Raw genomic sequence first — 54,616 nt, 5'->3', positions numbered from 1 at the left:
GGAGAAGGACTCTACTCGAGGCCGCGCACGGGCGTTGCAGGAGATGATCAACGGCAGCGTTGTTGGCGGTGCGGCTGCCGGTCACAAGCACGGCAAGCCGAACTGGCGGGCGCCGGAGGTTCATGAGGCACTTGATCTGTGCCTGTCGTGCAAGGGATGCGCCTCGGATTGTCCTACGGGCATTGACATGGCGTCCTATAAGGCGGAAGTGCTGCATCAAAGCTACAAGGGTCGGGTCCGACCGGCGTCGCACTATTCGCTCGGCTGGTTGCCCCGGTGGGCGGCCCTGGCCTCGGTTGCTCCGCGCGTTGTGAACGCGTTGGTGAGCCTGCCGGGTCTGGGAAAGCTGGGTCTGCGGCTTGCGGGAGTGGACCAGCGCCGAAGGATCCCCGCCTTCGCGCCGCAGACGTTCCACAAGTGGTTCGGGTCGCGGCGGGTTTCGGGCGTGGGGCAAGCTTCTGCCTCCGGATCTGTGACCCAGGTCGGGTCGGAGTCTGCGTCCAAATGCCGCCCGCAGGTCCTTCTCTGGGCTGACTCCTTCACGAACAACTTCTCCCCCGACGTGGGTAAGGCAGCGGTCCGGGTCCTCGAGGGCGCGGGATATGAGGTCCTGATTCCTGAAAAGCCGGTGTGTTGCGGGCTGACCTGGATCTCGACCGGGCAACTCGACAGCGCCCGGAAGATCCTGCGCTCGTCGGTGGAGACGTTGAAGGAGTATGCGGAGCAGGGGATACCGATCGTGGGCCTTGAACCTTCGTGTACCGGGGTGCTGCGGTCCGACTCGATCGAACTGTTGGGCAGGGCTGTTGCGGGGCAAGTCGCGAGTGCAACGCACACGCTCGCGGAACTGCTGGCCAAGACGCCGGACTACGAGGCGCCGTCGCTGGAGGGAACCACAGTCGTCGCGCAACCGCACTGCCATCACCACGCCGTCATGGGCTGGAGCCCCGATGCCGCGCTGCTGGAAGGTGCCGGCGCCTCCCTTCAGAAACTTGGCGGTTGCTGCGGCCTCGCCGGGAACTTCGGCGTGGAACGCGGCCACTACGAGGTGTCCGTTGCGGTAGCTGAGCAGCAGTTACTGCCGGCGGTTCGCGCGGCGGCGGCTGACGCCGTCGTCCTCGCTGACGGGTACTCCTGCCGCACTCAACTGGAGGACCTCAGCGAGCGGAAGGGTATCCACCTGGCGCAGCTGTTGGCGGAAAAACTGCCGGCGAACTAGCCAGCGAAGTAGGAGTCCACTGTAACGGTTCGGTAACTTAATCAGCTTGTTTACCTGTGACGTGCGTCTCTCCGGTAGAACTGGGAGGGCCTTAGTTGCCGTACGCAACTCGGTCATCGCCGTCGGCCCAGAAGCCGATGTATCACTCGCATAGGGGACAACATGCACGTACGCAAGCAGTTACTCGCAGCAGGATCCACCGCCACGCTCGTTGCCGGTGGTCTTTTTTTTAGCGCCGCGCCGGCCTCCGCCGTTCACGACTCGCCGGAATGTATTTCCGCGCAAAACCAGTTCACTGCAGCCCTTCACAACGCCGAGCTCAATGCCGAGCTCGAAGTTGAGCTTGCCGTTGCCCTCCAGAACCTGCTGGACGCTCAGGAAACGCTGGACATGCTCGAGGTCGAGGGGACGCTGACGCTTGCGGAGCTGGAAGTTCTTATCGGTGACGCTCTGATTGCTTTGGAGACAGAGCAACTTCCAAACATCAACGCCATCATCAATGCAGAGGCCGCCGCCAACAGTGCGGTGGGGCAGGCTCAGCTACTGCTCGACGCCGTACTGGCTGGCGGTGAATTGGACGCGGCTGCCTTGGCAGCACTGGGCATCAACCTGAACGAGTTCCTGCTCCCTCAGGTACTTGATGTCGAAGGCTTGACTTTAGCCGTGAACGCCGCCGTGACCGCGGGGGACCTCACGCAGGATGAAGCTGACATCCTCATCGCCGACATCAGCGATGGTGTGTTGGAAGATGCGACAGTTGAGGCGCTGGCGGACATCGAGCTCGATCCAGCTGATTTCCAGCTTGAGGCCGAGGTCGATCTGGTCGAGCTGGAAGCGGCCCTTCGTGCACTGATCGCTGACTTGCAGCTTGACATCGCGGCAGCCGCCGAAGCGCGCCTGCTGCTCGATCTGTTGGTCAGCGGCGACATCACGGCAATCCTTGACGCTGAAGCGCGGTTCGAAGCTCTGCTGGGTGTCGATCTCGATTTCTCTGCGCTGATCGACCTCGAGACGGAGCTCTTTGCTGCTCTGGCCATCCTCGAAGCTCAGGCGAACCTCGATGCAGCCATCGCTGTGGTCAACGGTCTTGCTGTGCAACTTGATGCGCTGGACGTTGACCTGCTCGAGCTCGAAGCACTCTTCGCAGCAGCAATCGAAGCGTGCACCGGAGCTGCCGTAGGTGGAGGCGTTGTCGGCGGCGGCGACAAAGACGACGATGACCACGATTACGGCAATGGAGCAGGCGGAACAGGCGGGGCCGTGACAACAGGCGGCGGCACGGGTGGTACCGGCGGCACCGGCGGAACCAACCGCGGAATGAACGTGCAGACTGCCGTACCGACAGCCAGCACCGACCCAGCAGGAATCGGCGCGCTTGCGGCCGGTATCGGCTTCCTGGTTGTAGCCGGCACAATGGCTGCGCGTCGGGTCCACAACAGCTAAGTCAGCAGAGAATGCGCAGGGGCGCCGTCCCGTTCGGGCGGTGCCCCTGCGCATTCGGCACCAGTTCGGAAAGACCGCTCCACCATGAGTAATGCACATCGCGCGCCCACCGGGCCGGGGGAAAAAGACCGCAGGATTCCGCGGCTGGCGATTGGCGCCGTCGTTGTGGTGCTGTTCCTCGCCCTCTTGGTTCTCGGGATTCAGCTGTTCGCCGGGTCCGGAGGAGCAACTCCGACAACCGCTGCTCCGACAATCGCTGCTCCGGCTTCCGCCCCGGCCACATCTTCGCAATCACCGTCACCCGAGGCCTCAACACCCGCGCCGGAAGTGACTCTCCCTCCCGCGTCCGCGCCGCAAAAGCTCAGCATCGAATCGGCGGATATCTCCGTTCCCGTCCTCCCGTTGACTCCAACAGATGCTGACCTGGCAGCGCAGTCGCTGGTTCCGCCGGAAACCCTCGACGGCTACTGGCTCACGAACTACGGCGCGCCGGGAGAAGGGTCCGAGAACACGGTCTACATCACGGGCCACAGCTGGGAAGACCGTGACAGTCCCTTCAACCGGCTCAGCTCAGAGGTTGAGGTTGGGGATTCCGTTGTACTCACCACTGTCGAGGGCAAGATCAACTACGTCGTTGACTCCGTCACCACCCACAACAAGGACACATTGAAGAACAGCGACATCTGGAACATCGTCCCGAACCGGCTTGTGCTGATCAGCTGTTACACCGAGGACCTCTGGGGAAAGAACGTGATCGTCACCGCCGTACCGGAGGTGTAAAGCCCCTGCACGTTTGGCCCGTTGAAAAGGGGGTACGGGGAAGCTATGACCATCAACCTCGTGCTGACGCTCTTTGCCGGTGCGGTGCTCGTACTCTCCGCCTTCTCCACCCTGGCGCAGCGGGTAAGCCTGCCTGGCCCGGTTCTCGCGCTGCTGTTCGGCGCGCTGATCGGGCCGTATGCCTTCGGAGTCCTCAGCATTGAGGACTTCGGTGTTCCCCAAGGCACGCTGCTTGAAGAGGCGTCGCGAATTACCCTCGCGATCGGGCTGACCGGCGTAGCACTCCGCTTGCCGCACGGGTACTGGCGGAAGAACCTGCGCTGGATCGCGGTCATCATTCTGCTCGGCATGATCGCCATGCTCGTAGCGGCCACCGGTGTGCTTTGGGCATTGTTGGGGGTCCCGTTTCTCCTGGCCCTCCTGCTGGGTGCGATCATCACGCCGACAGACCCCGTGGTTACTACACCGATTGTCACCGGATCCCTCGCGGAAGAGCGCATCCCCGAACGCGTCCGCCACAACCTTTCTGCGGAGAGCGGGCTCAATGACGGGCTTGGCTATCTGTTCGTCATGCTCCCTGTCCTGCTGCTGACCAAACCGGGACAAGCTTGGCACGAGATGCTTGTGAAGGTGCTGCTGTGGGAGGTGCTGGGAGCGATGCTCTTCGGGGTTATTGCCGGTTTCGCCCTTGCCAAGCTTTTCGTCTGGTCAAAGAACGTGGGGCTCATGGAGGAAAGCTCCTACCTGGGCTTCTTCGTGCCTTTCGGCCTCCTCCTCCTCGGCGCAGGGAAACTGCTCGGCACGGACGCCATTCTCGCCGTCTTTGTTGGCGCCGCGGTATTCGGACAGGTGATCCCCGAGCGGGACGAGGAGCAGGAGGACAAGATTGACGACGCCGTTGCCCGCTTCTTTCTCCTGCCCGTCTTCATCCTGCTGGGGCTCGCCTTGCCCATCGGTGAGTGGGCCGCTCTCGGCTGGATTCCGCCCGTTGCGCTCGCCGCTGCGGTGCTGCTGCGGCGGATCATCACCCTGTGGGCCCTGCGTCCCCTGATCACATCGCTGCACGACGTCCCTGAGACAACGTTCCTGAGCTGGTTTGGACCGGTGGGAATCTCGGCGCTGTTCTATGCGACCCTCGCCGAGGGGCACACCGGCAATCACGAGATCTTCATCTACGTCACCCTCGCCATCACATTGTCTGTCCTCATCCACGGACTCTCGACCGCGCCGCTCAGTGCCTGGCTCAAGCGAAGGGAGCCCGAGCGGAAACAGGAACACGAAACGGGGTAACCGGCACTCAGATCAGGCTGAGCGCACAGCTGGTTCAGGTCCGGCGCAATTCAATATCCAACGCGTCCCGGCTGACCCTGGCGAGCGCCGCGTTTACGGCCCCGGTCAGCACAATGTCCCCAGCGAGCGAGGACGCCACCACCCGCGGCGGGAAGTGCGACGTCGTTGCCACCTTCGCTTCAATCTGCTCGGCCAGGCGCGCGATAGATGGCGCTACCGCCCCGCCGATGACCACGGTCTCCGGGTTGAGCAACGATGCGAGGGTTGAGATGACGCGGGACAGCCGCTCCGCCAGGCGATCCACGATTTCAATTGCGACGGCGTCACCGGCTTCCGCTGCCGCGAACACGGCCTCCGCAGATGGCCCATTTTTCTGCGAGCGGCCCTTCGACAGGGTTGTGGCCCGGCCTGCGGCCAGAGCCTCTGCCGCCCAGGCGCGGGCAAGGGGAGCGATGGCCGCCGGGCTGCCAACGCCCTCCACTAGGTCGAGATAGTGCATTTCCCCACCGCCGCCGAGCGATCCGTGCAGGAGATGTCCGTCTTCTATGACCCCGGCACCGAACCGTTCGCCGGCGAGGAGCACCAGGAAGCTGCCATCCGGGTCCACGGTGCCGTTGTAACGTTCGGCGAGGGCTGCGAGGTTGGCGTCATTCTCAATGAAGGACGTGCACTGTGGGCGCCCGGCAAGCACCGCTTCCTGATCTACTGCCATCCGCTCCCAGAACGGGTTGCCCGTCGGGATGGTGCCATGGCGGCTGACCGGGGCCGGGATGCCGAAACAGACGGTCAGGACGCGGGAAGGGGCGATGCCGCCGTCGTCGAGCGCTGAATCTATGGCGAGCTTTAGAGCTGCGGTGCGGGGAGCGGGATCCGCGTTGTCGATGTCCGCTGTGAAGGCCGCTCCACCGCGGCCAACTACCTCCCCGCGCAGATTGGCGACGACGCTGCGGACATGGCTGTAACCGGCGTCGATTCCGAGGACGTATCCGGCGTTGTCGTCAAGGGCGAAATGCCGGGCCGGTCGGCCTTTGCCGGTGGCGGCGAGCGCGGGCTGCTCGCGGATCCAGCCGTCGCGGAGCAGGTCATCGCAGACCCCGAGGACAGTGGCGCGCGTGAGCGAGGTGGCACCGATGAGTTCATTTGCGGTGACGGTGTTCCCGGAGGGGGCGCGCCGGATCGCGTCGAGGATCAGCCTCGCATTGGACCGGCGCAGCATGGTGGTCGACGACGCGCCCGCGGCAAGCGATCCTTCCCTGGGGTTTACGTTCACTCATCCAGTAAACACTCTTGCGGGGGCGCTACTTCTTCTGGCGGCGGCTTCCGCCGTGCCAGTCTTCCTCCACGCCGGCATCTGCATCGGTGATCCCGAAACTGCGCAGCTGTGGACGTTCGCGGAGGCTTCGCTTCAGTTCGGCGAAGCCGGGGAAGCTGGCCAGAGCCACCACGTGGTCCCATAGTTGCGCCGCCTCACCGCGGGAGGGGAGCCTACTGATCACCGGTCCGAAGAACGCCACGCCCTCCGGCGGCTCGAAGTGGATGATCGGAGTGCCGACGTCCTTGCCCGTATGGGAAAGCGCCCCGTCCGTCTCTGCCTGGATTATCGAGTCGAGTGAGCGGTCGTCGAGCGCGTCCGCCAACGACGACGGCAGGCCGGCCTCCGCGAGGATCGGCTCGAGAAATTCACGGGTTCCGTGATATCCGGTGGCGCCGGATTGCGACGGGTCGTCCCGTTCTATATCGAAGATGTGGGCGCCGAGGCGGGCATAAAGGGTAGCGACGGCGTCTGGCCCGTGATCCTTCCGGACCTGCGCGGCGACGCGGAGCAGGCGCAGGCCGGCAGTGTGCCCGGCCTCGTAGCCTTCGGGGAAGTGTGAGTCATAATCGACCGACGCGTTGAGCAGGCGCAGGGAAATGAAGCGCCACTCGACGGAGTAATCCCGTTCCTCCATGACGAGACGAACCCACTTGCTGGTCATCCAGGCGAAGGGGCAGACGGGGTCGAAGTAGAAGTGGATATCCGCTGTGCTCTTGGTCTCGTCGCTCATTTCGCCACTATAGGGGCGGCGGCTAACCGAGTACCACTGTGCCGTCGTCGTTGATGCGCCAGCCGGGGTTGTGCGCGATTTCCCAAATGACACCGTTCGGATCCTGGACATGGGCGTGGAAGATCCCGCCGAACTGGCCCTGCTGCGGCTGCTTGAGTACCGAGCCGCCCGCCGCAGTCATCGCGTCGACGGTGCTTCGGACGGCGTCGGGGCTGTCGACGTTGTGCGAGAGCGTGACACCCGTGGGGGCCGGCGCAGCAGTGGCGCCGAGATCCTGGGCGAATTTGTCGGCGTGGAAAAGGCCCAGCAGCAGTCCCGGCGCGACCTGGTAGAAGAGGATCTCACCCGGTACATCGAGATTCGCCTCCCACCCGAGGCCGTCCCGATAGAAGGCGCGGGCTGCGTCGAGGTCGCGTGTGGCGAGGGTGATGAAGTGAAGCCGCTGGTCCATGGGAATGATTGTTCCACCACCAACGCGGGCGGGTTGCTGGCTTAGGCGATCGTCCGCTCCCACCCGATTGCCGGGGCCACGTGGTCTGCAATGTTGCGCAGCAACTTGGCGTTGTAGTCCACACCGAGCTGGTTGGGCACGGTGAGCATGAGGGTGTCTGCGGCACGGACGGCGTCGTCGTTGGCCAGTTCCGCGGCGATCTTGTCCGGCTCGCCGATGTAGCTCTTGCCGAATCGGGACATCGCGCCGTCGAGCACTCCCACCTGGTCGCGGGTCTCGCGGAGCGCGCTCAGGGCGAAGTACTGGCGGTCCTCGTCGTCGACGATCGGGATGACGCTGCGGCTGACCGAAACGCGGGGCGCAAAGGAGTGACCGGCTTTGTTCCACGCGTCGCGGAACAGCTGGATCTGCTCGGCCTGAAGCTGGTCGAACGGCACACCGGTGTCTTCGGTCAGCAGGGTAGAGCTCATGAGGTTCATGCCTTGCTCTGCGGCCCAGACGGCAGTTTTCCGTGTTCCGGCACCCCACCAGATGCGTTCGCTGAGCCCGGGGGAGTGCGGCTGGACCGGGAGGAGGCCGGAGCCCTGGCGCGGGTCTGCCTGCGCGATCCCCGCGCCGCTGATTGCGTAACGGAACACCTCTGTGTGACGGCGGGCCATGTCAGCCGGCTCTTCGCCGTCGGCTGGCACATAACCGAAGTTGGCCGCGCCATTGAGTGCCGGCTCGGGTGATCCCCGGCTGATGCCGAGTTGCAGCCGGCCGCCGCTGATGAGGTCCGCTTCGGCCGCCTCTTCTGCCATATACAGGGGATTTTCGTATCTCATATCGATGACCCCGGTGCCGATTTCGATCCGCGAGGTGCGCGCTGCGATTGCGGAGAGCAATGGGAAGGGCGCCGCCTGCTGGCGGGCAAAGTGGTGGACCCGGAAGAACGCGCCGTCGATACCGATCTCCTCGGCGGCTTCGGCGAGTTCGATGCCCTGCAGGAGTGAATCACGGGCCGTGCGCGTGCGTGAGCCTTCGAGGGGTGACCAGTGGCCAAAGGACAGGAATCCGATGCGCTTCATACCCGCCACAACCACGCCGAACGGCGGTGCATTCCTTTCAAAGCCTTGTCGCCGGCTGCACTTGTTGGAACACTGTTCGTGTAGGGAGAGACGATGACCACCACAAAGATTCTCAGGACCAGTCGGTCCCAAATCATTCGGATACCCGAAGCCCTGCAATGGCCTGACAATGTGAACGAAGTTGTGGTCATTCAAGATGGCCCATCGCGGATAATCACGCCTGTAGATCGGTCATGGGACTCCTGGTTTGCCGACCTGCCAGCGGACGGTAGCTACCCGGCTGAGCGGGAACAAACGTCGGAATAGCGTTCGCACCTTCCGCATGAACTTCTAGTTGCCGCTCGTACGCCTCGCCACTTCCCGGTAGCGCGTCAGCACCTCCGGAGTCGGAGCAGAATCAACGAGCTCGACGCCGCTGGTCCGCCAGTCCGGCAGCGCGCCATGCAGCGCTCCGGCAGCCTGGCGGGCAGCGCCGTCGGCCACGTATTCGCCGGGGCTCGGAACAGACACCGGTAGACCGAAAACGGCACTAACAATCTCCCGCAGTGCTTCTGATCGCGCGCCTCCGCCCACGAGGATGACCCGCCGCGCAACAACTCCCGCGTCGGTCAGCGCCTGGAGCCCATCCGCGAGGGAGCAGACCACGCCCTCGACGGCGGCTCTCGCCACGTTCGCGGGCGTGTAGTTGTCCAAAGTCAGGCCGTGCAAAGAACCGGTGGCATCGGGCAGGTTGGGGGTGCGCTCGCCCGAGAAATAGGGCACGAGGATGAGGCCGTCGGCACCCGCCGGAGCGCTCAGCGCAAGCCGGGCGAACTCGCTATGGTCAACGTCGAGCAAACGCGCGGTGGTGTCGAGCACGAGGGTGGCATTAAGCGTGCACACCAGGGGCAGATAGTTGCCTGTAGCGTCAGCGAAACCGGCCACCAAACCGGAAGCGTCCGACGTCGGGCTGCCGGACACCGCAAAAACGGTGCCTGAGGTGCCAACCGAAACAACGACGTCGCCCTCCGCCGCTCCAACCCCCAGTCCCGCCCCAGCATTGTCACCGGAGCCGGCGCCGATGATGCGCCCTTCCGGATCCTTCCGGAACTCGAGCGGACCGAGGACTTCGGGAAGGACAGGGACATGTCCCAGCGTGGCTTCGAGTACCTCGGTCAAGTACCCCTTCGAGGCGGACCAGTAACCCGTCCCGGACGCGTCCGAACGGTCGGTAGCCAGCTCCTTCAGCCCTTCGGAACCCGACCCCGGGCCGTGGCCGGCGAGGCGCCAGCTGAGCCAGTCGTGCGGCAGACACACGGCCGCCGTTCTCGCGGCGTTCTCCGGCTCGTTCTCGGCGAGCCACCGCAACTTTGTCGCGGTCAGAGAAGCCACCGGAACGGTGCCGGTTGTCTCGGCCCACCACTGTGCGCCCTTCTCCCGGACGAGCGCCGCCGCTGCTTCGGCCGAGCGCGTGTCATTCCAGAGCAGCGCCGGTCGGACAACCTCACCGTTGGCATCCAGACACACCATGCCGTGCTGCTGGCCGGCGACTGAGACGGCCGCGACGTCGTCGAAGCCGCCCGCCGTTGCAATGGCTTCCCGTAGGGCAGTCCACCAGGCGTCGGGGTGTACTTCGGTGCCCGGCGGGTGCTGCGCTGAGCCGGAGCGCACCAGTTCGCCGGATTCCGCATCCCGGATGACCACTTTGCACGACTGTGTGGAGCTGTCTACTCCGGCTACCAGGGCCATGACTGTTCCTTCACTGCATTTTCACCCTCGGAAGGGGAAAGTTTTTGTCGCCTAGTTGCTGCTATAACTGCTCGAAAACGTCAACTAGGCGACAAAAACTTCAGGTGGTGGGGTGGAAAGTTAGGAGCGCGATCCGAGGAGGTGCTCCATGGCCAGCTGGTTCAACCGGATGAAAGCGAAGGACCGCTCGGAGGCCTTCTCGGCGTCGAAATCCTCAAACGCAGTCCGGTCCGCGAGAAGATCAGCGGTGGTTTCCCCCGCTGCCAGAGTGGTTTCACCGAGTTCGACGACGCCGGATGCCTTCAGCGCCTCCTGCACCTCCGGATCGGCACGGAAAGCGAGAGCGCGTTCCTTGAGCAGTAGGTACATGGACATGTTGGCCCGGGCTGAGTTCCAGACGCCGTCGTAACCGTCGGTGCGGGACGGCTTGTAGTCGAAGTGGCGCGGGCCCTCATAGCGTGGACCGCCGTTGGGGAAGCCGTTCTCCAGGAGGTCGACCGTGAAGAAGGCGCTGGAAAGGTCACCGTGCCCAAACACGAGGTCCTGATCGTACTTGATTCCCTTCTGGCCGTTGAGGTCAATGTGGAAGAGCTTGCCGGCCCAGAGCGCCTGCGCAATGCCGTGGGTGAAGTTCAGGCCCGCCATCTGCTCGTGACCGGTCTCAGGGTTCACACCCACAATGTCGCCGTGCTCGAGTTCGGCGATGAAAGCCAGGGCATGGCCCACCGTCGGCAGGAAGATGTCCCCGCGGGGTTCGTTCGGCTTCGGCTCAAGGGCAAGGCGGAGGCCGTAGCCCTTCTCCTTGATGTAGCCGGCGACAGTGTCCACGCCTTCCTTCATTCGGTTCAGGGCAGCCGCCAGATCCTTGGAGCCGTCATACTCCGCACCCTCACGGCCTCCCCACATCACGAACGTCTCGGCGCCGAGCTCAGCCGCGAGGTCGATGTTGGTCAGTACCTTCCGCAGGGCGAACCGGCGGATGGAGCGGTCATTGCTGGTAAAGCCGCCATCCTTGAACACCGGGTGGCTGAACAGGTTGGTGGTCACCATCGGAACCTTCAGACCGGTCTCAGCCAATGCGTCGCGGAAGCTGCCGAGAATGCTTTCGCGCTGCTGGTCCGTGGAACCGAACGGGACAAGGTCATTGTCATGGAAGGTGACGCCGTAGGCGCCGAGTTCGGCGAGACGGTGGACCGCCTCAACGGGATCGAGCGCTGCGCGCGTGTCGGTGCCGAAGGGGTCGGTCCCGGTCCATCCGACGGTCCAGAGGCCGAAGGTGAAGCGATCTGCCGGTGTGGGCTGAGGTGACATGGATGTACTCCGCACTGAGTTGAGCTGAATGAAGCGATAAGTTCGTGACTAAAACATATAGCCGCACTCTCCATCCGTCAACACCTTTCGGCCCAGATTTCGACCGGAGAAGTGCTATGTTTACGTCCAGGACAAATAGGGTGAGGGGCTGGGAGTGACCGAGCGTAGCGGCACTGAGGATCTGCGGCGCCGCAACCTCTCCGCCGTACTCACCGCTGCCCACCGGCACGGCCCCCTCACCCGCGCCGCCCTCGTTCAGCGCTGCAACCTCACCCGGTCCACCATTGGCGCCCTCGTTGGCGAACTGTCCGCTCTTGGCCTGGTGTATGAGACGGATGTTGCTGCTGCGAGGGTTGGCCGCCCCAGCCCCATGGTCCACGCCAGTGAACGCGTCGTTGCGCTGGCGGTCAATCCCGACGTCGATGCGGTGACGGTGGGCGTCGTTGGCCTGGGCGGCATGGTCCATCGCCGGATCCGCTACAACACCTCATCCATCCCTTCGCTGGAGGAGGCGGTCAACATCACGCGCGCCGTCGTGGAGGGGCTTTCGGTGGAACTGGCGGGAAGCGAGCATGTGCTCGGTCTGGGCCTTGCCATCCCCGGACTGGTCAACGCGGAAGTAGGCCAGGTGTTGCTCGCGCCGCATCTCGGCTGGAAGGATGTCGACGTCGTCGGGCCCTTCCGCCAAGCGCTGGGCATGCCCGTTGTGGCGGCCAATGATGCGACGCTCGGCACACTCGCCGAGAGTATCTTCGGCGCAGCGGCGGGCTACAGTGACGCGCTCTACCTGAACGGCAGCGCCTCCGGCATCGGTGGCGGCGCGATTGTCGGCGGGCAGCCTTTGGGTGGGGCGTCCGGGTACGCCGGCGAGTTTGGGCACATGGTGACGCGGCCCGGCGGGGAGCAATGCCACTGCGGCCGCCGTGGGTGCCTTGAAACCGAGGTCAACCTCGATCGGCTGCTGAAGGTTGTCAACCTGAACCATGCCCAGGCGGAACAACTCGAGGACGCCCTGCTTGCCACCCAGACATTCCCGGTGCTGCGCGAGATCCGGCGGCAGACAGACCTGTTGGCCATTGCGCTTGGCAACCTCGTGAACGTCTTCAATCCGCAGATAATTGTGCTCGGCGGCTTCCTCGGCGTGTTGCTTGCCGCGGACAGGGAGCGGTTGAGCGCGGCTGTAGCGGCGGGACCGATCAGCGGCCTGGGCACTAAGGTGCGCCTCGAGCGTGCCGCCCTCGGCGCCGAACTGCTCCTCGTGGGAGCCGCAGAGGCAGTGTTCGCCGGGCTCCTCACCGAACCTCGAAGCGTTGCGCCCGGTCAGGAAAGCGGTGCCAGGCCCAGCTGATCCGCCACCACACGTCCCTGATGAATCACCGTACGGTCCCACGGCCGGTCCATGACGGCCGAGGTGACGGTTTCACCCGCAAGGAGCAACAGCTCAGCCGGGTCGCCGACCTGGAGGCCCGGCCGGTCGCTGACGCTGGTCAACCTTTCCGACCCAGGATCCATAATTGCCGCACCGCCGATACTGGCGACGGCAAAGCAGTGCTCAATGAGCTCGTCCGCCCGGTATCCGTTGGTGAACGCGAGCTGCCAGGTGCGCTCAAGCATGTCCCCATTGCCATAGGGGGACCAGTAATCGCGCTGACCGTCCTCGCCGAGCCCAACACGGACGCCGGCTTCAGTGAGCTGCCGCAGCGGCAACGGGTCCCGAACTGACGGCGCTACCGTCGCCATGGCAATGTCCGCCTCCGCGAACTCGTCGATCAGCCGGCGGGTGGTGCTTTCCGACACGCTGCCGAGTGAGTACCCGTGGGAAATGGTGACCCTGCCCTGCATCCCGGCGGCCCGGGTCCGCTCGAGGATGAGGTCCGCGCTGTAGACGCCGAGCTCGCCCGGCTCATGGAGATGAATGTCGATCGGCACCTGGTACTTTTCGGCCAGCCCGAAAACGATGTCGAGATGGCGCACGGGATCCCTGTCCAGCTGGCACGGGTCGATCCCGCCGATCACGTCCGCGCCCTGTTTCAGGGATTCCTCAATCAGCGGCACCACGCCCTCTTCAAGCAGGAGGCCAGCCTGTGGGAACGCGATGATCTCCACGTCAGCGCGTGCACGGTGCGTCTCCCGGGCGGCGACCACCGCGTCGAAACGTTCGAGCCGGCAGTCGGCGTCGATCTGCGCGTAGCTGCGTACCCGGGTGGTGCCGTGCTCAATCATGGTGGCAAGCGTGAAAGCGGTCCGGTCCGCGATGGGTGCTTCGGCCGTGCGCCAATTCTCGCGATCATTCAGCATCATTCCCCACACACCCGGGCGGCCGGTATGCGGCCGGAACGGCAGCCCGAGCCGTGTCGAGTCAAGGTGGACATGGACATCGGAGAAGGATGGAAGCAGCAGGCGCCCCCTGCCATCGACGACGCCGGCGCGTGTCTCGCCGCCCGCAGCAGCACCCTCCGGTGCCGTTGAGGAAGGCCGGATGGCGGCAATGCGCCCGTCCTGCAGTTCCACGTCCGACAGTTCGCCGCCCCACGGGCGTACCTGGTGCAGAATCATTGGGAGCCTCCTCGCTCACGCGCCAAGGTTGCCGGCGGCAACCAGCCCAGTCTAGCGACGGTTGCCAACGCTCACGGAGCGGGAGTGGGCGGAATCTCCGAAGCAGGCGGGCGCCGTCGTCGTACGCCGACCGTCACTCCAATCGATGCAGCGGTGACCAGCACCAGCGCAATGATTTCCCGGGCGCCCAGCGCCTGGCTGAGCACCAGCAGTCCCGCGAGCGCGGCCATGGCCGGCCCCAGGGCGGACAGCACGCCGAACACCCGCGTGGACAGCCGCTGCAGTGCGAGCATCTCCAGTGCATAGGGGAACGCGCTGGAGAGCAGGGCAACACCAACGAACACCGGCAGCACCAGCGGTGACACGAGAGCGCCCGCGGCGGCGGACGGCGCACCGAACGGCAGGACGATCACCGCTCCGATCGCCATGGACACAGCCAGGCCCTCGACACCGGGAACCAGCCGCCCCACGCGTGCGCTGGCGAGAATGTAGATGGCCCAGAACGCGCCCGCGCCGAGCGCAAAGAGGATGCCGGCGAGCGGCAGGACGCTGCCGTCGTCGAACCCCAAAAGAACGACGCCGGCAAACGCCAGCAGTGCCCACGCCGCGTCAGTGAGGCGCCGGGTCTGCACCAGTGCCAGCAGGAGCGGGCCGGTGAACTCGAGCGTCACGGCCACGCCAATCGGGATGACGCCGATGGCGAGGTAGATAAGGCTGTTCATCCCTGCCAGCGCGACGCCCAGCACCGCTGCGGCTGCCCACTGCTCGCGCTTCCACCCGCGTACCTTCGGGCGCACAACAGCCAGCAGGATCAACGCCCCGAACAGCAACCGGAGGAACACTGCGCCGGTGGGGCCCACGGCGTCGAACTGCGTCCTGGCCAGGGCTGCACCGAACTGGACGGACAGCACCGCCATGATCATCAGCACGGGAGCAGGGATGGAGGAGGTGCGCATACCTACATTCTGTCCGGATCGCGGCCCCGAGCATCACCAACTCGCGTCGATGTACTTCGTTGTCAGCTTTCTGACCGTTGCATCGCCGCACTCCTTGACCTGCGGAAGTGCTTCGGCCACGGCGCCCAGGTGTCCGCGTTTCAGGCTCGATTCAAGTTCCGCCGCGAGTTTCGCGAGCCGGGCGGCGCCGATCATGGCCGAGCCAATCCGCACGCTGAGCAGTGCGTCGAGGGATGCGGCTTCATCATGTCGTTGCACGGCCTCCGCGAGGCGGAGGTACCGTTCGTCCCAGAAGGCAACGAAGTCGCGCACAAAGGAATGCGCAGGACCGGGATCCTCGAACTCATCCTCCAGCCTGTGCAGAACCTTCCGGTCCACAAGCGGAGCGCGTTTGTTCTTCGACATGCGGCTCAATGTAGGAGAGGAAGCATGGGAAAACATCGGTATGACGACGGCGGCGCAACAGTGCCGACGATGCCGAGCTTTTCAAACCGGACCCCTTCCTCTACAGTAATTGGACATAAACGAATGTCATTCGTTTTAGCACGGCGCCACCCGTGTAGAGAGGACATCATGAGGATTATCGAAAGCGACGTCGTCGTCGTTGGTGCAGGACCGTCAGGACTGACTGCAGCGAGGGAACTGCGGAAGGCCGGCCACTCCGTTACCGTTCTTGAGGCGCGGGACCGCGTGGGCGGCCGGACCCATACCGATGTGATCGACGGCGCTGTCCTGGAACTCGGCGGACAGTGGGTGTCGCCGGATCAGGAGGCGCTGATCGGCCTACTCAAGGAGCTCGGACTGGAAACCTACTCGCGCTACCGCGAGGGTGAGTCCGTCTACATCGGAGCGGACGGCAAGGCCGTCCGGTACACCGGCGAGATGTTCCCCGTGAGCCGCCGGACGAGCGCGGAGATGTCACGGCTTATCGACGAGCTGGACCGCCTGGCTGCCCAGATGGATCCCAAGGCTCCGTGGGAGCACCCGCAGGCCAGGGAGCTGGATACCGTTTCCTTCCATTCCTGGCTCCGGCAGCAGTCGGATGATGAGGAAGCCTGCAACAACATCGGCCTCTTCATCGCGGGCGGCATGCTCACCAAGCCGGCTCACGCTTTCTCAACGCTGCAGGCCGTGCTGATGGCCGCGTCCGCCGGCTCGTTCTCGAACCTGGTGGACGAGGACTTCATCCTCGACAAGCGTGTTGTCGGTGGAATGCAGTCGGTGTCAGAGCGCATCGCAGCTGAGTTGGGGGACTGCGTCGTCCTGAACAGTCCCGTCCGCACCCTACGCTGGTCGGAAAGCCAGGACGGAACCACCACGGTGACCGCCATCTCGGAAAGCGTCACTGTCAACGCGCGGTACGCCGTCATGGCCGTTCCGCCGAACCTGTACTCGCGGGTCTCCTACGAACCCCCGTTGCCGCGCAGGCAGCACCAGATGCATCAGCACCAGTCACTGGGCCTGGTCATCAAGGTGCACGCCGTCTATGAGACGCCGTTCTGGCGCGAGGACGGACTGTCCGGCACCGGCTTCAGTGCAGGGTCGATTGTGCAGGAGGTTTACGACAACACCAACCACGAAGACTCCCGCGGAACCCTCGTTGCCTTCATTTCCGATGAGAAGGCCGACGCCATGTTTGAATTCTCCGTCGAGGACCGGCGCCGGCAGATCCTCGAGTCCATCGCCGGGTTCCTGGGACCGAAAGCCCTGGAGCCCGAGGTGTACTACGAGTCGGACTGGGGCTCCGAGGAATGGACCCGGGGCGCGTACGCAGCCAGCTATGACCTCGGCGGCCTGCACCGCTACGCCAAGCACCAGCTGACCCCGGTGGGCCCCATCTACTGGTCCAGCTCCGACCTCGCGGCCGAGGGCTACCAGCACGTCGACGGCGCCGTTCGCATGGGTCAGCTGACCGCCCGAAACATTACGACGGCGCTCCAGAACCAGCGCGCTCTCATCGGATGAACGCTTCACTGACCGCCGCCACCGTCATGCCCGCCGAGTGGGAGCGGCATGAGCGCACCTGGATGGCCTTCCCGCCCTCCAATGACACATTCGGCGCACCTGGTAGCGAGAGCCTCGGCCGGGCACGCGAGGCCTGGTCCCGCGTGGCCCGGACCATCGCCCGCTACGAACCCGTGACCGTCCTCGCGGATCCGGCCGACGCCGCGACCGCCCGCACACTGCTGGGAGCCGACATTGCGGTGCAGGAGACCGAGCTCGACGACGCGTGGCTCCGCGATTCCGGGCCTACGTTCGTCCATGCATCGGACGGTTCCACGCACGCCGTCAACTGGATCTTCAACGGTTGGGGCGCCCAGCACTGGGCGGCGTGGGAGAAGGACCAGCACGTTGGCCGGGCGGTCGCCGCGCACGCCGGTGCCCCGGTCGAGGACAGCACGCTTGTGAATGAGGGCGGCGGCTTCCACGTCGACGGCCGTGGAACGGTCCTGCTCACCGAGACGGTCCAGCTCGATCCCGGACGCAACCCGGGAGCCACCAAGGAATCCGTCGAAGCAGAGCTTCACGCCCGTTTGGGCACCCGGCACGCAGTCTGGCTGCCGCGCGGGCTCAGCCGCGACTATGAGGAGTTCGGCACCCGCGGTCACGTGGACATCGTCGCCGCGTTCACGCCGTCGGGCGCTGTTCTCCTCCACAGGCAGGACAACCCCGAACACCCCGACTACGAGGTGAGCCGCTTCCTGCGGTCCGAACTGGAGAGAGCGGTCGACGCCGATAGTCACCCTCTGGAGATCATCGACGTGCTGGCGCCCACGGTCCTCACCGACGACGACGGCTTTGTGGACTACTCCTACATCAACCACTACGTGGCGAACGGCGCAGTGATCCTGTGTGCCTTCGATGACGAGAACGACGCCGTTGCCGCCGACGTCCTCGGCCGCGCCTACCCGGGGCGAACCGTTGAACTCGTCGACGCCCGCGACATTTTCTCCTTCGGCGGCGGCGTCCACTGCATCACCCAGCAGCAACCCGCGGCGCGAGCCACGGCGGGCCGGAGTGAGGGGAACCGCTGATGGGTTTCAATGTCGTCGAAGCCGGTATCGCGGATCTTCGCGCGGCACTCGAGACCGGCCAAGTAACCAGCGAGGAGCTCGTCGGGAGCTACCTGAACCGCATTGCGGTCTATGACAAGGCGGGCATCCGGCTCAACTCAGTCGTCGTCATGAACCCGGATGCGCTGGAAGAAGCGCGGGCCTCTGACCGCCGCCGGCAGAAGGGTGAAACTCTCGGTCCGTTGGACGGCATCCCGTACACCGCGAAGGACAGCTACCAGGCTAAGGGGCTCACGGTTGCTGCGGGTTCCCCGGCGTTTCAGGGCCTCATCGCGCAGCGGGACGCGTTCACCATTGAGCGGCTTCGCGGCGCCGGCGCCATCCTCATCGGCCTCACCAACATGCCGCCGATGGCCAACGGCGGAATGCAGCGCGGCGTTTACGGACGGGCTGAAAGCCCCTACAACGCTGACTACCTCACCGCCGCTTTCGCGTCCGGCTCCTCCAACGGATCCGGCACCGCGACGGCCGCCAGCTTCGCCGCCTTCGGGCTGGCTGAGGAAACGTGGTCATCAGGCCGTGCTCCGGCGTCGAACAACGCACTGTGCGCGTACACGCCCTCGCCGGGTGTCATCTCGGTGCGGGGAAACTGGCCGCTCGTGCCCACCATGGACGTTGTGGTTCCCCATACGCGCACCATGGCGGATCTGCTCGAGGTCCTCGACGTCATCGTCGCCGACGATACCGAGACCCGCGGCGACTTCTGGCGCGTCCAGCCCTGGGTGTCCGTTCCGCGCGCCTCGGAGGTGCGTCCGCCGTCGTACCGGTCGTTGGCCGCTGACCGCAGCGCACTGAAGGGGAAGCGCTTCGGTGTGCCCCGCATGTACATCAACAAGGACAACCCCGCCGGCACTGCAGCGGCACCCGGCATCGGCGGCCCCACCGGCCAGCGGATCGAGACGCGGCAGTCGGTCATCGAACTCTGGCAGGCAGCGCGGCGGGATCTGGAGAACGCGGGCGCCGAGGTGGTCGAGGTCAACTTTCCCGTGGTCTCCAACTACGAGGGTGACAGGCCCGGTGCGCCGACCATCAGCACCCGCGGACTCGTCAGCCCCGAATACCTCAAGCACGAGATCGGAGACCTGTCCGCCTGGGCCTGGGAAGACTTCCTGCAGGCGAACACCGATCCGCAGTTGGCGTCACTTGCCGACGTCGACGGCGCCACGATCTTCCCTGCGCCGGAAGGCGCGCTGCCGGACCGGTATACCGGCTTCGACGACGACATCGCCGAGTACCCGGACGTCATCCGCCGGCACGGACCGGTGTCCCTGACCGACATCCCCCATCTGGAGGAGGGGCTGCGTGGTCTGCAGGAGACCCGCCGGCTGGACCTTCACGAATGGATGGATGAGAACAGACTGGACGCGGTCATCTTCCCGGCAGCGGCCGACGTCGGACCTGCGGACACAGATACCTCCGTTGCCTCCGCGGACCTCGCGTGGCGCAACGGAGTGTGGGTGTCCAACGGCAACCTGGTGCCGCGCCACCTCGGCATCCCGACGGTCACCGTTCCGATGGGCGTGATGGCCGATCTCGGGATGCCGGTGGGCCTGACTTTCGCGGGAAAGGCGTATTCGGACAACGAGCTGCTGCGGCTGGCTGCTGCCTTCGAAGCAACTGGCTCACGCCGGGTAGCTCCACCCAGGACGCCGCAGGTCTGACCGGTCGGTCATATAGTCGATCCATGGAACAACGCATTCTTGGCAAGACCGGCCGCCCGGTATCGACGATCGGACTCGGAACGTGGCAACTCGGAGCCGACTGGGGCCAGGTGGACCAGGAGGACGCGCTCGCCGTGCTGGAAGGAGCGGTCGACTCCGGTGTAACCTTCTTCGACACTGCCGATGTCTATGGCGACGGTCGGAGCGAGCAGACCATCGGCTCGTTCCTCAAGGCCAATCCCGGGCTGGATGTCACTGTGGCAACGAAGATGGGCCGGCGGACGGACCAGCTTCCCGAGAATTACAGCCTGACCAACTTCCGGTCCTGGCTGGACCGCTCGCGGCGTAACCTGCAGCAGGACACCCTCGACCTCGTTCAACTGCATTGCCCGCCGACTGCCGTGTACAGCAACCCGGAAGTGTATGACGCCCTGGATACCCTCGTGAGCGAGGGCGTTATCCGCAACTACGGCGTGAGCGTCGAACGGACCGACGAAGCGCTGGAGGCGATCAAGCGCGGTAACACCGCGACGGTGCAGGTCATCCTCAACGCCTTCCGTCTCAAACCGCTGGATGAGGTGCTTCCGGCGGCTGCGGCGGCCGGTGTCGGAATCATCGCCCGCGTTCCGCTTGCCTCGGGGCTGTTGTCCGGAAAGTACACGAAAGACACCGAGTTTCCGGAGGATGATCACCGCAACTACAACCGCACGGGTTCAGCCTTCGACGTCGGTGAGACGTTCTCCGGCGTGGATTTCGAAACTGGGCTGGCGGCAGTTGATGACTTCAATGCGCTGGTGCCCGACGGTGTGAGCACCGCACAGGCGGCCCTGGCGTGGGTGGTTGCCCAGGAGGGTGTCACCACAGTGATTCCTGGCGCCCGTACCCCGGCGCAGGCGCGGGCAAATGCTGAAGTTGGCGCGGAAAGCACATTGGGTAATGAGATGGGCGGCGGTGTCCTGGACATCTACAACCGGTACTTCAGGGAGGCCGTCCACCCCCGGTGGTAGGAGCGTCAGAGCGACGCGAGCAGCCCCGTCACCCTGTCCAGTGCGCCGGGAACCAGGGAGTAGTAGGCCCAGGTTCCGCGCTTCTCGCGGTTCAGCAGTCCGGCTTCGACGAGGATCTTCAAATGGTGGGAGACAGTCGGCTGACCGAGGTCCAGTGGTTCGGTCAGGTCACACACGCAAGCCTCGCCTGACTCTCCAGCCTTCACAATGGAGAGCAGCCGCAGCCGGTTCGGATCCGCCAGGGCCTTGAACACGAGGGCACGCTGCTGGGCATCCTCGAGGCTGATCCCGGGCTGCTCCGAGGGGAGGCAGCAGGATGCATCAAGCATGGTTTCCACGGTCTGCAAAGCGTTCATGAATCCATTATGCACTGATGGATTGACATTGATCGATATAGTTGATGGTATTCAATCGATCGTTGTCAATCAATGCGGAGATCCCTGATGACCCCCGAAACCGTCCAAAAGCCGTCCGTCCTGTTCGTGTGCGTTCACAACGCCGGCCGGTCGCAGATGGCAGCAGCCTTCCTCACTACTCTCTCGAAGGGTGCCATCGAGGTGCGCTCGGCCGGATCGCAGCCGGCTGACAAGATCAACCCGTCCGCGGTCGAGGCCATGGCCGAGGTCGGAATCGACATGAGCAGCGAGATCCCGAAGGTCCTGACCACGGAGGCAGTCAAGGAATCGAACGTGGTCATCACCATGGGCTGCGGCGACGAATGCCCGTACTTCCCCGGCAAACGCTATGAGGACTGGGTGCTGGAGGATCCGGCAGGCAAGGGCGTCGAGTCCGTCCGGCCCATCCGCGACGAGATCAAGAGCAGGATCGAAACACTCATTGAGTCCCTGACTCCTGCGACCAGGTAACCGCTCACAGAAGAACCCTTACGACGACGGCGCGGCCTTCTTCTTGCGCCGGCTGAACTTGGTAAGTGCTTCGACAACCAGCTGGTGGTCAGCCTTCTGAGGAAGACCCGACACAGTCACCACGGCGACGGGCCCGGTTCCCTTCACATAGATGGGGAACGCGCCACCGTGTGCGGCGTAGGCCGACTGATCGAACCAGGCGTTGTCTTCCGTCCTGCCGCCGCCGCGCCGTCCCCGCAGGCCGACCAGCAGCGAGGGAACGCCGTAGCGCTCAGCGGTGCGCGCCTTCCGTTCCACCCAGATGTCGTTGTCCGGCGTAGCTCCGGCCAGCGAGACGTGAAACAGGATGTGGCTCCCCCTGCGAATATCGACGGCAACCGGCATCTCACGCTCGGTGGCCAGTTCCACGATCAGCAACCCGAGCGTGAGCGCATCCTCCTGGCTGAATTTGGCCAGCTGGAGTTTGCGTACTTCTTCCTCCACCCGGCCGATCAACGCTTCGAGTGCGGGCTGGGACTGCTCCCCGGAAGCGTCCGGGTCAAACTCGGTCGCGGAATCCTGGTTCTCAGTCACGTAACGCTCTCCTCTTGGGGGTTCACTTAAGGTACGAGCCTATCGGACCCGGGTCGAGGAGCTCAGGGACGCTCGAAGGTCAGCCATTGCTGCCCGGAGCTGCGTGCTGGTGCTATCCAAAAAATAGCAAGCCTGCTTATTATTGATGGATCGCCGGTGGCAGGGACGATGCGGCGTGATACCCCGCAGTTCACGAAGAGAAGGAGCAAGCAATGAAAGCAGTAGTCTTCAAGGCCCCCTACGAACTGAGCGTGGAAAACGTCGCGGACCCGAAAATTGAGGGACCCCTCGATGCCGTCATCCGCATCACCACCGCCAATATTTGCGGTTCGGATTTGCATCCGTACGAAGGCCGGGCGGATATGGACGCCGGCATGGTCATGGGCCACGAGAACATGGGAATCGTCGAAGCGGTCGGGCCCGGCGTGGACCGCATCAGCGTCGGCGACCGGGTATCGGTTCCCTTCAATCTCGCATGCGGTACCTGCCGCAACTGCAACAACGGATACACCTCCGCCTGCTTGCGCGCCAACCCCTCAGGTCAACCGGGTGCCGGGTACGGTTACCCGATGATGGGCCCTTACTGGGGCGGTCAGGCCGAACTGCTGCGCGTACCGTGGGCAGACTTCAATCTCCTCAAGCTCCCCGAGGGCAAGGAGAACGAATCCGACTTCACCATGCTCTCGGACATCTTTCCCACGGGATACCACGGCGCCGAAATGGCCATGGTCGCCCCCGGGAAATCTGTCGCGGTCTTCGGTGCGGGCCCCGTCGGTCTGATGGCAGCGCACAGTGCCTTCATCAAGGGCGCGTCCCAGGTATTCGTCGTTGACAAGGAACCCGACAGGCTCGCCCTCGCCGGACAAATTGGGGCAACCCCGATCAACTTCGCCGACGTGGACCCCACCGAGGTGATCATGGAAGGAACAGACGGCTTCGGAGCCGACTGCGGAATCGAAGCCGTCGGCTATCAGGCACACGACCACACCGGCGAGGAACATCCGGAAATGGTGCTCGACAACCTCGTGAAGGTAGTTCGCGCCACCGGGCATATCGGCGTTGTGGGCGTATATGTTCCGGAAGACCCCGGCGCCACAAACGACCTCGCCAAAGAAGGACGGGTCGCCTTCAACTACGGCCAAGTCTTCGCCAAAGGCATCAGCCTCATGGGCGGTCAGTGCCCAGTGAAGAAATACAACCGGGAACTTCGCGACCTCATCATCCGGGGCAAGGCCAAACCGTCCTGGATCGTTTCGCACGAGGTTTCCCTCGACGAAGCAGTTGACGCGTACGCGAAGTTCGACAAGCGCGAAGACGGCTACACCAAGGTACTCCTGCACCCGTAGACCTTGGAACTGACCGCGGGTGACCACTCATCGGTGGTCACCGGCGGCCACCTCAAAGTGCTTCAAGCATCAGGCGTTCTGCGTGCTCCAGCTGGCCAGAAAGTCGAGTGCCTCAGCTGAGGGGCTGGCCGGTTCAACAGTGTAGGTAACGATAGTCAGTCCGGGGTCGCCCGGAAGCACCAGCGCCTCGCCCGTGACCTCGAACTCGCCTACCACGGGGTGGCGCAGCGTCTTGGTGGAGGTGTTGTGGAACTTCACGTTATGCGACGCCCACCAGGTTCGAAATTCCTCACTGCGGGTGGACAGCTCGCCAACCAGGTCGGTCAGCCCACGGTCGTAGGGGTTTGAACCTGCCTCGAGGCGCAGGGCAGCGACCGAGTCGCGGCCGATCCTCTCCCACTCCACGAAAAACTCACGCGAGCGCGGGTCGAGGAAGGTGTAGCGGGCGAGATTGAACACGGTCTCGCCATCGGGGTAGGCATCCGAGAAGAGGGCGCGGCCAAGCCGGTTGGAGGCAACGACGTCGAACCGGGCGTTGCGGACATACGCCGGCGCGTTGATGGTGTCGAGGATGCGAAGAACGCCCTCCCGCACCCCGGTGCGGGCAGAGCCGCGGGACCGGGCGCCAGATCCCGGTTTCGCCGCGCGTGCCGGCCCCTTGGCAGCGCTGGCCAGGTTGAAGAGGTGCCCGCGCTCAGCCTCGTCCAACTGGAGCGCACGGGCCAGGGAGTCCAGTACGACGTCGGACACACCGCTCAGGTTTCCGCGCTCCAGCCGCGTGTAATAGTCGGTGCTCATACCGGCCAGCATCGCAACTTCCTCACGGCGCAGTCCTTTGACCCGGCGTCGTCCTCCGTAATAGGGAATTGAAGCCTGTTCAGGGGTGAGCCGTTCGCGACGGGTGGTGAGGAAGGCACGCACTTCGTCACGGTTTTCCATGCCTTCTACGGTACGACGAGGGTACGTGCGTAGGGAGGGTCTGGCAGTACCGGGAAATACCGTCACTCCCGCGCGGGCGGGGGAGCGGGTTTGATGGATAGCAGTTGTTTCAAGACTTGCGATTCGAAGAAGGTATTCATGCCCAGCTCTGTCCCTAACGTCACGCTCAACAACGGCATCGAGGTGCCGACTCTCGGCTTCGGTGTATATCAGGTTCCGCCGGAGGAGACGGAGCAGGTTGTCACCAGCGCCCTTGCAGCGGGCTATCGCCATCTGGACACTGCCGCAGCCTACGGAAACGAGGAAGCAGTCGGCCGGGCCATCGCAGCTTCCGGTATTTCCCGGGAAGAACTGTTCGTCACCACCAAGCTGTGGATCCAGGATGCAGGCGAGGAGAAAGCCAGGCGTGCGTTCGAGGCCTCACTTCAACGGCTCGGCCTCGATTACATCGACCTCTACCTGGTGCACCAGCCGTACGGCGATTACTTCGGTGCCTGGCGCACTATGCAAGATCTGAATCAGCAGGGCCTCGTGAAAGCTATCGGCGTCTCCAACTTCTACCCTGACCGGCTGGTGGACCTCATAGAGCACAGCGAGGTTGTCCCCGCCGTGAACCAGATTGAGACACACCCGTTCTTTCAGCGTGCCGCTGATCAGGAGATCATGCAGGCGAAGGGGGTCCAGCACCAGTCCTGGGGGCCGTTCGCTGAAGGCCGCAACAACCTCTTCGGTGATCCGGTACTCTCGGACATCGGCGCTGCCCACGGCAAGTCCGTGGCACAGGTGGTGCTGCGCTGGCTGATCCAGCGCGACGTCGTCGTCATCCCGAAGTCTGTGCGCCCTGACCGTATGGCGGAGAATATCGACGTCTTCGACTTTGCGCTTACCGACGACGAGCTGAACGGAATTGCCGGGATGGACGCTGGCTCGAGCCTGTTCTTCGACCACCGCGACCCGGCGATGGTCAGCCTGATCGGAACACGCCGCATTCACGACTGACCGCAACACATCCGCCAGGCTCCTCGGCCACGAACACTACTCAGTACCTGCACCATCAACGATTCACAGGAGCTTCCATGCCCACAACAGTTTCCGCCTACGCTGCTCCCTCGGCCACCGAGGACCTCGTCCCTACCACCATCGAACGCCGGGATGTCGGACCGGACGACGTCCTGATCGAGATCAAGTACGCCGGTATCTGCCACTCGGATATCCATACGGTTCGAGGCGACTGGGGGCCCCAGCAGTTCCCGCTGGCTCCAGGACATGAGATCGCCGGAATCGTCACCGAGGTTGGCGCCAACGTGACCAAGCACGCTGTCGGCGATCGCGTGGGAGTCGGCTGCATGGTCAACTCCTGCCGTGAATGCAAGAACTGCCTGGCCGGCGAGGAGCAGTACTGCCTCAACGGCAACGTGGGCACTTACGGCGCGGTTGACCGCGACGGAACCATCACGCAGGGCGGTTACTCCACCCAGGTTGTGGTGACCGAGGACTTCGTTCTCCGTATTCCCGAGGGCATCGAGCTCGACGCGGCCGCCCCCCTTCTGTGCGCAGGCATCACCACCTTCTCGCCGCTGAGGCACTGGGGTGCCGGTCCGGGGAAGAAGGTAGCCGTCGTCGGACTTGGCGGTCTCGGTCACATGGCCGTCAAGCTAGCTCACGCGATGGGTGCGGAGGTGACGGTTCTGTCCCAGTCGCTGAAGAAGCAGGAGGACGGCCTGCGTCTCGGCGCGGATGCGTACTACGCCACGAGCGACGAGAACACCTTCACGGATCTCGCGGGCTCCTTCGATCTGATCATCAACACGGTCAGCGCGTCACTGGACATCAGTGCCTACCTCGGACTGCTGAGCCTCGACGGCGCGCTGGTCAACGTTGGTGCTCCGGCCGAGCCGCTGCCCGTTCAGGCCTTCGCGCTCATCGGCGGCCGCCGGTCCTTTGCCGGATCGATGATCGGCGGGATCCGTGAGACCCAGGAGATGCTCGACTTCTGCGCCGAGCACAAGCTCGGTGCCGAGATCGAGGTCATTCCGGCCGACAAGATCAATGACGCCTACGAGCGCGTGCTGGCATCCGACGTGCGGTACCGCTTCGTCATCGACACCTCAACGCTGTAGTAGTCCCAGTAACAGCAGGCGGCCTGCCCGAGCATTCATCGCTTGGGTAGGCCGCCTTTTCGTCACCGAACGGATTAGCACGCATTGGGTAGGGACAAGCGACCGAATGACCTACGTTTGAGCTACACAACTGATCGCAACTCACTCAATGCAGGAGGAACCCATGCTGTGCCCGGTGGACAAGATTGAACTCGTGATGTCGGAGCGAAGTGGCGTGGAGATTGATTACTGTCCCACCTGTCGCGGAGTTTGGCTGGACCGGGGGGAGCTCGACAAGATCATCGACCGCGCCGGCGCCCTCACCGCGCAGCCTGCCGCCCGCCCGCACGCGCCGAGCGCACCGCCCATCGCCCCGCCGCTGCCTTCCCCGCTGCTGGGAGCCGAGCGCAGGGATGATGACTACGGCCGTAGGGATGACGACTACCGACGCCGCTACGATGACGATGCCCGCCGCTACAACAACGACCGCCGGGGTGAGGACCAGTACGGACGCAAGCCGTACCGCAAGAAGAAGGACAACTGGCTAGGGGAGATGTTCGACTTCTGATCAGATGAAGCCGAAGGCAGGCGGAAAAAGAACGACGACGACGGCGGCCCACGCGCCATAAACCGGCAAGTACCGCGTCTGCCAGTTTTCGAGCTGCCCGAATGGGCGCCGTCCCCGCAGGAACCCGACGGTCAGCCAGGCGGCGCGCACCAAATGCACCAAGAGCAGGAGGTTGAGGCCGAGGGCGGCGATCTTGTTGGGACTGAAGCCAAACTCGGCAATGCGGGTGAGCATCGCAGTCAGCATGACGGCGTCCACAGCGATGGCTGCAATGACAAGGACCAGCTGCAACGCGTCGAAGAAGCCGGGCCGGGCGAGGGAATCCCGCGCGGAGATCGAGTACAGCAGCAGGGACAGCACCAGGATCAGGATCGCGTCCATGAGAATGAGCAGCTCGCGTTCGACGTCCACCAGGCCGCCGGCAGCGGCGATGACGCCCAGGAGCGCCAGCAGCATCACGATGGTGAGCGGTGTGAAGATGCGCGTGAGGACCGGAGCGATATTCTCGACGACGTTCTGTTTGGCTTCGACAAGCCAGGCCGCCACCACCAGTGCGCCGGGCACGGCAAAGGGCAGGATCCACTCGGCCAGGACCGGTTCAAGATCGGTGCCGATGAGAGTGAAGGCGCCGAGCGTCAGGCCAATCAACACGGCGCCGCCGAGGGCAAGCAGGGTGTAGTAGATCGCGAACTCGCCCGTGAAACGGACAAAGTCCATGCGGCGGCTGTGGGAGCGCCATCGCCCGCCGACGTACGCCAGTCCAGCCAGGAGCCACAGGATCACCGGAGCATGCAGTACCGCGAGCAACTCCGTGGACCCGCCAACGGAGAACGGATAGGCATTGAGGATCACTGCGAGGACACCATAGGGGATCAGGAGTGCAGCGCCGGCTCGCGGCGTCAGCCGCCGCTTCCATGTGAAGTAGCCGGCGATGAAGGGGACTACCAGCAACCCTAGGTTCCGTGCGAATACGTTCTCGTTTTCGATCAGGAGGAACCCAACCTTGACTGCGATCCCCGCACCCACGGCCAGCGCGAGAACGACTGCCAGCTCGCGCCACGCAGGGGTGCTGCCGTCGTCGTCGGGTGTTTTCTCCGGAAGGAGGACAAGCTGCTTCCACAGCCGGTCCGAGTGTTCGCGTGCGAATTCCTGCGAGACGGCGTCGAGGTTTCCGAGACGCTTGATCGCAACGAGGAAGGCTTCCTCGTCATCAAGTCCAGTGGCTTGGCGCTCGGCGATTTGTTCGCGGAGGTGGTCTTCTAGCTCGTCGACGTCGGCGGGGGAGATGGCCCGGCGGCGCTGAACGTAGCTGCGCCACCGGTCAATCTGAGCCTCCAGCTCTGCATGAGCTGCCATCACGCCCACCCCTCCGTCACTGCCGGTGGCGTGGGGGAGGCGTGCCAGACCTGACGCAGTGCGTCGGCGACCACGGTCCACTGCTGCTGGCGTTCAGCGAGGGCTTCCCGCCCGGTCTCCGTGATGGCGTAGTGCTTACGACGGCGGCCGGCGTCCGAGGTGCCCCACCTTGCGTTGACGTAGCCGAGCCGCTCCAGCCTGTGCAGGAGTGGATAGAGCATGCCGTCGGTCCATTGCATGCTGCCGCCGGAAAGCTCGCCGACGCGCTTGAGGATGGCGTACCCGTAGAGGTCGCCTTCCGCGAGGATGCCCAGGACGAGCGGGGTGGCGGAGGCCGCCACGAGGTCTTTGTCGATGCGCACTGCTGCTCCACATACCTAGAGGTGTTAGGTGTATGAAGCATAGCAGTGCTAGGTATGGCTGATGCTTGCAAGCGGGAAGGGCGAGCGGCGTCGTCTTCAGCCGCGCGGGCGCAATTGGACTGCCGGCATCGTCGGTGCCGGCAGCGCGGCAGGCTGACCGGCAGGGAACGGGCCGAAGCGCGGGTAGGGAGCGCCGTCGTCGTACGTTGAGTCCTGCGACAGTGCCGGTTCGGCACCAATTTCCGCTTGCCAGGCAGCGCGGTAAGCGACCACCTCTTCATGCGAGCGGCCGACGAAGTTCCACCACATCACGATCTGCTCGCCCAGCGGTTCGCCGCCGATCAGGATGAGCCGTACCGGGTCCGCTCCGGCCTCGACCGTGAGGGACTGCTCCCCGACAGGCAAGTAGGCAAGATGGTTCACCGGCACCTGCGACCCGTTGAGGGTCAGATCACCGGCATCCAGCAACACGCCGTGCTCGAAGGCGGGGGTCAGCTGCAGTTCCAGGCGGGCACCGGACTCCAGATTGATCTCGGCGGCCAACAGCGGCGGTGTGTAGGTTTCGATCGGGGAAGCCGAACCTGCCAGAGAGCCGATGAAGACCCGCAGCGTGGTTCCCTCGCCGGTGACCGGCTCCGGTTCGTAGTGCTCAAAGGTGGGCGGCATGTGCCGGGTTGAATCGGGCAGGGCGTACCAGAGCTGCACACCGTGGAGGAGCGTGGTGTCTGGGGTGGAGAACTCCTGATGCGAGATCCCGCGACCGGCGATCATGAGGTTGACCTCGCCGGGACGCACCAGGGCGTCGGCGCCGGAGGAATCGCGATGGCTGACTCCACCAGTGAAGAGCAGGCTCACGGTGGCCAGGCCGGTATGCGGGTGCCGGGGGACCTTCATTCCGCCCGAGGCGGACACCGGGTCCGGCCCGTAGTGGTCCAGAAAGCACCATGACCCGATCAGGCTGCGCCGGCGCTGTGGCAGTGTCCGGCGCACGGTCATTGCCCGCGGACCACCGAGCGGTACGTCGCGGGGGACCAGCAGTTCGGCGGTCAACGGTGCCCGATCCCCTCGGCAGACGATCTCCTCAGGATGCACGTCCAGATTGGTCATGCCTTCGCTCCAGTCAGGTAATTTGGTTCTCACTGAATGGTCTCAGTGAATTATCTCGATTGCATCCTCGTCTTCCAGCTGACTGCGCGATATCTGCTCACAGCGCTGCGATGACGAGCCGGCGGTGCCTCAGCGGAAAGCGGTCTCATCATGTCTCAGGGTTACGTATGACGGCGGTGTGGGCAGCCATCCGGTCTTCACTGGCGATGGCGCTGGCTCTGCTGGTGACACAGGGAGCGGGCGGACCCTCTGCGTGGGCCGTGCCGCCAGCCAATGAATCCGGGGTAGTCGGCAGGCAGAGCCCGGTGCAACCCTTGGCGCCGACGGAGTTGGAGGATGGCCGGTACTTCGGCCCCGAGCTTGATTGGTCCGGTGCCGATGCGGCCGGGTATGTGGATCAGACCGGCGTGACGCCGTCGTTCTTCAGCAGGCCGTTCTCCTATCCGTTGCAGGAAGCCCTCGTGCGGGACCTTCGTGACACTGCGCTGCAGGCTGCCACGCTGGGTTCCGCCGTTGTTGTCACCCTTGAACCATCGAAACCGCTCGCCGAACTCACCGAGAATGACGCCACGGACCTTGCTGGGGTGCTGGAGCTCGCCGGTGAAGAATATGGCACTGCCTTCTTTGTCCGGTTCGCGCCGGAAATGAACGGTACCTGGTATGAGTGGGGGCAGCAGCCCGAGGACTATGTGTCGGCTTTCCAGACCGTCGCTTCGGCTGTGCACGCCGGTGCGCCGTCCGCGGCGATGCTGTGGGCGCCGTCGTATGCAGCCGGCTATCCCTTCACGGAGTCATACGGCGCCCTTGAAGGAAGCGAGGACGCCAAGATCCAGGCGCTCGATACCAACGGCAACGGGTTGGTCGAGACCGGCGACGACCCCTACCGGCCCTATTACCCTGGTGATGACGCAGTGGACTGGGTGGGGCTGAGCATGTACCACTACGGCAGCTACGAGCCGGGTGCGATCGCGGACATCGACGATCCCCGCGAGTATTCGGGAGCGATCATTACCTCCGTGCTTCCCGAGCAGGATAAGTTCCGGAGGCAGCTCGAAGGAACGTACGGCATGCCGCCCGGAGCACCGACGATCGATTTCGCGAAGGAGTACGGGGCGGAGCGGGGCCAGCGCTTCTTCGTGCAGACAGCTGCGCTCTATGACCCGGCGGACCCCGACAGCGCAGAAGAAACGGACATCAAGACGGCGTGGCTTGAGCAGCTTTTCGATCCTGCCATCGCCGAGGAATATCCCGAGATCGGGATGATCTCGTGGCTGGAGCTTGTTCGCCCGGAGCCTGAAGCGGAGGGCCGAACCGTCGACTGGCGGCTGGGAGCGGAGGAGGCAACCTCGGCTGCCCTGCGGCAGACACTTCAGGAGGCCCCGGATGTCCTCCTGGCCCCCGTCGTCGACCAGTACGTTCAGGAGGAAGCCAGCGAGACGGCGGCGGAGGTGTCGAACCAAGGTATGGGCACCACGATTGTGGTGTGGGTTTCCGCTGCGGCCGTCGCCCTGGTGGTTCTCTGGCTGATCGCTATGGCGGTGCGCCCGGCGAGGCGTCGTCAGGACTGATTCAAAAGCCCGGCGAGTCTTAGAACGTCACCCCGCAGCGCAGCGCCACATTCGCGTAGGACGTGGCCTCGCCAGTCCGGATGATGAGCCGCGCCTCATCGAGCAGAGACTTCAGCTCCTGATGACTCACGAACTCCGGGGAGAGACCCTCGCCGCGTACAACGTCCTCGACGACGGTCCCGCATGCCTCCGAGGCGATGACCGACCCCTCGACCTCGAGGTCGGCCAACACCGCTCGAAGCACCTCCGCGAATGCCGGCGTGCCTCTCACGAGTGCCAGGTCGACGACGGCGGCGGACTCGGGGAGCGGCATGCCGCAGTCAGTGATCATCACCAGATGTCCGTGGCCCAGAGTGCTGAGCAGGGCGTTGATAGGACCGTTCAATAATCCGCTCTTCTTCATGCCTGTGCTCCCTGTGCTCCCTGAAGTCCCTTGGGGGACGGCGCCTCGGGGAGCGCATCGGTGAGCGACGGGTAGGAGGGCTGCGCGCCCTCGGCTCCCACCGCGAATGCGCCGACCCGGACGGCAATGGCGACTGCGTCGGCCAGCTCATCGCCGACGACCAAGCGGGCCGCGAGCGCTCCCACGAATGCGTCACCCGCGCCGGTGGTATCGACGACAGCCACTGATGGCGCAGGAACCTCCATCACCCCGGAGGAGTCGGCGAGGAGCGCACCGGCGCCCCCCAGTGTCATCACGACGGATGAAAACCCGCAGGCAAGGAGTGCCCGCGCCGTATCAGCATGGTCAACCGGTGCGGCGTCCGGCGGCGCGGCAGTTCCTGTCAGCTGCGCCAGTACCAGCGCGCCCTCATGCTCGTTGACCACCAGCGGGTCGGCGCGCAGGAGTGTGTTCCGGTCGAGCTCGATCACGGGCGCCAGGTTGATCATCACTCTGCCGGTTCCAGACGCAACCGCCGCCGCAACTGAAGCGGCAGGGATCTCGCCCTGCAGAACCAGGACGCCGGCGTCGGCAATTCGATCCGCAGCTGAGGCAACCAGCGCAGGTGTCACTTTCCCATTCGCACCGGGGATGACGACGATAGTGTTCTCGCCGCCGTCGTCGACCTCCACGATGGCGACGCCGGTAGTGGTCCCAACGCGCTGCACGCCGTCAGTATTGACGCCGGCGGAGTGCAGGCCGGAGAGGGCGACATCGGTATAGGCGTCCTGGCCGACCGCGCCGATCATCATGGTGGGTGCACCGAGCTTCGCCGCAGCTACGGCCTGGTTGGCACCCTTGCCGCCGGGCATCACCGTCATGGTCCGGCCCAGCAGGGTTTCGCCCGGCTGGGGGTGGCGTTCCAGTGTTACTACGAGGTCAGCGTTGATGGACCCTACAACGACGACGCCCGGCGGCTGTGTGCTCATTCGGTGAATTCACCGACGTTCTCGGAGTTCACGGTGGTGACCGGAACGGGGATGGTAGCTTCGACGGTCTCACCGGCAAGGAGCTGCTCGAGCACCTCGACGGATCGCTTGCCAAGCTCGGCGGGCTGCTGCGCGATGGTCGCGGTCATGGTGCCCGCTTCGATAGCGGCGAGTCCGTCCTCGGTCCCGTCGAAGCCGACAACCTTCACCTCGGAGCCGGCGCGGTCGCCGAGAGCCTGGATGGCGCCCAGTGCCATTTCGTCGTTTTCGGCGAAGATGCCGGTCACGTCGGGATTGGCCTGCAACAGGTTGGTGGCAACGTTGAGTGCCTCGGCGCGGTCAAAGTTTGCAGTCTGCTTGGCGACTACTTCAATGTTCGGGTACGCAGCGATGCCCTCTTCGAAACCGGCGCCGCGGTCACGGCTGGCGGAGGTTCCGGCGACGCCCTGGAGGACGATGACCTTTCCTTCCTCGCCCATGGCCTCCGCGAGTGCGTCCGCTGCCTGGCGTCCGCCGGCGACATTGTCACTGGAGACGAGGGATTCAACCTCGGCGCCGTTGACCGCGCGGTCCACCGCTACAACGGGGATGTCGGCGTCAATCAGCGGTGCAACAGCGGCGGCCGCGGCGTCGGAGTCAACCGGGTTGATGATGACGCCGTCGGTTCCGCTGGTAGCGGCAGTAGCGAGCTGGTTGGTCTGGGTTGCGGAGTCGTTCTGTGCGTCGACAACTTCGAGGTCAATGCCGGCCTCTTCAGCGGCGGCTTCAGCGCCGTCACGCAGTTCGACGAAGAACGGGTTGTTCAGCGTGGACAAAGCGAGGGTTGCCGACGTCGATCCTTCAGCACCTTCCTCACCGCGGTTGCAGGCGGTGGCGGAGAACGCGAGTGCCAGGGACATGGTGAGTACTGCTGCCTTGCGGGGAGCGGAGAACTTCATTGTTTTTTCCTTTGCTTGGATTGGGACTTTTCGATTCCTGAACGTATTCAGTTGTAGGTCTAGTGCGGCTGGTTTTTGCGCCGCAGTGAGTCGATTCCGACGGCTACCGCGATCACCAGGCCGATGACCACTTGCTGCCAAAAGGAGGAGACATTGAGGAGGTTGAGGCCGTTGCGGATCACCACGAGGACCAGAGCACCGACAAGCGTGCCGCTGATACGTCCGATACCTCCTGCGAGCGAGGCACCGCCTATGACGACGGCGGCAATCGCGTCGAGCTCGTAGCCCACCGCTGCCTGCGGCTGCGCCGAGTCGAGACGGCCGGACAGCAGGAGCCCGGCCAGGCCGGCGAAGAGACCGGAGAGCGCGAACACGGTGACCAGGACCTTGCGGACGGGAACCCCGGAGAGTCGCGCTGCTTCCTTGTTACCGCCGACGGCGTACATGTAGCGGCCCATGACGGTGAAGTTCAGGATGAAGGCAGCGACCAGGCCGGCGACGACAAGGACGATGATCGGCATGGGGATGACTCCGAGATCACCGCCGAGGAAGGAAACCGCGGGTGCGGTGCCGATGGGCCGTCCTTCGGAGATAACCAGAGTGAGTCCGCGGGCAATGCTGAGCATCGCGAGTGTTGCGATGAAGGAGGGGAGCCTGCCGTACGCGACGGCGAAACCGCTGACGGCGCCGCTCAGGGCACCGATGGCGAGACCGCCAATCAGCGCGATCCAGCCGGGCATCGACCCCTGGGAGAAGATCCATGCCGACCCCATCGCGGAGAGCGCTGCAACGGACCCCACGGAAAGGTCAATGCCTGCCGCCACAATCACGAAGGTCAGACCGAACGCGAGCACCGCGATCACCGATGCCTGGATTCCGATGTTCAGCAGATTGGGTCCGGTGAGGAAGTCCGGCGTCGCGATGAACAGCGCCAGGCCGAGGACGAAGAGGCCCACCAGGGCTCCGTTGTCGGCCAGGAACCGGCCGATCCGTGAGCCGCCGCGCGCCTTCTTCGGCGCCGCCGCGGTTGCAACCTTATTCATGACCGTCCTCCATCAGCTTGTCTTCAAGATCGCGCTGTACATCGCGCACCGCCAGCGACATCACGGCATCCTGCGTGGCGTCGTCGGCGCTTAGTTCACCGGAAATATGTCCGCCGCTCATCACCAGCACCCGGTCACTCATGCCGAGGACCTCGGGCAATTCGCTGGACACCATCACGACGGCGCCGCCGGCAGCGGTGATTGCGTTCATCAGTTCGTAGATTTCGACCTTCGCGCCGACGTCGACGCCTCGGGTCGGCTCATCCAGCAGGAGCACTGACGAGTTCGCAACGATCCAGCGCGCGAAGACTGTCTTCTGCTGGTTGCCGCCGGAGAGGGAGCCGACCGTCTGGTCGAGGTTGTGCATGCGAATCCGAAGCTTGTCAGCAACGTCCTGCGCCCGCTTGCGCTGGCCGGCGCGGTCCACAAGCCCTGACTTGCCGGTCGTTGACAGCGTGGCGTATCCAATGTTCTCGTTGACCGCTGCGCCGAGAACCAGTCCATGCGCCTTCCGGTCTTCCGGAACATGCCCGACGCCGGCACGAATGGCCGCGCCGATGCTGGACTTTGGCAGCTCCTTGCCACGGACGCGGACGGAGCCGCTGGCGTAAGGATCAATGCCGGCGATTGCCCGGATGACCTCGGTACGGCCCGCCCCCACCAGCCCGGCCAGGCCGACGATTTCGCCGGCCTTCACGGTGAAGGAGACGTTGTTGATCATTCCCTTGGTGGAAAGCCCGTTGACTTCGAGGAGGGTGGCGTCCGGTCCGTCGTACTCGCGGCGGCGGGGAAACTGCTGTTCGATGGATCGGCCGACCATGAGACGGACGAGCTCATCCTCATGGGTATCCGCTGGGACCTCGGCAACGAATTCGCCGTCCCGCAGAACCGAAACCGAGTCGCCGATGGCGGCGATCTCATCCAGGTGGTGAGAGATGAAGACCATGCCGACACCGCGTTCCCGGAGATCCTCCACCACCGAGAACAGAGCGGCGATCTCACGCTTGGTGAGAGCCGCCGTCGGCTCGTCGAGGATAAGCATGCGGGCATCGAGGCTCAGCGCTTTCGCGATCTCGACCAGTTGCTGTCGGGCGATTCCAAGTTCGGCTACCTTGTGGTCAACGTCGATGTCCAAACCGATCATGGCCAGCGCCTCACGGGCGACCTCGCGCATCTTCTTCCGGTCAACGAGCCCGAAGCGGCGGGGGATGCGTCCCATGGTGATGTTCTCGGCGACGGTCATCGAGCCCACGAGGTTCAGTTCCTGGTGGATGGTGGCGATGCCAAGGGCCTCGGAAGCGTTGGTGTCCGGCAGGCGGACTTCCTTGCCGTCCACGAGGATGCGGCCCCCGTCGGGCTGGTACACGCCGGCCATCATCTTGATGAGCGTTGATTTGCCGGCGCCGTTCTCTCCGAGGAGCACCTGCACTTTGCCGGGGTGAACGTTGACGGTCACACCTTTGATGACCGTCACCGGTCCGAAGGATTTGGTGACGTTGTCCAACGTCAGGATGGGCTCGTCGGTCCCTGCGTTTTCGCTCATGGTGCTATCGCTCACGATGTGAGGCCTCCTGGAAGGGACGGGGTGGAACCGCGGACAATGAGGCGGCTGGGAAGGATTACCGATTCCGGGGTTTCACCGGCAATGACCTGAGTGAGGAGATCAACGGCAAGGCGGCCCATGGCGTTGACATCGTGGGCAATGACGGTGAGCGCGGGGTTGATCAGGCTGAAGGCCTCGATGTCGTCATAAGCGACAAAAGCGACGTCCGTGCCGATGGTCAGGCCGCGTTCGTTGCAGACACCGACGGCGCCGATGCTCATCAGGCTGTCCGCTGCAAGCAGGGCAGTCGGAGGGTGGGGGAGTTCGAGCAGGTGGTGGGCTCCGGCGGCACCACTGGCGGACTGGAAGTCACCGAAGAAAATGAGGTCGGCGTCGTCGTCGGCGTGTGTGTCCGCGAGGGCGGACTGGAAGGCGGCGAGACGTTCCCGGCCTGTGGAGGTGGACTGCGGGCCGGCGATGTAGCCGATGCGGCGATGCCCACTATTGGTCAGGTGGCGGACGGCTTCCTGGACGCCGGTGACGTTATCGGGCGTCACGCTGGGGACGGTGGTGTCCGGGATGACGCGGTCCACGAAGACGGTCGGCACTCCGCTGTCCAGCACCGACTGCAGATCGGTGACATTCCCCTGCGGTGCGGCGATGAGGCCGTCGACCCGCTGGGTCAGCATGATGTCGAAATACCGGTCCTGCTGATCGGCGTCTTCATTCGCGTTGCCGAACAGCGTGAGGTACTTGAAGTCGCGGGCGCGCTGTTCCACGGCGTGGGCAAGGTCCGCGAAGAAGGGGTTCCGGACGTCGGGGAGGACCAGTCCGATGGTCTGGGTGCTGGTCTTGCGCAGCGAGCGCGCCTGGGCGTTGGGCCGGAAACCGAGCTTGGTCGCCGCCTTGCTGACCGCGTCGCGGGCTACTTCAGAGGTAGACGGATGCCCTGAGAGTACGCGGGATGCGGTGGCTACGGATACGCCCGCCATGTCGGCGACGTTCCTGATCGTCACTGATCGCATCTGTGCATTCTCCTGGTGGTCGATCTTTGATGGAATCGTTTCCATGGAATCGATTACAAACTATGGCACAGGTCACGAAGCCAGGTCAACAGCTGTTGCGGAAGCGAAATGCAAGCGGACTCCGGTGCTCGTTCACATGAAGGAAACATTCGGAGGGCGCTTTCCTCCGGCGCTATCCTTTCCCGGGTACCTCAGCAGCGATAGGAGAGTCGAATGGACTCGACAATAGAAGCGATCCGCAACGACGTAGTACGCCGGAACCCCGGTGAAACGGAATTCCACCAGGCCGCGGACGAGGTCTTCGATTCCCTCGGCCCGGTGCTCAAGAAGCACCCCGAGTTTGTCCAGGCATCCATCCTCGAGCGGATCTGCGAGCCTGAGCGGCAGATCATCTTCCGCGTGCCCTGGGTCGACGACTCGGGCAAGGTCCGTATCAACCGCGGTTTCCGCGTTGAGTTCAACTCCGCACTCGGCCCCTACAAAGGCGGCCTCCGCTTCCACCCGTCGGTATACCTCGGGATCGTCAAGTTCCTGGGTTTCGAGCAGATCTTCAAGAACGCGCTCACGGGCATGCCCATCGGCGGCGGCAAGGGCGGATCCGACTTCGACCCCCGTGGCCGCAGCGACGGCGAGGTCATGCGCTTCTGCCAGTCATTCATGCTGGAGCTCTACCGTCACATCGGTGAATACACGGATGTGCCCGCCGGGGATATCGGCGTGGGCACCCGCGAGATCGGTTACATGTTCGGCCAGTACAAGCGGATCACCAACCGCTACGAGTCGGGCGTTCTGACCGGCAAGGGCACCGGCTGGGGCGGTTCACTGGTTCGTCCGGAGGCAACCGGCTTCGGTGCCGTCCTCTTCGCCAAGGAGATGCTCGCAACCCGCGGCCTGAGCTTCGAGGGCCAGCGCGTGGTTGTGTCCGGTTCCGGCAACGTGGCGCTGCACGCAATCGCCAAGGCGCAGTCGATGGGCGCCAATGTCATCACCTGCTCCGATTCCTCCGGTTACGTCGTCGAGGAGCAGGGTATCGACGTCGAACTCCTCCGCGACATCAAGGAAAACCAGCGTCTGCGCGTCAGTGATTACGCCGAGCAGCGCGGGTCAGGAGCGGTGTTCGTCCAGGACGGTTCCATCTGGGATGTGGACGCGACCGTCGCGCTGCCGTGCGCCACCCAGAATGAATTGGACGACGTCGCCGCGAAGCGCCTGCTCTCACGCGGACTGATTGCCGTGGCTGAAGGTGCCAACATGCCGAGCACGCCTGAGGCGATTGAGTTGTTCCAGGATGCGAAGATCCTTTTCGGTCCGGGCAAGGCGGCAAACGCCGGAGGTGTGGCGACGTCCGCTTTGGAGATGCAGCAGAACGCCAGCCGCGATGCGTGGACATTTGAGCACACCGAGCGCCGGCTGGAGGAAATCATGGCCAACATCCATGAGAGGTGCGCTACCACGGCTGACGAGTACGGACTGCCGGGCAACTATGTTGCGGGCGCCAATATCGCCGGTTTTGTGCAGGTTGCCAACGCGATGCTGGCGCTCGGGGTCGTCTAACGGCCGTGCTGTTGCCTAACCGCCCGGTGAGGCGTTTCTTACCGGGCGGTTAGACGGAACTATCCCTCGCAGTCGGCGCAGTACTTGTTGCCGTTCTTTTCCCGGGCGAGCTGTGAACGGTGTCGAACCAGGAAACAGGACATGCAGGTGAATTCATCCTGCTGTTCCGGGATGACCTGTATCTGAAGTTCCTCTTCGAGGACAGCGCCGGGCAGATCCAGGCCTTCAGCTGTGTCTGTCTCATCTGCATCGATCGCCGAATTCTGAGTGGAGGCGCTGCGCTGGGCTTTGAGTGCCTCCAGCGACTCGTTGGCCGGCTGATCCTCTTCGCGTACGCGCGGTGCGTCGTAATCCGTAGCCATGGGTGCTCGTTTGTCCTTTGCTGCTTGAGGTGCTGCAACAGGCTACACGTATTTTCTGGACTCATCCCCGGAAAAACAGTATGCGGCGTCTTTGACGAGTCACATCCGCCAGAGGCGAACACTCCAACCAAGGATGTGCAAGCCCGGACCTAGAGGTGGAACGGCGCCTCGTTCTGGTCACAGATGTCGCGAATGTGACTCACGAGCCCGCCGCTGAGCGGAATGCCGGCCGCCAGCCGTTCGGTCCGGACCGTCCGTTCGATATCCCCGGGCACCAGTACCGGGCGGTCCGGCGCTGCCGGCGGCTCCGCACGAAGGAGGTCGACAATCTGCGACACCGATGCTGCAAACTGCTCCGCGTCCCCGAAAAACGCGGGATCGATGACCAGGCAGAAGTGACCAATGTCATTCGGATCCGAGGGCTCCCTCAGCGGGGCAAACGTTGCACCAGCGAGCGCGCCGGCCAGGATCTGGACCATGAGCGCGAGCCCGTATCCCTTGTGGCTGGAGAGCTGTTCCGTCCCGCCGAGCGGACTCAAGCCGCCTTCCTTCTGATCCCGCAGCTGGCTATAGCCCGCGTGGGAGTCGGTGACCGGTTGGCCGGCGCCGTCCAGCACCCACCCGGCAGGCAGCGGCTTCTCGAGGTAGTCGTACACCTTCACCTTGTTCATCGCGACGGTGCTGGTGGACATATCGAGGAGGAACGGCTCCGCCTCGTTGGCGCTGGGTGCGGCGAACGCCAGCGGATTGGTTCCGAGCACCGGCCTCGAACCGCGGGTGGGAACCACCGTCTTGGTAGGGGTGGTCGAGGTGACCAGCCCAATCTGACCGGATTCCGCGGCGATCCTCGCGTAGTAGCCAGCCGCCCCGAAGTGGTGCGACCGCCGTACGGTCACAACTCCGACGCCGGTCTCCCGCGCCTTGGAGACGGCGAGCCGCATTGCGGTCACCATCGCTGAATGCCCGAGATTGTGCCCGCCATCGACGACGGCGGTGGACGGACCCTCACGCTCAATCACAGCTTCCGCGCGGGTGTCGAGCTTTCCTGCATTGATGAGCCGCTGGTACATGGGCAGCATGGAGATCCCGTGCGAATCGATGCCCGCCAGATCGGTGTCCACCATCACTTCCGCGGTGATCTCCGCACGCTCCGGAGTCATACCCCACGCGGAAAGTACCGCCAGAATCTGCTGCCGGACAGTGCCTGCTGAGTACTGCGTCATCGGTGCCTCCCGCGGCCTGGTTCTACTTCATCCCTTACTGACAACACTAGGACGAAACCCCGCTACGCCGGCGCAGCAAACTTACGACGGCGGTACTCGGTTGGGCTCACTCCGAACCTCCGTTTGAATGCAGTGCTCAGCGCGAAGGGGCTGCCGTAGCCGATCTCACCCGCGATCCACGCCGTGGTGTGGTGCGGGTCCGCAAGCAGTTCGCTGGCCAGAAGCATTCGCCAGTTGGTCAGGTACGTCATGGGTGGCTCTCCGACGCGCGAGCGAAAGCGGGCCGCGAGCGTAGCCCGCGATACATTCAGTCGCCGGGCGAGCGACTCGAGCGTCCACGGTTCAGCGGGCAGTTCATGGAGCAGCTCAAGGGCCCGCCCGACGACGGCATCAGCACCCGCTGACAGCCAGCCTGTTGCACTTTCGGGGTGAGCGGCGGTCCACGCACGCACGGAATGGACCAGGAGCACATCCAGCATCCGATCGATCACGCTGCCTTGTCCGGGAGCGTCCGTTGCAACCTCGCAGGCAAGTAGCTGCACCAGCGCGGCATTGACTGCACCGGCCGGTATGACGGCGATGCGCGGCAATGCTGCCGTCACCGCGGAGCCGACCTCGGCGTCGGTCTCATACGTCCCGATCAGCATGGTGGTCTCGCCCGAAGCAGTGTTGCCCCACGTCCGGACGCCGTGGCTCATGCTCAGGTGGACCGGCTCGCCGCCGAGCGTGGTGCACGCCTGCCCGGGATGAATGACGATGCTCGCCGCCCTCCCGGGCTCATCGGCCACGCTATATGGACCGGGCCCGCGAACGAGCGCAATATCGCCCGCACTGAGAGCCGTCGAGTTCCCGTCTGCCGCCAGCCACGCACCGCCGGTCAGCATAGCCATCACCGTCAACGGCGCCTGATCCTGGACATCGAGAGACCACGGCGGGTTCATCGCCACCTGTAATGCGAAGGCCCGCCGGGCATGAGGTCCGTCGAGGAAGTGCGTCAAGGGATCCATAGCGCAAACTCTAGACGATTGCGTATGCTTCTGCTGTTTACGACTATGGGAAGTCTGCCTGAGGCAGGGTTTGCTTGGTGCATGACTGCTGATCTCTTTCAAACCGTTGCCACCACTACTTCGGCAGTATGCGCCGCGGCAACCGGTGGGGTGTACGTCGCGTTCTCCACCATGGTGATGCCCGCGCTCAACTCTCGTCCGGGGAGCGAAGCCATCGGCGCCATGCAGCGCATCAACGTCCAGGCGGTCCGTCCACCGTTCATGGTGCTGTTCTTCGGCGGCGCTGCCGCTTCGGTAGTGGCGGGGCTGACCGCGGGTACGACGGATACCTACGGTCTCGTGCGGTTGGCGGGAGCAGTGCTGTCGCTCGCCAGCTTCGGTGTGACTGCGGCCGTGAATGTTCCGCTCAACAACAGGCTTGCCCGAGTCGCGGGCGCTGGTGATCTAGCCTGGCAAGCGTTCGAGCAGCCATGGACCCGTGCGAACACCGTGCGGGGCGTGCTGGCGCTCGCCGGGGCTGCTGCCCTCGCAGGTTCCCTAACGCGGTAATCGATTCGGCGACCGAACAGGCCACTGAGCCAATTCTCATCGACATCGTCTCGGACGACATCACGGGCTGGGATATCGTCGCCAACCTGGGGCCGTTCGCCATCTTGATCACCGGACTGATCGCCGAAGGCACGTCGTACGGTGCAACGGTCTGCCCAGCCGCAGCAGGACGATGAACAGCTGCAGATCCTCGCTGCCCGCCTTCGCGTTACCACCGACAGCAAGCTGGACAAGGAAACCCCGAAGTGGGTCAAGGAGGTGGCCGCGAAGCCGCTCTGATAAATCTGCAGAAGCCCCGGACGGGTGCCTCCTTTCCGGGGCTTTCTGCTGTGCGGACCACTGGACCCGCCTAAGGTGAACGTCATGCGCTCCAACGAAACCATCGAACAAATCAACGCAGACGGGCTGATGCCTCCACGAGGCAAGTACAGTCACGTCACCATCGCTCACGGCACTGCCTACATCTCCGGTCAGTTGCCCGTGAACAGCGAGGGGGAGCCGGTCACTTCCGAGAGCTTCGCGGTGCAGGCCAAACAAACGCTGAGCAACCTCGATGCCTGCCTGGCATCGGCGGGACTCAAGCGAACCAGTCTGGTCCAGGTGCGGGTGTACCTGACGGATTTGGCTCACTGGAAAGAGTTCGACGAAATCTATGGCGAATGGATCGGTTCCCATCGCCCGGCCCGAGCCGTCGCAGGGGTAAACGCGCTCAATCATGGAGCGGCGCTCGAAATGGAAGCCACCGCCGTCGTCGATTAGAGCCACACGCTGCCCCGAAGATGAGGCGGGCACGCACAGATCAGATCTCGGCAGTTCCCCGGAAACACGTTGTCGTGGCGCCGCCCACCCAGACGGTGCCGTCGTCGTCGGCTGTGATGGTGATGTCTCCCGCCCTGCCCAGGCGGGAACCCTGCGACACCCGATAGGTGCTCGGCATTGCACCGGTGCCGGTCAGCCACTGGCCCACTGAGGCGTTCATGCTCCCGCACACCGGGTCTTCGGGAACGCCGAGAGCGGGCGCGAAGGTACGCATCTCGTAGGCATGCTCGGAACCGTCGGGATAGGCGCCGACTGCGCCGATCATCGCCGTCGGGATCCGCGACAGATCAGGTTCCAGATCGAGCACCTCCTGCGCGGTGGCCAGCCGGATGACCGCCCAGCCCGGCCCGTTGTCCACCCACTGGTGTGAGAGCACCTGGTCCTCGCGGATGCCGAACGCGGCGACGATCCCTGCGAGGTACTCGCCCTCCAGGTTCCCGGTGCGTCGCGTGGGTGGAGCGGCGAAGGACAGGATCTCGTCGCCGCGCCGGACATTGATGAGCCCCGCCGTGCACTCCTGCACAACCAGGTCATCGCGCCGCGGCGTACCGCCAGCCTCAAGCCAGGCGTGCGCTGAACCGAGCGTCGGATGACCGGCGAACGGAAGCTCACCTCCCGGGGTGAAGATCCGTACGCGGTAGTCCGCTTCCGGATTGGTGGGCGGCAGCAGGAACGTGGTTTCGGAGAGATTGGTCCAGCGAGCCACGCGCTGCATCGCGTCGTCGCTCAGCTCCTCACCATCCAGTACGACGGCGACTGGATTTCCTAGGTACGGAGTCGGAGAGAACACATCAACTTGTGCAAAGGGACGGGAGGAAGTCATGCGAGGAAGTCTGTCAGGACTGCTCGAAGGAGACCAGCCCCGGCCCCCTCTGGCCGGATAAGACGCTAGCGATCGTTCGTATACCGCAGCAGAACCACGCCGTTGCTGAACCTCCGCGTTTCCTCGAGCTTGAGATTCAGCTGGACCTTGGGATCTTCGAAGAGCGGCCGGCCTTTGCCAAGCACTACCGGATGGACGCAGATGCGGTACTCGTCCACCAGGCCGAGCCGGATAAAGCTGGCTGCGAGGTTGGCTCCGCCCAGCGCGATATCGCCGCCGATCTGCGCCTTCAGCTCGGCGATCTGTTCAGGAACGACGTCGGAAATCACCGTCGTGTTCCGGCCCGCCTCCGAAAGGGTTTGTGAGAACACATACTTGCGTGCATCCCGCCAAATCTGTGCGAACTCGATCTCCGGTTCGGAGGCATCCGGATTCTGGTCAGCGGTGGGCCAGTACTCGGCCATCAGCTCATGGGTGACGCGTCCGTCGAAGAAACCGGCCATCGCGCGGCACTGCTCGTTGAAGTAGCTGTGGAGCTCCTCGTCCACCCGGTGCCAGCTGATGTCCTGGTCGGGTCCTTCGAAGTAGCCGTCCAGGGAGACGGACATCATGAGGATGATCTTGTTCATTCAGGAACCTCCGGAAGCAGCGGGAGGCGGCAGGGCCGTCGTCGTACTGTCCAGTGAAGCACCCACACGCCTTTCGGAACAGGGAACAGAGGCTCTCTTGTCCATCAGGAATCAAGGAAAGTTCTACCGGGGGATAACCCGTTGCGCCCGGACTGCGAGACGGGATTTTTATCGTTGACAGAAAAATTGAGCAGGACTATGGTTGCCGATACAACGCACTTATATCTTATTCTTTTGCTGATTCTGTGAAAACCGCCGGCACGCGCAGGTGGGTTTTTCCCTCGTAGGTTCCCACTCACTCTTTGTATTGCAACGGAGTGCCATGAGCAGTGTTGGTCTGTTATATGTTGGCGCAGTTCTTTTCATTAACGGTCTCATGCTTATTGGAGTGGTTCCCGGTAAATCGGCAGCCATTTTGAATTTCTTCGTCGGGATTATGCAGGTTGTCTTCCCGACCATCATCCTGATTCAGGCCAACAACGACTTGCCGACGATCTTCGGCGCCGCTGGCCTGTATCTTTTTGGTTTCACATACCTGTATGTGGGAATCCTTCAAGCGACCGGAATCAGCGGCGAGGGTCTGGGCTGGTTCTCTCTCTTTGTTGCAGCCTGTGCGGTGGTGATCGGAATCCTCCAATTCACCCTGGTCGCGGACCCGGTGTTCGGCGCAATCTGGCTGACCTGGGCGGTCCTGTGGTTTCTGTTCTTCCTGCTGTTGGGGCTGGGTAAGGACTCCCTGGCCTACACCACTGGCTGGTTCACGATCTTTGTGGCCCACATAACCGGCACCATCCCCGCGTTTTTCCTGCTGGTAGGCAGGTATGAGACGAACACCGGCCTCGCCTTGCTGGTGACTGTCGCAGCAGTTGCTGCTCTTGCGGCGGCGTTCTTCCTTGGCCGAAGAGGCATCCCGCATGCCAAGCCGTCCTCACAGGACAGCCTCGCGGTACCTGCCTGATCATTCATCCGACACAGAAGGGCGCGTTCTGCATGCCGATCTATGAGTATCTCTGTCCCCAATGCGACGTGTTTGAGGCCATTCGTCCCATGAGTGCAGCTGCGGAATCGACCGAATGTCCGCAGTGCCGGCAGACCGCCCGCCGGAGGATGAGCGTGCCAAACATTTCCCGGACAGGCTCGGCAGCATTCCAACTGATCGATTCAACGTACCGTTCGGCATCGGAGCCCCAGGTCGTTTCCGGTGCGCTTCCCGCAACGGGTAATCGAAAGACGCAACGCTATTCCTCCAATCCGCTTCACAAGAAACTGCCGCGGCCCTGATCCACAGTCCGAAAGAATAGTCCTAAGGAGATGCAATGCCCGACGTTATATTTCCCCTTGATTCATCAAAGAAGTTCGAAGATCAGGAAAAGGTTGGACATAACCGGTGGCACCCGGAAATTCCTCCGGTAGCCACAGTGAAGCCCGGTGATTCATTCAGGGTTCACTGCCGCGAGTGGTTTGACGGCGCTATAGTCAACGACGACTCCGCGGATGACATTCTGAACGCTCCGTTGCTCACCGTCCACAAGCTCAGCGGGCCCTTCGCCGTCGAAGGAGTCAAGCCGGGAGACCTGCTCATCGTCGATATCCTCGACGTGGGCCCAATCCCGCAGGAAGATTCAGGCCCGCTGGCCGGGCAGGGATGGGGCTACACGGGTATCTTCGCCCGAAACAACGGCGGAGGCTTCCTGACCGAGCAGTTTCCTGACGCCTATAAGGCGATTTGGGACTTCACAGGTCAGATGGCGACGTCGCGGCACGTACCGGAAGTGTCCTATGCGGGACTCATCCACCCCGGTCTCATGGGTACGGCTCCCTCTGCAGAGTTGCTGGCGAAGTGGAACAAGCGCGAGGGCGACCTCATCGCCACGGACCCCAACCGTGTGCCGCCCCTGGCTCTGCCGCCCGAAGCGGAGCATGCCGTTCTCGGAAGCCTAGCCGCGTCGGAGTTCGACCGCGTAGCGGGCGAGGCGGCGCGCACCGCTCCACCCCGGGAAAACGGCGGTAACCAGGACATCAAGAATCTCTCCAAGGGTTCACGGATCTTCTATCCGGTCTTCGTGGACGGCGCCAACCTGTCACTGGGCGATCTCCACTTCTCACAGGGCGACGGCGAAATCACCTTCTGCGGTGCCATTGAGATGGGCGGGTTCATAGACCTCAGGGTTGATGTCATCAAGGGCGGCATGGAGACCTATGGCGTCAGTGAGAATGCGATTTTCATGCCCGGCATTGTGGAGCCGCGCTATAGCGAGTGGATCGCTTTCTCCGGCACCTCTGTGACCCTGGACGGCAAACAGCATTATCTTGACTCGCACTTGTCCTACCAGCGAGCGTGCCTGCATGCAATCGACTACCTGACGAAGTTCGGCTACAGCCCGGAGCAGGCTTACCTGTTGCTGGGATCCGCGCCGATTGAGGGGAGGTTGTCCGGGGTGGTGGATATTCCCAACTCCTGTTCAACCGTCTACCTCCCGACTGCGATGTTCGAGTTCGACGTCCGTCCCTCTGCGGCTGGGCCGCACAAGATCAACGCCGGCATAGGGGCGCCGAAGTCGAACAATACGTAGGAGGGCTGTGGCCGGTCGTTCCTTGGGGAGTGCCGGACCTACTAACTAGCACCCGCACCTTCCTCGGTTCAGCGCGCTCAAGGGCGGGCCGGATTCCCCGGGTACCGGGCCAGCACATCCGGTTCCGGCGGCGTGTTGCGTTGTGACACGCCGTGTCGGCGTCAGGAGTTGGGGGATACGGTGCGGGGCCGCGACCGGGATGCCGAACGAGTTCCGGCGCGCGTCCGGACGGCCACACCGGCACAGAGAACGACGGCGAGGCCTCCCACAACGGTCGGCCACGTCAGGTTCTCCCCGAGCAGGAGTGCAGCCCACGCGATAGTCAGGACGGGCTGCACCAGTTGTATCTGGCTCACCCGGGTCATCGGCCCGATTGCCAGGCCCCGGTACCAGGCAAAGAAGCCGAGGAACATGCTGATCACTCCGAGATAGGCGAAGGCTGCCCACTGCACCGGTGACGCGGCGGGAGGCTGCTCGACCATCGCGATGGAGGTCAGCAGAACCATGAGGGGAGCGGCCACAACGAGGGCCCAGGAGATCACCTGCCAGGAGCCCAGGTCGCGGGCCAGCAGGCCGCCCTCGGCGTAGCCGATAGCGCCGGCCGCCACAGCACCGAGCAGAAGAAGGTCCGGCCAGCTGAAGCCGCCAAGCCCGTCGGAGGTGAAAGCGGCGAAGGCAACCGTGACGGCTGCGCCGATGCCGCTCATGATCCAGAAAACCAGCGGCGGACGTTCATGCCCGCGCAGGACGGCCGCCGTCGCAGTCGCCGCCGGCAGCAGGGCGGTGACGACGGCGGCATGACTCGCCGGCACAGCGGTGAGTGCGTAGGAGGTCAGGACGGGGAAGCCCACTACGACGCCACCAGCGATGATGGCGAGCCGCGCCCACTGGATACCGCAGGGGAGCCGCTGCCGCATGATGCCCAACGCAAGGGCTGCGAGAAGCGCGGCCAGCACCGCTCGGCCGGAACCGATGAACAGCGGCGACATCCCCTCCACGGCCACCTTGGTGAACGGAACGGTGAAGGAAAATGCCGCTACGCCGAGAAGCCCCCACCAGATGCCGGCTGGCCGGTGGGATAGCGGTTCAGTTCGCACAAGAGTAGCGCTACTATTGCTGTACATGAACAACGATAGCAGTTCCCGTATCGCTGCTGCACTGAGTGACTGGATTTCCGGGGCGGCTCCAGGGTCGCGGCTGCCGTCCACCCGGGCGCTTGTCGCCGAGCATAAGGTGAGCCCGGTAACGGTGCAGAAAGCATTGCAGCTACTGACTGCCCGCGGGCTGGTGGAGAGCCGTCCCGGATCGGGAACGTTTGTGCGGTCAGTCCGGACCGCCCGGCCCGCTGACTATGGGTGGCAGACCGCCGCGTTGCGGTCCCCCAAAGCGCCCCGGCATGGCCTGCCGACCACCTTGCGGGACACTGCAAACGCCACGATTGCCTTCCACTCCGGCTATCCGGACTCCGAGCTGCTGCCGGTCCGTGCGGTCCGGGCAGCCCTGGCGCGGGCGTCACGCAGCGACGCCGCGCTGGCCCGTCCGCCTGCTGCAGGGCTTCCCGAACTGCGATCGTGGTTCGCCCAGGAACTGCGCGCAGCCACACCGGCGAGTATCACTCCACCGACGCCGAGTGACGTTCTGGTGTTGCCAGGCAGTCAGAGTGGATTGAGCGCCATCTTCCGCGCGTTGGCCGGCAGCGGGCAGCCCGTTCTGATGGAGTCACCCACCTATTGGGGCGCCATTCTGGCCGCAACGCAGGCCGGTGCCACCATCATCCCGGTTCCGACGGGCGCTGACGGGCCGGACACCGAAGCACTGGCGAGGGCCTTCGAAGAGACCGGTGCGCGCCTGTTCTACGCCCAGCCCAACTACGCCAACCCCACGGGTGCGCAGTGGGACGCCGAATGCCGCGAGCGAGTGTTGGAGATCGTCCGCGCGCACGGTGCCTTCCTTGTTGAGGATGACTGGGCCCACGACTTCGGAATCAACACCAGCCCCGCACCCGTCGCTGCGCAGGACGATTCCGGCCACGTCGTCTACCTGCGCTCGCTGACCAAAAGCGTTTCACCGTCCATCCGAGTTGCTGCCGTGATTGCCCGCGGGCCGGCACGTGAACGGATCCTCGCTGACCAGGGTGCCGAATCGATGTATGTCAGTGGCCTTCTCCAGGCGGCGGCGCTCGACGTCGTCACCCAACCGGCGTGGCAGACCCATCTCCGCGGGCTCCGGCATCAGCTCCAATCCCGCCGTGACCTGCTGCTGAGCAGCCTGCGTCAACATGCACCCTACGCGCATATCGACCATGTGCCCAAGGGCGGGCTGAATCTGTGGGCGCGGCTGCCGGACGGTACCGACGTCGAACAGTTGGCTCGCGACTGTGAGGCCAACGGCGTCGTTATTGCTGCCGGGAATGAATGGTTCCCGGCGGAACCGGTGGGCCCCTTCATCCGGCTGAACTACGCGGGACCCAACCCGAGTGCCTTCCCTGAGGGCGCGCGGATTCTCGGCGGAATGCTCGAGGACCAGGTCCGGGAGGGCGCCGTCACGGCGTAGGCGCCGCGGGGGTCTGCGTCGCCGTGGTCCCAAGCTGCTGCGCGGCAGGCGTCTCGGCGGCGGCCTGCGCGTAGGATGCCGAGACGCGCCGGTAGACCGGAGTCAGGAAAGCCAGCAGCGCGGCGGCGATGATGACGATCCCGGCGATCAGGAACACCAGCGCGATTCCGCGGGAAGTTCCCTCTCCCAGCAGTGGCGCCAATTGCGCAGCGCCTTCTGTTGAACGGGCGTAGGGGATGATCCAGATTTCGGCGATGGGCGCGATGAGGAACGCGGTGATCGGGGCCGCACCCGCCTCGAATGCCATGGCGAGTCCGAAGACCCGGCCCTGGCGCGGCAGCGGCACCACGCGTTGAATGACCGTCTGCTCTGCAGCCTCGATGAACGGGATGAGCACCAGATAGAGCCAGATACCGGCAATGTAGAGCCAGGCCCACTCGCGGATCGTAAAGACCGCGCCGATGACTCCCATAATGACGACGGCGATGAGCATCGTTCGCAGCGGATTGGCCCCGAGGCCGAACTTGCCGATCAGGGCGCCGCCGACGAGGAACCCGGTCGAACCGAGTGCAAAGTACACTCCCCACAGCTCCACGGGAAACAGTTCCAGGCCGTACGGGTCCATCAACGCCATATAGACGCCGCCCACAAAGTTGTTGAACGTGGAGAACAGGATCAGCGCGAACAAACCGGTGATCGCCAGAACGGCGGCCCAGGAGCCGCGCAGGTCAAAGCTCCCATGGGCATCCGTGGCGGCGGCGCGCACTTCCTCGGGCATGCGCAGGGTGAGCAGGTGCGCATAGGCAAGCGCTGTCAGCACCAGGGCGACGACGATCGTCCAGCCCATCCCGAGCAGCCCGACCGACAAACCGGAGAGAACGGACGTGATGATGAACATCAACCCCTGCACCATCCCCACCAGGCCGTTGGCGTTGGCCCGGCGGTCCGGCTCAATGAGGATGGTGACGGTCGTGGACAGGGCGATGTTGCGCAGATTCTCCACAACCGCGCCGATCAGGATGATCAGCGTGAAGACCCAGAACCAGGGCTGCGTCAGATCCAGCAGGCTGAACCCGGGCGTGTAGAGGAACATGACGCCGGCCAGCAGGAACATGCCCAGGGTGAAAGCTCCGGCGAACCGCATCACCGAGAGCTTGCGGTAGCGGTCCACAAACGTGCCGAAGCTGATGCTCGAGAGCGCGATCAACAGCATGTAGGCACCGCCGATCACCCCGGTGGCGATCACGTTTCGCGTCTCCAGGTAGGCCCAGAATGTCAGGGCAAACCAAAGGTAACTGGTGGTGATGTTCGCAACGCCGGTGTTGAGGAGGATGCCCCAAAACGTACGGGACCGTTCCTCCGGACTGCGTAGCGAGGTGTCGACGGCGTCGCTGTCCGTGACATCGTGGCTGTCCGTCGCGTCGTCGTACTGGGTAACCGCAGCGGCCCGTTCCGGGGCCGGATCCTGCCCGGTCATGCGCTCCAGTCTACTCGCAGCGACTGACTCGGCTAGTAGCTTCCGGAGGCTCCGCCGCCGGTGAAGCCGCCGCCGCCGTTGAAGGACGATCCTGAGGTTGTCCCGCTGCTGCCGCCCGAGTAGAGCGCAGGGCTGGCGATGTAAAGGGGAAGCCACATGGCGGGGTTCGTGACGGCGTCGTCCTTGCGATGGTTGTACCGGTACTTGCGGTACGCCTCGCGCTGCTCGTCGGTGAGGCGCAGGTCCGGATCGCTCTCCTCCGCCTCGCGGATTTCCTCGTCAGCAAGACGACGACGACGGCGACTGTCCCGCACGATGACAGCCACCACAATGCCGAAAAAGGCCACCATAGCGCCGACGATTGAGGTTGGCAGTACCCAGGCGAAGGGATCGCTGGGCGGCTCCTGCCCGTCTGCGTACAGGTAGATCTGCTCGACGGCCTCGGTGAGGCCCTGCGCGTACTCCTCGTCGGCGAAGGCAGGTTCGAGGACATCCTCGACCACGTCTTCCGCCTCGTCGTCGGAGAACTGTTCCCGCACGCCGTCGGCTGTTTCGACGCGGAGTTCCCGTTCTGCGGTGTCGGCGACAATGAGCACTCCGTTGTTGGCGCCGTCGTCTCCTACTTCCCACTCGGTGGCGACAGTGCGCGCATAGTCCTCGATGGACCCGCTGGCGTTCTCGACGGTCAGGACGGCGACCCGCGTGGCGTCGGTGCTGCGGTTTCGATCCTCGATCAGCGCGTTGAGCTCCTGCTCCTGCTGGTCGGTGAGCACCTCGGCGGCGTCCAGGACGTTGCCCTGGGTTGGCGGTGCCGGCGCTGTTGCGGGTTCGCTGCCGCAGCCGGTCAGCACAAGCAATAGCGTTGCTGCCGCCGCTGCGCCAATACCTTGTGTTCGAGTGCCCCTCACGAATTCCCCCTGTTGCATGTTCCACCTGTGCACTGGATGCGTTCCATGGTCTCAACACATCGAGTTCGCATTCGACCGTCAAAGGGATGATTTCGGGCGTTCCGCGCCCAGTTCCGCCAAACCCTTGTAGGCCCGAGGGCCCCGACATAGCATCCAGTCATGGAGATCGTCGAGTATAGGCCGTCGCGTGACCAGCTCGTCTATACCTTCGGCGGTGCTCCCCCTGTCATGACGGTGAAGCCGGGAACGGTCCTCAAGCTCTGGTCGGAGGACGCCTTCAACCACGCGCTGACCTCCGTCGAGGATCTGTCCAGCGTGAAAGTGGACCTGCGCTTCGTCAACCCGCAGACCGGACCGTTCTTCGTCGAGGGTGCAGAACCGGGTGACACACTAGTCCTCCACATCGTCGACCTGACGCCGGCCAGGACCTGGGGTGCTTCCGCCACCATCCCGTTCTTCGGAGGCCTGACCAGCACCGACCGCACCGCCCTCCTGCAGGATCCATTGCCCGACACCACCTGGATCTACCACGTCGACTCCCAGCGCAATACGGTCGGGTTCGAATCCCGGTTCGGCGATTTCCAGGTTCAATTGCCGTTGGAGCCGATGCTCGGCACGGTTGGCGTTGCCCCGCCCGGAGGAGAAGTGCGTTCCTCCCTGGTCCCCGAGCGGTTTGGCGGGAACATGGATTCGCCGGAGGTTCAGGCGGGCTCAACCATCTACCTCGGAGTAAACGTCGAGGGCGCGCTCTTCTCGATCGGCGACGGCCACTACCGGCAGGGTGAGGGCGAGGCGTGCGGCACCGCCGTCGAGGGCGCCATGGACTCCACGATCATCGTGGAGCTGATCAAGGGCGGGGCCCCGGCCTGGCCGCGCATCGAGACGGATAGCCACTGGATGGCAGTCGGCTCGTCCCGTCCGATGGAGGATTCCTGGCGAATCGGCCAGCTCGAAATGGTGCGCTGGTTCGTCGAGCTCTTCGGTCTCCATGCCATGGACGCCTACCAGCTCCTCACCCAAACGGCGCAGGCACCCATCGCCAATGCCGTGGACGCCAACTACAGCGTGGTTGTGAAGGCCGCCAAGTCGCTGTTCCCGACAGCCAACGCCTACGACGGCGTCCACACCGACCTGCGGAACCGTAGCGCCGGAATCTAGGCACCGAGGAAGGACTACAGATGGATCTGCAGCTCAACGGGCTGACCGCCCTTGTGACCGGAGGAACCAAGGGAATCGGCCGCGCGATTGTGGAGACGTTCGCGGCGGAGGGAGCCAATGTCGCATTCTGCGCCAGGACCGCTGCCGACGTCGAAGCGACCTGCGACGCGGTGGGCAGGGATCTTGGGGGCGGCTTAGGCGCTGGGGCTCGCCTGGACACTGTGGTGGGCACCGCCGTCGACGTCGGTGATGGTGGCGCAGTGGCGCGCTGGGTGAGCGATACGGCGACCAGGTTCGGCGGCATCGACATGGTGGTCAGCAACGTCAGCGCGCTGGCGATCCCCGATACCGAGGAAAACTGGGACGCCTCCCTGAACGTCGATCTCATGGGTACGGTGCGCCTGGTCAAGGCTGCACTGCCGCACCTTGAGCAGAGCAAGTCGCCGTCAATTACCGCCGTCTCGAGCGTCTCCGGCAGGGAGGTGGACTTCGCCTCAGGGCCTTATGGCACAGTGAAGTCGGCGATCATCGCGTACATGGCCGGCCTTGCCTTCCAGCTTGCCGAACAGGGCATCCGCGCCAACACAGTCTCACCCGGGAACACCTATCATCCCGGCGGGGTGTGGGAGCAGATCGAGCAGGGCAACCCGGAACTGTTCAGCATGGCGATGGGCCTGAACCCCACCCACCGGATGGGCACGCCGCAGGAAATCGCGGACACGGTGGTGTTCATCGCCAGCCCGAAGTCGAGCCGGACCACGGGTGCCAACGTACTCGTGGACGGTGGACTGAGCCGCGGGATCCAGTTCTAGGGCGCTTGGACCGTTGGGTGCCGGGCCGGATTCCCCAACTCTTGCCGGGAAAGCTGCGTTTCATCCGCGTGTTGAACGGCGACACGCGGGATGGGAGCTAGTAGTTGGGGAATCCGGTCCGCTACACCGGGCAACGCCCCAGGGTTTCCTCCGGACCATGAGCGGCGTAGAGTCGCCCGCATGGCTGGCACACTGACACGTCCCCGTAACGGCAAACTCATCGCAGGAGTCTGCGCGGCTCTCGCATCCGGTTTCGGCCTGCCCAAGTGGTTGGTCCGGCTCGGATTCATTATCTTTGGGCTGGTGGGCATCGGCGAGCTGGTCTACATCATTCTGTGGATTGTGCTGCCCAAGTCCGACCGCTGATTACGGTTGCCGCTTAGCGGTTCACACTTGAGAGGCACGCTGGCCGCTGTCGGTTGCGCGCATGGCCGTGGCATCCAATTTGGCTGCGCGCCAGAGGTTGATCGCCAGCAGGATGGTCACCGGCGTCCAGATGGCGCGCTCTACCCGTGAAGGCGAGGCCGCGTTCAGTATGGTTCCCACCGCCATCAGGGCACTCGTGCCGTACATGAACCGGGAGCGGATCGATGTAGGTGCCAGGCGTGTTCCCGCGACGCCTGCCAGTCCCGTATAGATCGCAGCAGCGACGGCGCTGCTGATGCGGAGATTTTGCGGCAGGACGCCCGAATGGGCACCTCCGTATGCTGCTCTGCCCCACGGCGCGCCCGCAGCCAGGAGTGTCTGGAAGCAGCCGACAACCACCAGCAGAGCCGCTGCGATTTTGCCTGGTCGGCTGGCGGGACGATGTTCTACTTTGCTGCGGATCATGGGAGTTCCTTACGTAGTGGCAAGCAAATCCGGTTATTCAGAGTGC

Annotated in this window: 57 protein-coding genes (1 of these 57 cut by a window edge); 27 read left to right on the top strand and 30 right to left on the bottom strand. The window is 64.2% G+C overall.

Annotated features, from left to right (window positions below):
- From ABFX19_RS03635 to ABFX19_RS03620, 4 genes are all read left to right on the top strand, one after another.
- Positions 1-1,219: the 3' portion of an FAD-binding and (Fe-S)-binding domain-containing protein gene (locus ABFX19_RS03635; protein WP_346027507.1), read on the top strand. 1,721 nt of this gene lie to the left of the window's left edge; only the last 1,219 of its 2,940 coding nucleotides appear in the window; its start codon lies off the left edge, out of view; it ends in the stop codon at positions 1,217-1,219.
- A gap of 162 nt (positions 1,220-1,381) precedes the next feature.
- Positions 1,382-2,662, top strand: coding sequence for a hypothetical protein (locus ABFX19_RS03630; protein WP_346027506.1), 1,281 nt, complete (start codon positions 1,382-1,384; stop codon positions 2,660-2,662).
- 84 nt (positions 2,663-2,746) lie between these two features.
- Positions 2,747-3,442 (top strand): class F sortase, encoded by a 696-nt coding sequence (locus ABFX19_RS03625; protein WP_346027505.1) that lies wholly within the window; start codon positions 2,747-2,749, stop codon positions 3,440-3,442.
- 45 nt (positions 3,443-3,487) lie between these two features.
- Complete coding sequence (locus ABFX19_RS03620) at positions 3,488-4,732, top strand: cation:proton antiporter (RefSeq protein WP_346027504.1); 1,245 nt, start codon at positions 3,488-3,490, stop codon at positions 4,730-4,732.
- Positions 4,733-4,766: 34 nt separating this feature from the next.
- Here ABFX19_RS03620 and ABFX19_RS03615 read toward each other — a convergent pair whose 3' ends face one another.
- The 4 genes from ABFX19_RS03615 to ABFX19_RS03600 are packed head-to-tail and all read right to left on the bottom strand — an operon-like array spanning position 4,767 to position 8,295.
- Positions 4,767-6,002: an ROK family transcriptional regulator gene (locus tag ABFX19_RS03615; RefSeq protein ID WP_346027503.1), complete on the bottom strand. Its 1,236-nt coding sequence runs from the start codon at positions 6,000-6,002 to the stop codon at positions 4,767-4,769.
- 28 nt (positions 6,003-6,030) lie between these two features.
- Entirely contained in the window at positions 6,031-6,777 is a 747-nt protein-coding gene (locus ABFX19_RS03610) for a mycothiol-dependent nitroreductase Rv2466c family protein (RefSeq protein WP_346027502.1), read from the bottom strand.
- Between the two features lie 22 nt (positions 6,778-6,799).
- On the bottom strand, positions 6,800-7,228 hold the full coding sequence (locus ABFX19_RS03605) for a VOC family protein (RefSeq protein WP_277359759.1): 429 nt from the start codon (positions 7,226-7,228) through the stop codon (positions 6,800-6,802).
- Between the two features lie 41 nt (positions 7,229-7,269).
- Positions 7,270-8,295 (bottom strand): LLM class flavin-dependent oxidoreductase, encoded by a 1,026-nt coding sequence (locus tag ABFX19_RS03600; protein ID WP_346027501.1) that lies wholly within the window; start codon positions 8,293-8,295, stop codon positions 7,270-7,272.
- Between the two features lie 93 nt (positions 8,296-8,388).
- Between ABFX19_RS03600 and vapB the strand changes: the two genes are divergently transcribed.
- Entirely contained in the window at positions 8,389-8,601 is a 213-nt protein-coding gene (gene vapB / locus ABFX19_RS16060) for a type II toxin-antitoxin system VapB family antitoxin (RefSeq protein ID WP_404800768.1), read from the top strand.
- Positions 8,602-8,625: 24 nt separating this feature from the next.
- On the opposite strand, the gene xylB is transcribed toward vapB, so the two are convergent.
- Together xylB and xylA are read right to left on the bottom strand one after the other, a co-directional pair.
- Positions 8,626-10,023, bottom strand: coding sequence for a xylulokinase (gene xylB / locus ABFX19_RS03595; protein ID WP_346027500.1), 1,398 nt, complete (start codon positions 10,021-10,023; stop codon positions 8,626-8,628).
- 120 nt (positions 10,024-10,143) lie between these two features.
- A complete protein-coding gene (xylA, locus tag ABFX19_RS03590; RefSeq protein WP_277359607.1) occupies positions 10,144-11,334 on the bottom strand; it encodes a xylose isomerase in 1,191 nt (396 codons plus the stop codon).
- 154 nt (positions 11,335-11,488) lie between these two features.
- On the opposite strand from xylA, the gene ABFX19_RS03585 reads away from it, so the two are divergent.
- A complete protein-coding gene (locus ABFX19_RS03585; RefSeq protein ID WP_346027499.1) occupies positions 11,489-12,682 on the top strand; it encodes an ROK family transcriptional regulator in 1,194 nt (397 codons plus the stop codon).
- Here ABFX19_RS03585 and ABFX19_RS03580 read toward each other — a convergent pair.
- The 3 genes from ABFX19_RS03580 to ABFX19_RS03570 form a co-directional block, all read right to left on the bottom strand.
- Positions 12,655-13,890 (bottom strand): amidohydrolase, encoded by a 1,236-nt coding sequence (locus ABFX19_RS03580; RefSeq protein ID WP_346027498.1) that lies wholly within the window; start codon positions 13,888-13,890, stop codon positions 12,655-12,657. The genes ABFX19_RS03585 and ABFX19_RS03580 overlap by 28 nt on opposite strands.
- Before the next feature lie 71 nt (positions 13,891-13,961).
- On the bottom strand, positions 13,962-14,846 hold the full coding sequence (locus tag ABFX19_RS03575) for an EamA family transporter (RefSeq protein WP_346027497.1): 885 nt from the start codon (positions 14,844-14,846) through the stop codon (positions 13,962-13,964).
- Between the two features lie 33 nt (positions 14,847-14,879).
- Positions 14,880-15,251 carry an Hpt domain-containing protein gene (locus ABFX19_RS03570; protein ID WP_277359611.1) on the bottom strand — a complete coding sequence of 124 codons (372 nt, stop codon included), beginning with the start codon at positions 15,249-15,251 and terminating at the stop codon, positions 14,880-14,882.
- A gap of 168 nt (positions 15,252-15,419) precedes the next feature.
- Here ABFX19_RS03570 and ABFX19_RS03565 point away from each other — a divergent pair, with 168 nt between their 5' ends.
- The 4 genes from ABFX19_RS03565 to ABFX19_RS03550 are packed head-to-tail and all read left to right on the top strand — an operon-like array spanning position 15,420 to position 20,588.
- Positions 15,420-16,811: a flavin monoamine oxidase family protein gene (locus ABFX19_RS03565; protein WP_346027496.1), complete on the top strand. Its 1,392-nt coding sequence runs from the start codon at positions 15,420-15,422 to the stop codon at positions 16,809-16,811.
- On the top strand, positions 16,808-17,881 hold the full coding sequence (locus tag ABFX19_RS03560) for an agmatine deiminase family protein (protein WP_346027495.1): 1,074 nt from the start codon (positions 16,808-16,810) through the stop codon (positions 17,879-17,881). The genes ABFX19_RS03565 and ABFX19_RS03560 overlap by 4 nt, the downstream gene beginning before the upstream one ends.
- A complete protein-coding gene (locus tag ABFX19_RS03555; protein ID WP_346027494.1) occupies positions 17,881-19,581 on the top strand; it encodes an amidase in 1,701 nt (566 codons plus the stop codon). Before ABFX19_RS03560 ends, ABFX19_RS03555 begins: the two co-directional genes overlap by 1 nt.
- 23 nt (positions 19,582-19,604) lie before the next feature.
- Positions 19,605-20,588, top strand: a complete 984-nt coding sequence (locus tag ABFX19_RS03550) for an aldo/keto reductase (protein ID WP_346027493.1) — start codon at positions 19,605-19,607, stop codon at positions 20,586-20,588.
- A gap of 5 nt (positions 20,589-20,593) precedes the next feature.
- Here ABFX19_RS03550 and ABFX19_RS03545 read toward each other — a convergent pair whose 3' ends face one another.
- A complete protein-coding gene (locus ABFX19_RS03545; protein ID WP_428831006.1) occupies positions 20,594-20,944 on the bottom strand; it encodes an ArsR/SmtB family transcription factor in 351 nt (116 codons plus the stop codon).
- Between the two features lie 87 nt (positions 20,945-21,031).
- On the opposite strand from ABFX19_RS03545, the gene ABFX19_RS03540 reads away from it, so the two are divergent.
- Positions 21,032-21,454 carry an arsenate reductase ArsC gene (locus ABFX19_RS03540; protein ID WP_346027492.1) on the top strand — a complete coding sequence of 141 codons (423 nt, stop codon included), beginning with the start codon at positions 21,032-21,034 and terminating at the stop codon, positions 21,452-21,454.
- Between the two features lie 18 nt (positions 21,455-21,472).
- Here ABFX19_RS03540 and ABFX19_RS03535 read toward each other — a convergent pair whose 3' ends face one another.
- On the bottom strand, positions 21,473-22,027 hold the full coding sequence (locus ABFX19_RS03535) for a heme-degrading domain-containing protein (RefSeq protein ID WP_346027491.1): 555 nt from the start codon (positions 22,025-22,027) through the stop codon (positions 21,473-21,475).
- A 212-nt stretch (positions 22,028-22,239) separates the two neighbouring features.
- Here ABFX19_RS03535 and ABFX19_RS03530 point away from each other — a divergent pair, with 212 nt between their 5' ends.
- The gene (locus ABFX19_RS03530; protein WP_346027490.1) at positions 22,240-23,373 is read left to right on the top strand and encodes a glutathione-independent formaldehyde dehydrogenase; all 1,134 of its coding nucleotides are present in this window, start codon (positions 22,240-22,242) and stop codon (positions 23,371-23,373) included.
- 69 nt (positions 23,374-23,442) lie between these two features.
- Here the strand turns inward: ABFX19_RS03530 and ABFX19_RS03525 are convergent, their stop codons facing one another.
- Positions 23,443-24,312, bottom strand: a complete 870-nt coding sequence (locus ABFX19_RS03525; protein ID WP_346027489.1) for a helix-turn-helix transcriptional regulator — start codon at positions 24,310-24,312, stop codon at positions 23,443-23,445.
- Between the two features lie 138 nt (positions 24,313-24,450).
- Between ABFX19_RS03525 and ABFX19_RS03520 the strand changes: the two genes are divergently transcribed.
- From ABFX19_RS03520 to ABFX19_RS03510, 3 genes are all read left to right on the top strand, one after another.
- On the top strand, positions 24,451-25,311 hold the full coding sequence (locus tag ABFX19_RS03520) for an aldo/keto reductase (RefSeq protein ID WP_346027488.1): 861 nt from the start codon (positions 24,451-24,453) through the stop codon (positions 25,309-25,311).
- A gap of 77 nt (positions 25,312-25,388) precedes the next feature.
- Positions 25,389-26,432: an NAD(P)-dependent alcohol dehydrogenase gene (locus tag ABFX19_RS03515; RefSeq protein WP_346027487.1), complete on the top strand. Its 1,044-nt coding sequence runs from the start codon at positions 25,389-25,391 to the stop codon at positions 26,430-26,432.
- Between the two features lie 163 nt (positions 26,433-26,595).
- On the top strand, positions 26,596-26,979 hold the full coding sequence (locus ABFX19_RS03510) for a TFIIB-type zinc ribbon-containing protein (RefSeq protein ID WP_346028033.1): 384 nt from the start codon (positions 26,596-26,598) through the stop codon (positions 26,977-26,979).
- Here ABFX19_RS03510 and ABFX19_RS03505 read toward each other — a convergent pair whose 3' ends face one another.
- From ABFX19_RS03505 to ABFX19_RS03495, 3 genes are all read right to left on the bottom strand, one after another.
- On the bottom strand, positions 26,980-28,335 hold the full coding sequence (locus ABFX19_RS03505) for a permease prefix domain 1-containing protein (RefSeq protein ID WP_346027486.1): 1,356 nt from the start codon (positions 28,333-28,335) through the stop codon (positions 26,980-26,982). It abuts the gene before it with no gap.
- On the bottom strand, positions 28,335-28,697 hold the full coding sequence (locus ABFX19_RS03500) for a PadR family transcriptional regulator (protein WP_277359441.1): 363 nt from the start codon (positions 28,695-28,697) through the stop codon (positions 28,335-28,337). Before ABFX19_RS03500 ends, ABFX19_RS03505 begins: the two co-directional genes overlap by 1 nt.
- Positions 28,698-28,793: 96 nt before the next feature.
- Positions 28,794-29,804 carry a pirin family protein gene (locus tag ABFX19_RS03495; RefSeq protein ID WP_346027485.1) on the bottom strand — a complete coding sequence of 337 codons (1,011 nt, stop codon included), beginning with the start codon at positions 29,802-29,804 and terminating at the stop codon, positions 28,794-28,796.
- 167 nt (positions 29,805-29,971) lie between these two features.
- Between ABFX19_RS03495 and ABFX19_RS03490 the strand changes: the two genes are divergently transcribed.
- Positions 29,972-31,372, top strand: a complete 1,401-nt coding sequence (locus tag ABFX19_RS03490) for a glycoside hydrolase family 26 protein (protein WP_346027484.1) — start codon at positions 29,972-29,974, stop codon at positions 31,370-31,372.
- Between the two features lie 19 nt (positions 31,373-31,391).
- Here ABFX19_RS03490 and rbsD read toward each other — a convergent pair whose 3' ends face one another.
- The 6 genes from rbsD to ABFX19_RS03460 are packed head-to-tail and all read right to left on the bottom strand — an operon-like array spanning position 31,392 to position 37,337.
- Positions 31,392-31,775: a D-ribose pyranase gene (gene rbsD / locus ABFX19_RS03485; protein WP_346027483.1), complete on the bottom strand. Its 384-nt coding sequence runs from the start codon at positions 31,773-31,775 to the stop codon at positions 31,392-31,394.
- A complete protein-coding gene (locus ABFX19_RS03480) occupies positions 31,772-32,743 on the bottom strand; it encodes a ribokinase (protein WP_346027482.1) in 972 nt (323 codons plus the stop codon). The genes rbsD and ABFX19_RS03480 overlap by 4 nt, the downstream gene beginning before the upstream one ends.
- Positions 32,740-33,681, bottom strand: a complete 942-nt coding sequence (locus ABFX19_RS03475) for a substrate-binding domain-containing protein (RefSeq protein WP_346027481.1) — start codon at positions 33,679-33,681, stop codon at positions 32,740-32,742. Before ABFX19_RS03475 ends, ABFX19_RS03480 begins: the two co-directional genes overlap by 4 nt.
- Before the next feature lie 59 nt (positions 33,682-33,740).
- A complete protein-coding gene (locus tag ABFX19_RS03470) occupies positions 33,741-34,724 on the bottom strand; it encodes an ABC transporter permease (RefSeq protein ID WP_346027480.1) in 984 nt (327 codons plus the stop codon).
- The gene (locus ABFX19_RS03465; protein WP_346027479.1) at positions 34,717-36,282 is read right to left on the bottom strand and encodes a sugar ABC transporter ATP-binding protein; all 1,566 of its coding nucleotides are present in this window, start codon (positions 36,280-36,282) and stop codon (positions 34,717-34,719) included. Before ABFX19_RS03465 ends, ABFX19_RS03470 begins: the two co-directional genes overlap by 8 nt.
- Positions 36,279-37,337, bottom strand: coding sequence for a LacI family DNA-binding transcriptional regulator (locus ABFX19_RS03460; protein WP_346027478.1), 1,059 nt, complete (start codon positions 37,335-37,337; stop codon positions 36,279-36,281). The genes ABFX19_RS03465 and ABFX19_RS03460 overlap by 4 nt, the downstream gene beginning before the upstream one ends.
- Before the next feature lie 168 nt (positions 37,338-37,505).
- Between ABFX19_RS03460 and gdhA the strand changes: the two genes are divergently transcribed.
- The gene (gdhA, locus tag ABFX19_RS03455) at positions 37,506-38,846 is read left to right on the top strand and encodes an NADP-specific glutamate dehydrogenase (RefSeq protein ID WP_346027477.1); all 1,341 of its coding nucleotides are present in this window, start codon (positions 37,506-37,508) and stop codon (positions 38,844-38,846) included.
- A gap of 59 nt (positions 38,847-38,905) precedes the next feature.
- Here gdhA and ABFX19_RS03450 read toward each other — a convergent pair whose 3' ends face one another.
- The 3 genes from ABFX19_RS03450 to ABFX19_RS03440 all read right to left on the bottom strand — a co-directional run bounded on the left by ABFX19_RS03450 (position 38,906) and on the right by ABFX19_RS03440 (position 41,438).
- Positions 38,906-39,208, bottom strand: coding sequence for a DUF4193 domain-containing protein (locus tag ABFX19_RS03450; protein WP_056544775.1), 303 nt, complete (start codon positions 39,206-39,208; stop codon positions 38,906-38,908).
- A 149-nt stretch (positions 39,209-39,357) separates the two neighbouring features.
- Positions 39,358-40,431 carry an Ldh family oxidoreductase gene (locus ABFX19_RS03445; RefSeq protein ID WP_346027476.1) on the bottom strand — a complete coding sequence of 358 codons (1,074 nt, stop codon included), beginning with the start codon at positions 40,429-40,431 and terminating at the stop codon, positions 39,358-39,360.
- 62 nt (positions 40,432-40,493) lie between these two features.
- Positions 40,494-41,438 (bottom strand): AraC family transcriptional regulator, encoded by a 945-nt coding sequence (locus ABFX19_RS03440; protein ID WP_346027475.1) that lies wholly within the window; start codon positions 41,436-41,438, stop codon positions 40,494-40,496.
- An 81-nt stretch (positions 41,439-41,519) separates the two neighbouring features.
- Here ABFX19_RS03440 and ABFX19_RS03435 point away from each other — a divergent pair, with 81 nt between their 5' ends.
- The 3 genes from ABFX19_RS03435 to ABFX19_RS03425 all read left to right on the top strand — a co-directional run bounded on the left by ABFX19_RS03435 (position 41,520) and on the right by ABFX19_RS03425 (position 42,746).
- The gene (locus ABFX19_RS03435) at positions 41,520-41,987 is read left to right on the top strand and encodes an anthrone oxygenase family protein (protein ID WP_346027474.1); all 468 of its coding nucleotides are present in this window, start codon (positions 41,520-41,522) and stop codon (positions 41,985-41,987) included.
- Positions 41,988-42,128: 141 nt separating this feature from the next.
- Positions 42,129-42,266, top strand: a complete 138-nt coding sequence (locus tag ABFX19_RS03430; protein WP_346027473.1) for a hypothetical protein — start codon at positions 42,129-42,131, stop codon at positions 42,264-42,266.
- A gap of 84 nt (positions 42,267-42,350) precedes the next feature.
- Positions 42,351-42,746, top strand: coding sequence for a RidA family protein (locus tag ABFX19_RS03425; RefSeq protein WP_346027472.1), 396 nt, complete (start codon positions 42,351-42,353; stop codon positions 42,744-42,746).
- 40 nt (positions 42,747-42,786) lie between these two features.
- On the opposite strand, the gene ABFX19_RS03420 is transcribed toward ABFX19_RS03425, so the two are convergent.
- Complete coding sequence (locus tag ABFX19_RS03420) at positions 42,787-43,629, bottom strand: PhzF family phenazine biosynthesis protein (RefSeq protein ID WP_277359429.1); 843 nt, start codon at positions 43,627-43,629, stop codon at positions 42,787-42,789.
- A 65-nt stretch (positions 43,630-43,694) separates the two neighbouring features.
- Positions 43,695-44,258, bottom strand: coding sequence for a dihydrofolate reductase family protein (locus ABFX19_RS03415; protein WP_346027471.1), 564 nt, complete (start codon positions 44,256-44,258; stop codon positions 43,695-43,697).
- Positions 44,259-44,580: 322 nt separating this feature from the next.
- Between ABFX19_RS03415 and ABFX19_RS03410 the strand changes: the two genes are divergently transcribed.
- The 3 genes from ABFX19_RS03410 to fmdA are packed head-to-tail and all read left to right on the top strand — an operon-like array spanning position 44,581 to position 46,831.
- Positions 44,581-45,216 carry an AmiS/UreI family transporter gene (locus tag ABFX19_RS03410; protein WP_346027470.1) on the top strand — a complete coding sequence of 212 codons (636 nt, stop codon included), beginning with the start codon at positions 44,581-44,583 and terminating at the stop codon, positions 45,214-45,216.
- A 32-nt stretch (positions 45,217-45,248) separates the two neighbouring features.
- A complete protein-coding gene (locus tag ABFX19_RS03405; RefSeq protein ID WP_346027469.1) occupies positions 45,249-45,539 on the top strand; it encodes an FmdB family zinc ribbon protein in 291 nt (96 codons plus the stop codon).
- Between the two features lie 35 nt (positions 45,540-45,574).
- The gene (gene fmdA, locus ABFX19_RS03400; protein ID WP_346027468.1) at positions 45,575-46,831 is read left to right on the top strand and encodes a formamidase; all 1,257 of its coding nucleotides are present in this window, start codon (positions 45,575-45,577) and stop codon (positions 46,829-46,831) included.
- Positions 46,832-46,992: 161 nt separating this feature from the next.
- Here the strand turns inward: fmdA and ABFX19_RS03395 are convergent, their stop codons facing one another.
- Positions 46,993-47,955, bottom strand: a complete 963-nt coding sequence (locus tag ABFX19_RS03395; RefSeq protein ID WP_346027467.1) for a DMT family transporter — start codon at positions 47,953-47,955, stop codon at positions 46,993-46,995.
- Here ABFX19_RS03395 and ABFX19_RS03390 point away from each other — a divergent pair.
- Entirely contained in the window at positions 47,954-49,384 is a 1,431-nt protein-coding gene (locus tag ABFX19_RS03390; protein ID WP_346027466.1) for an aminotransferase-like domain-containing protein, read from the top strand. The genes ABFX19_RS03395 and ABFX19_RS03390 overlap by 2 nt on opposite strands.
- On the opposite strand, the gene ABFX19_RS03385 is transcribed toward ABFX19_RS03390, so the two are convergent.
- Complete coding sequence (locus tag ABFX19_RS03385) at positions 49,374-50,861, bottom strand: MFS transporter (RefSeq protein ID WP_346027465.1); 1,488 nt, start codon at positions 50,859-50,861, stop codon at positions 49,374-49,376. The two genes, ABFX19_RS03390 and ABFX19_RS03385, sit on opposite strands and share 11 nt — an antisense overlap.
- A 32-nt stretch (positions 50,862-50,893) precedes the next feature.
- Complete coding sequence (locus ABFX19_RS03380; RefSeq protein ID WP_346027464.1) at positions 50,894-51,769, bottom strand: TPM domain-containing protein; 876 nt, start codon at positions 51,767-51,769, stop codon at positions 50,894-50,896.
- A 159-nt stretch (positions 51,770-51,928) separates the two neighbouring features.
- Here ABFX19_RS03380 and ABFX19_RS03375 point away from each other — a divergent pair, with 159 nt between their 5' ends.
- The 3 genes from ABFX19_RS03375 to ABFX19_RS03365 all read left to right on the top strand — a co-directional run bounded on the left by ABFX19_RS03375 (position 51,929) and on the right by ABFX19_RS03365 (position 54,105).
- Positions 51,929-52,927, top strand: coding sequence for an acetamidase/formamidase family protein (locus ABFX19_RS03375; protein WP_346027463.1), 999 nt, complete (start codon positions 51,929-51,931; stop codon positions 52,925-52,927).
- 20 nt (positions 52,928-52,947) lie between these two features.
- Positions 52,948-53,739, top strand: coding sequence for an SDR family NAD(P)-dependent oxidoreductase (locus ABFX19_RS03370; RefSeq protein ID WP_346027462.1), 792 nt, complete (start codon positions 52,948-52,950; stop codon positions 53,737-53,739).
- A 180-nt stretch (positions 53,740-53,919) separates the two neighbouring features.
- Positions 53,920-54,105 (top strand): PspC domain-containing protein, encoded by a 186-nt coding sequence (locus ABFX19_RS03365; RefSeq protein WP_277359491.1) that lies wholly within the window; start codon positions 53,920-53,922, stop codon positions 54,103-54,105.
- A 21-nt stretch (positions 54,106-54,126) separates the two neighbouring features.
- On the opposite strand, the gene ABFX19_RS03360 is transcribed toward ABFX19_RS03365, so the two are convergent.
- Positions 54,127-54,570: a hypothetical protein gene (locus ABFX19_RS03360; RefSeq protein WP_346027461.1), complete on the bottom strand. Its 444-nt coding sequence runs from the start codon at positions 54,568-54,570 to the stop codon at positions 54,127-54,129.
- Positions 54,571-54,616 lie beyond the last annotated feature (46 nt).

This window comes from Arthrobacter parietis, assembly GCF_039530425.1.
GTDB classification, from domain to species: Bacteria; Actinomycetota; Actinomycetes; order Actinomycetales; family Micrococcaceae; genus Arthrobacter_D; species Arthrobacter_D parietis.
This window is presented reverse-complemented; position numbering and strand designations above follow the sequence as displayed.

Excerpts from the sequence above, each read along its gene's own strand:
- ABFX19_RS03575 (WP_346027497.1), bottom strand. The coding sequence starts at position 14,846 with ATGCGCACCTCCTCCATCCCTGCTCCCGTGCTGATGATCATGGCGGTG.
- ABFX19_RS03565 (WP_346027496.1), top strand. The coding sequence starts at position 15,420 with ATGAGGATTATCGAAAGCGACGTCGTCGTCGTTGGTGCAGGACCGTCA.
- ABFX19_RS03435 (WP_346027474.1), top strand. The coding sequence starts at position 41,520 with ATGACTGCTGATCTCTTTCAAACCGTTGCCACCACTACTTCGGCAGTA.
- ABFX19_RS03410 (WP_346027470.1), top strand. The coding sequence starts at position 44,581 with ATGAGCAGTGTTGGTCTGTTATATGTTGGCGCAGTTCTTTTCATTAAC.
- ABFX19_RS03480 (WP_346027482.1), bottom strand. The coding sequence starts at position 32,743 with ATGAGCACACAGCCGCCGGGCGTCGTCGTTGTAGGGTCCATCAACGCT.
- ABFX19_RS03510 (WP_346028033.1), top strand. The coding sequence starts at position 26,596 with ATGCTGTGCCCGGTGGACAAGATTGAACTCGTGATGTCGGAGCGAAGT.
- ABFX19_RS03425 (WP_346027472.1), top strand. The coding sequence starts at position 42,351 with ATGCGCTCCAACGAAACCATCGAACAAATCAACGCAGACGGGCTGATG.
- xylB (WP_346027500.1), bottom strand. The coding sequence starts at position 10,023 with ATGGCCCTGGTAGCCGGAGTAGACAGCTCCACACAGTCGTGCAAAGTG.
- ABFX19_RS03630 (WP_346027506.1), top strand. The coding sequence starts at position 1,382 with ATGCACGTACGCAAGCAGTTACTCGCAGCAGGATCCACCGCCACGCTC.
- ABFX19_RS03550 (WP_346027493.1), top strand. The coding sequence starts at position 19,605 with ATGGAACAACGCATTCTTGGCAAGACCGGCCGCCCGGTATCGACGATC.
- ABFX19_RS03515 (WP_346027487.1), top strand. The coding sequence starts at position 25,389 with ATGCCCACAACAGTTTCCGCCTACGCTGCTCCCTCGGCCACCGAGGAC.
- ABFX19_RS03395 (WP_346027467.1), bottom strand. The coding sequence starts at position 47,955 with ATGTACAGCAATAGTAGCGCTACTCTTGTGCGAACTGAACCGCTATCC.
- ABFX19_RS03570 (WP_277359611.1), bottom strand. The coding sequence starts at position 15,251 with ATGTCGAAGAACAAACGCGCTCCGCTTGTGGACCGGAAGGTTCTGCAC.
- ABFX19_RS03625 (WP_346027505.1), top strand. The coding sequence starts at position 2,747 with ATGAGTAATGCACATCGCGCGCCCACCGGGCCGGGGGAAAAAGACCGC.
- ABFX19_RS03440 (WP_346027475.1), bottom strand. The coding sequence starts at position 41,438 with ATGGATCCCTTGACGCACTTCCTCGACGGACCTCATGCCCGGCGGGCC.
- ABFX19_RS03580 (WP_346027498.1), bottom strand. The coding sequence starts at position 13,890 with ATGATTCTGCACCAGGTACGCCCGTGGGGCGGCGAACTGTCGGACGTG.
- ABFX19_RS03530 (WP_346027490.1), top strand. The coding sequence starts at position 22,240 with ATGAAAGCAGTAGTCTTCAAGGCCCCCTACGAACTGAGCGTGGAAAAC.
- ABFX19_RS03490 (WP_346027484.1), top strand. The coding sequence starts at position 29,972 with ATGACGGCGGTGTGGGCAGCCATCCGGTCTTCACTGGCGATGGCGCTG.
- xylA (WP_277359607.1), bottom strand. The coding sequence starts at position 11,334 with ATGTCACCTCAGCCCACACCGGCAGATCGCTTCACCTTCGGCCTCTGG.
- gdhA (WP_346027477.1), top strand. The coding sequence starts at position 37,506 with ATGGACTCGACAATAGAAGCGATCCGCAACGACGTAGTACGCCGGAAC.
- ABFX19_RS03445 (WP_346027476.1), bottom strand. The coding sequence starts at position 40,431 with ATGACGCAGTACTCAGCAGGCACTGTCCGGCAGCAGATTCTGGCGGTA.
- ABFX19_RS03475 (WP_346027481.1), bottom strand. The coding sequence starts at position 33,681 with ATGAAGTTCTCCGCTCCCCGCAAGGCAGCAGTACTCACCATGTCCCTG.
- rbsD (WP_346027483.1), bottom strand. The coding sequence starts at position 31,775 with ATGAAGAAGAGCGGATTATTGAACGGTCCTATCAACGCCCTGCTCAGC.
- ABFX19_RS03505 (WP_346027486.1), bottom strand. The coding sequence starts at position 28,335 with ATGGCAGCTCATGCAGAGCTGGAGGCTCAGATTGACCGGTGGCGCAGC.
- ABFX19_RS03385 (WP_346027465.1), bottom strand. The coding sequence starts at position 50,861 with ATGACCGGGCAGGATCCGGCCCCGGAACGGGCCGCTGCGGTTACCCAG.
- fmdA (WP_346027468.1), top strand. The coding sequence starts at position 45,575 with ATGCCCGACGTTATATTTCCCCTTGATTCATCAAAGAAGTTCGAAGAT.
- ABFX19_RS03540 (WP_346027492.1), top strand. The coding sequence starts at position 21,032 with ATGACCCCCGAAACCGTCCAAAAGCCGTCCGTCCTGTTCGTGTGCGTT.
- vapB (WP_404800768.1), top strand. The coding sequence starts at position 8,389 with ATGACCACCACAAAGATTCTCAGGACCAGTCGGTCCCAAATCATTCGG.
- ABFX19_RS03600 (WP_346027501.1), bottom strand. The coding sequence starts at position 8,295 with ATGAAGCGCATCGGATTCCTGTCCTTTGGCCACTGGTCACCCCTCGAA.
- ABFX19_RS03555 (WP_346027494.1), top strand. The coding sequence starts at position 17,881 with ATGGGTTTCAATGTCGTCGAAGCCGGTATCGCGGATCTTCGCGCGGCA.
- ABFX19_RS03375 (WP_346027463.1), top strand. The coding sequence starts at position 51,929 with ATGGAGATCGTCGAGTATAGGCCGTCGCGTGACCAGCTCGTCTATACC.
- ABFX19_RS03405 (WP_346027469.1), top strand. The coding sequence starts at position 45,249 with ATGCCGATCTATGAGTATCTCTGTCCCCAATGCGACGTGTTTGAGGCC.
- ABFX19_RS03415 (WP_346027471.1), bottom strand. The coding sequence starts at position 44,258 with ATGAACAAGATCATCCTCATGATGTCCGTCTCCCTGGACGGCTACTTC.
- ABFX19_RS03495 (WP_346027485.1), bottom strand. The coding sequence starts at position 29,804 with ATGACCAATCTGGACGTGCATCCTGAGGAGATCGTCTGCCGAGGGGAT.
- ABFX19_RS03420 (WP_277359429.1), bottom strand. The coding sequence starts at position 43,629 with ATGACTTCCTCCCGTCCCTTTGCACAAGTTGATGTGTTCTCTCCGACT.
- ABFX19_RS03545 (WP_428831006.1), bottom strand. The coding sequence starts at position 20,944 with ATGAACGCTTTGCAGACCGTGGAAACCATGCTTGATGCATCCTGCTGC.
- ABFX19_RS03360 (WP_346027461.1), bottom strand. The coding sequence starts at position 54,570 with ATGATCCGCAGCAAAGTAGAACATCGTCCCGCCAGCCGACCAGGCAAA.
- ABFX19_RS03560 (WP_346027495.1), top strand. The coding sequence starts at position 16,808 with ATGAACGCTTCACTGACCGCCGCCACCGTCATGCCCGCCGAGTGGGAG.
- ABFX19_RS03370 (WP_346027462.1), top strand. The coding sequence starts at position 52,948 with ATGGATCTGCAGCTCAACGGGCTGACCGCCCTTGTGACCGGAGGAACC.
- ABFX19_RS03605 (WP_277359759.1), bottom strand. The coding sequence starts at position 7,228 with ATGGACCAGCGGCTTCACTTCATCACCCTCGCCACACGCGACCTCGAC.
- ABFX19_RS03520 (WP_346027488.1), top strand. The coding sequence starts at position 24,451 with ATGCCCAGCTCTGTCCCTAACGTCACGCTCAACAACGGCATCGAGGTG.
- ABFX19_RS03390 (WP_346027466.1), top strand. The coding sequence starts at position 47,954 with ATGAACAACGATAGCAGTTCCCGTATCGCTGCTGCACTGAGTGACTGG.
- ABFX19_RS03365 (WP_277359491.1), top strand. The coding sequence starts at position 53,920 with ATGGCTGGCACACTGACACGTCCCCGTAACGGCAAACTCATCGCAGGA.
- ABFX19_RS03460 (WP_346027478.1), bottom strand. The coding sequence starts at position 37,337 with ATGGAAACGATTCCATCAAAGATCGACCACCAGGAGAATGCACAGATG.
- ABFX19_RS03450 (WP_056544775.1), bottom strand. The coding sequence starts at position 39,208 with ATGGCTACGGATTACGACGCACCGCGCGTACGCGAAGAGGATCAGCCG.
- ABFX19_RS03525 (WP_346027489.1), bottom strand. The coding sequence starts at position 24,312 with ATGGAAAACCGTGACGAAGTGCGTGCCTTCCTCACCACCCGTCGCGAA.
- ABFX19_RS03470 (WP_346027480.1), bottom strand. The coding sequence starts at position 34,724 with ATGAATAAGGTTGCAACCGCGGCGGCGCCGAAGAAGGCGCGCGGCGGC.
- ABFX19_RS03610 (WP_346027502.1), bottom strand. The coding sequence starts at position 6,777 with ATGAGCGACGAGACCAAGAGCACAGCGGATATCCACTTCTACTTCGAC.
- ABFX19_RS03620 (WP_346027504.1), top strand. The coding sequence starts at position 3,488 with ATGACCATCAACCTCGTGCTGACGCTCTTTGCCGGTGCGGTGCTCGTA.